42 protein-coding genes and 2 pseudogenes (1 of these 44 running past the window's edge) are annotated in these 57,671 nt (G+C 52.8%); 21 read left to right on the forward strand and 23 right to left on the reverse strand.

All coding sequences use genetic code 11. From position 1 onward, the window contains the following. The first annotated feature begins 76 nt into the window (after positions 1-76). From ACVB80_RS08065 to pbpC, 5 genes are all read left to right on the forward strand, one after another. Positions 77-1,188 (forward strand): IS3 family transposase gene (locus tag ACVB80_RS08065; protein WP_481081072.1). Its coding sequence is split into 2 segments (ribosomal slippage): positions 77-329 and positions 329-1,188, totalling 1,113 coding nucleotides; the frame shifts between segments, so codons are not numbered across the junction. Between the two features lie 307 nt (positions 1,189-1,495). Beyond that, the gene (locus tag ACVB80_RS08070) at positions 1,496-1,975 is read left to right on the forward strand and encodes a lecithin retinol acyltransferase family protein (RefSeq protein WP_481080777.1); all 480 of its coding nucleotides are present in this window, start codon (positions 1,496-1,498) and stop codon (positions 1,973-1,975) included. 174 nt (positions 1,976-2,149) lie between these two features. Next, the gene (locus ACVB80_RS08075; RefSeq protein ID WP_481080778.1) at positions 2,150-2,659 is read left to right on the forward strand and encodes a P-loop NTPase family protein; all 510 of its coding nucleotides are present in this window, start codon (positions 2,150-2,152) and stop codon (positions 2,657-2,659) included. 2,476 nt (positions 2,660-5,135) lie between these two features. Next, the gene (locus tag ACVB80_RS08080; protein WP_481080779.1) at positions 5,136-9,788 is read left to right on the forward strand and encodes an alpha-2-macroglobulin family protein; all 4,653 of its coding nucleotides are present in this window, start codon (positions 5,136-5,138) and stop codon (positions 9,786-9,788) included. Next, positions 9,788-11,923 carry a penicillin-binding protein 1C gene (pbpC, locus tag ACVB80_RS08085; RefSeq protein WP_481080780.1) on the forward strand — a complete coding sequence of 712 codons (2,136 nt, stop codon included), beginning with the start codon at positions 9,788-9,790 and terminating at the stop codon, positions 11,921-11,923. Before ACVB80_RS08080 ends, pbpC begins: the two co-directional genes overlap by 1 nt. Positions 11,924-12,066: 143 nt before the next feature. Here the strand turns inward: pbpC and ACVB80_RS08090 are convergent. The 5 genes and pseudogenes from ACVB80_RS08090 to ACVB80_RS08110 all read right to left on the reverse strand — a co-directional run. After that, positions 12,067-12,463 (reverse strand): annotated as a pseudogene (locus tag ACVB80_RS08090) (transposase); the annotation flags it as partial. Positions 12,464-12,643: 180 nt separating this feature from the next. Beyond that, positions 12,644-14,395: a hypothetical protein gene (locus tag ACVB80_RS08095; protein ID WP_481080781.1), complete on the reverse strand. Its 1,752-nt coding sequence runs from the start codon at positions 14,393-14,395 to the stop codon at positions 12,644-12,646. A 137-nt stretch (positions 14,396-14,532) separates the two neighbouring features. Next, a complete protein-coding gene (locus ACVB80_RS08100; RefSeq protein WP_481080782.1) occupies positions 14,533-14,796 on the reverse strand; it encodes a hypothetical protein in 264 nt (87 codons plus the stop codon). 721 nt (positions 14,797-15,517) lie between these two features. Next, the gene (locus tag ACVB80_RS08105) at positions 15,518-15,757 is read right to left on the reverse strand and encodes an RNA recognition motif domain-containing protein (RefSeq protein ID WP_481080783.1); all 240 of its coding nucleotides are present in this window, start codon (positions 15,755-15,757) and stop codon (positions 15,518-15,520) included. Between the two features lie 66 nt (positions 15,758-15,823). Continuing rightward, a complete protein-coding gene (locus ACVB80_RS08110; protein ID WP_481080784.1) occupies positions 15,824-17,017 on the reverse strand; it encodes an MFS transporter in 1,194 nt (397 codons plus the stop codon). Positions 17,018-17,189: 172 nt separating this feature from the next. Between ACVB80_RS08110 and ACVB80_RS08115 the strand changes: the two genes are divergently transcribed. Then, a complete protein-coding gene (locus ACVB80_RS08115; RefSeq protein ID WP_481080785.1) occupies positions 17,190-18,110 on the forward strand; it encodes a LysR family transcriptional regulator in 921 nt (306 codons plus the stop codon). 105 nt (positions 18,111-18,215) lie between these two features. On the opposite strand, the gene ACVB80_RS08120 is transcribed toward ACVB80_RS08115, so the two are convergent. After that, positions 18,216-18,632, reverse strand: a complete 417-nt coding sequence (locus ACVB80_RS08120; protein WP_481080786.1) for an MAPEG family protein — start codon at positions 18,630-18,632, stop codon at positions 18,216-18,218. A 111-nt stretch (positions 18,633-18,743) separates the two neighbouring features. Here ACVB80_RS08120 and ohrR point away from each other — a divergent pair, with 111 nt between their 5' ends. Continuing rightward, complete coding sequence (gene ohrR / locus ACVB80_RS08125) at positions 18,744-19,178, forward strand: transcriptional regulator OhrR (RefSeq protein WP_481080787.1); 435 nt, start codon at positions 18,744-18,746, stop codon at positions 19,176-19,178. Positions 19,179-20,613: 1,435 nt separating this feature from the next. On the opposite strand, the gene ACVB80_RS08130 is transcribed toward ohrR, so the two are convergent. After that, positions 20,614-21,507 (reverse strand): AraC family transcriptional regulator, encoded by an 894-nt coding sequence (locus tag ACVB80_RS08130; protein ID WP_481081073.1) that lies wholly within the window; start codon positions 21,505-21,507, stop codon positions 20,614-20,616. Positions 21,508-21,573: 66 nt separating this feature from the next. On the opposite strand from ACVB80_RS08130, the gene ACVB80_RS08135 reads away from it, so the two are divergent. Next, the gene (locus ACVB80_RS08135; protein ID WP_481080788.1) at positions 21,574-22,953 is read left to right on the forward strand and encodes an MATE family efflux transporter; all 1,380 of its coding nucleotides are present in this window, start codon (positions 21,574-21,576) and stop codon (positions 22,951-22,953) included. Positions 22,954-23,007: 54 nt separating this feature from the next. Here ACVB80_RS08135 and pepT read toward each other — a convergent pair whose 3' ends face one another. From pepT to ACVB80_RS08165, 6 genes are all read right to left on the reverse strand, one after another. Further along, positions 23,008-24,237 (reverse strand): peptidase T, encoded by a 1,230-nt coding sequence (gene pepT, locus ACVB80_RS08140; RefSeq protein ID WP_481080789.1) that lies wholly within the window; start codon positions 24,235-24,237, stop codon positions 23,008-23,010. Between the two features lie 271 nt (positions 24,238-24,508). Continuing rightward, positions 24,509-24,835, reverse strand: coding sequence for a nuclear transport factor 2 family protein (locus tag ACVB80_RS08145; protein WP_481080790.1), 327 nt, complete (start codon positions 24,833-24,835; stop codon positions 24,509-24,511). Positions 24,836-24,876: 41 nt separating this feature from the next. After that, positions 24,877-25,305: a VOC family protein gene (locus tag ACVB80_RS08150; protein ID WP_481080791.1), complete on the reverse strand. Its 429-nt coding sequence runs from the start codon at positions 25,303-25,305 to the stop codon at positions 24,877-24,879. Next, on the reverse strand, positions 25,306-25,572 hold the full coding sequence (locus ACVB80_RS08155; RefSeq protein WP_481080792.1) for a TfoX/Sxy family DNA transformation protein: 267 nt from the start codon (positions 25,570-25,572) through the stop codon (positions 25,306-25,308). A 10-nt stretch (positions 25,573-25,582) separates the two neighbouring features. Then, positions 25,583-26,089 (reverse strand): MgtC/SapB family protein, encoded by a 507-nt coding sequence (locus ACVB80_RS08160; RefSeq protein ID WP_481080793.1) that lies wholly within the window; start codon positions 26,087-26,089, stop codon positions 25,583-25,585. An 87-nt stretch (positions 26,090-26,176) separates the two neighbouring features. Next, positions 26,177-27,058, reverse strand: a complete 882-nt coding sequence (locus tag ACVB80_RS08165) for a LysR family transcriptional regulator (protein ID WP_481080794.1) — start codon at positions 27,056-27,058, stop codon at positions 26,177-26,179. 95 nt (positions 27,059-27,153) lie between these two features. Here ACVB80_RS08165 and ACVB80_RS08170 point away from each other — a divergent pair, with 95 nt between their 5' ends. Then, a complete protein-coding gene (locus tag ACVB80_RS08170; protein ID WP_481080795.1) occupies positions 27,154-28,386 on the forward strand; it encodes a C45 family autoproteolytic acyltransferase/hydolase in 1,233 nt (410 codons plus the stop codon). 79 nt (positions 28,387-28,465) lie between these two features. Next, on the forward strand, positions 28,466-29,527 hold the full coding sequence (locus ACVB80_RS08175) for a PQQ-dependent sugar dehydrogenase (protein WP_481081074.1): 1,062 nt from the start codon (positions 28,466-28,468) through the stop codon (positions 29,525-29,527). A 6-nt stretch (positions 29,528-29,533) separates the two neighbouring features. Here ACVB80_RS08175 and ACVB80_RS08180 read toward each other — a convergent pair whose 3' ends face one another. Continuing rightward, positions 29,534-31,915, reverse strand: a complete 2,382-nt coding sequence (locus ACVB80_RS08180; protein ID WP_481080796.1) for a cellulose binding domain-containing protein — start codon at positions 31,913-31,915, stop codon at positions 29,534-29,536. Positions 31,916-32,188: 273 nt separating this feature from the next. Between ACVB80_RS08180 and ACVB80_RS08185 the strand changes: the two genes are divergently transcribed. The 11 genes and pseudogenes from ACVB80_RS08185 to ACVB80_RS08235 all read left to right on the forward strand — a co-directional run bounded on the left by ACVB80_RS08185 (position 32,189) and on the right by ACVB80_RS08235 (position 45,369). Then, positions 32,189-33,061 carry a patatin-like phospholipase family protein gene (locus tag ACVB80_RS08185; RefSeq protein ID WP_481080797.1) on the forward strand — a complete coding sequence of 291 codons (873 nt, stop codon included), beginning with the start codon at positions 32,189-32,191 and terminating at the stop codon, positions 33,059-33,061. Between the two features lie 303 nt (positions 33,062-33,364). Next, the gene (locus ACVB80_RS08190; RefSeq protein ID WP_481080798.1) at positions 33,365-35,704 is read left to right on the forward strand and encodes a TonB-dependent receptor; all 2,340 of its coding nucleotides are present in this window, start codon (positions 33,365-33,367) and stop codon (positions 35,702-35,704) included. A gap of 51 nt (positions 35,705-35,755) precedes the next feature. Next, entirely contained in the window at positions 35,756-38,539 is a 2,784-nt protein-coding gene (locus ACVB80_RS08195) for a M16 family metallopeptidase (protein WP_481080799.1), read from the forward strand. Next, on the forward strand, positions 38,539-40,200 hold the full coding sequence (locus tag ACVB80_RS08200) for an ABC transporter ATP-binding protein/permease (RefSeq protein ID WP_481081075.1): 1,662 nt from the start codon (positions 38,539-38,541) through the stop codon (positions 40,198-40,200). The genes ACVB80_RS08195 and ACVB80_RS08200 overlap by 1 nt, the downstream gene beginning before the upstream one ends. Positions 40,201-40,202: 2 nt before the next feature. Then, positions 40,203-40,916: a DUF3450 family protein gene (locus ACVB80_RS08205; RefSeq protein ID WP_481080800.1), complete on the forward strand. Its 714-nt coding sequence runs from the start codon at positions 40,203-40,205 to the stop codon at positions 40,914-40,916. 893 nt (positions 40,917-41,809) lie between these two features. Next, positions 41,810-42,109, forward strand: a pseudogene (locus tag ACVB80_RS08210) (MotA/TolQ/ExbB proton channel family protein); the annotation flags it as partial. Beyond that, entirely contained in the window at positions 42,099-42,446 is a 348-nt protein-coding gene (locus ACVB80_RS08215; protein WP_481080801.1) for a MotA/TolQ/ExbB proton channel family protein, read from the forward strand. The pseudogene ACVB80_RS08210 and the gene ACVB80_RS08215, both read left to right, overlap by 11 nt. Further along, positions 42,443-42,847, forward strand: a complete 405-nt coding sequence (locus ACVB80_RS08220; RefSeq protein ID WP_481080802.1) for an ExbD/TolR family protein — start codon at positions 42,443-42,445, stop codon at positions 42,845-42,847. The genes ACVB80_RS08215 and ACVB80_RS08220 overlap by 4 nt, the downstream gene beginning before the upstream one ends. Then, positions 42,844-43,482: an energy transducer TonB gene (locus ACVB80_RS08225; protein ID WP_481080803.1), complete on the forward strand. Its 639-nt coding sequence runs from the start codon at positions 42,844-42,846 to the stop codon at positions 43,480-43,482. Before ACVB80_RS08220 ends, ACVB80_RS08225 begins: the two co-directional genes overlap by 4 nt. After that, a complete protein-coding gene (locus tag ACVB80_RS08230; protein ID WP_481080804.1) occupies positions 43,458-44,771 on the forward strand; it encodes a tetratricopeptide repeat protein in 1,314 nt (437 codons plus the stop codon). The genes ACVB80_RS08225 and ACVB80_RS08230 overlap by 25 nt, the downstream gene beginning before the upstream one ends. An 85-nt stretch (positions 44,772-44,856) precedes the next feature. After that, the gene (locus ACVB80_RS08235; protein ID WP_481080805.1) at positions 44,857-45,369 is read left to right on the forward strand and encodes a YgjV family protein; all 513 of its coding nucleotides are present in this window, start codon (positions 44,857-44,859) and stop codon (positions 45,367-45,369) included. Between the two features lie 69 nt (positions 45,370-45,438). Here the strand turns inward: ACVB80_RS08235 and ACVB80_RS08240 are convergent, their stop codons facing one another. The 9 genes from ACVB80_RS08240 to ACVB80_RS08280 form a co-directional block, all read right to left on the reverse strand. Next, positions 45,439-47,574, reverse strand: a complete 2,136-nt coding sequence (locus ACVB80_RS08240; protein WP_481080806.1) for a glycoside hydrolase family 3 N-terminal domain-containing protein — start codon at positions 47,572-47,574, stop codon at positions 45,439-45,441. Further along, the gene (locus ACVB80_RS08245) at positions 47,571-48,056 is read right to left on the reverse strand and encodes a hypothetical protein (RefSeq protein WP_481080807.1); all 486 of its coding nucleotides are present in this window, start codon (positions 48,054-48,056) and stop codon (positions 47,571-47,573) included. Before ACVB80_RS08245 ends, ACVB80_RS08240 begins: the two co-directional genes overlap by 4 nt. Further along, entirely contained in the window at positions 48,056-48,874 is an 819-nt protein-coding gene (locus ACVB80_RS08250; RefSeq protein WP_481080808.1) for a carbohydrate ABC transporter permease, read from the reverse strand. The genes ACVB80_RS08245 and ACVB80_RS08250 overlap by 1 nt, the downstream gene beginning before the upstream one ends. Further along, a complete protein-coding gene (locus ACVB80_RS08255) occupies positions 48,871-49,752 on the reverse strand; it encodes a carbohydrate ABC transporter permease (protein ID WP_481080809.1) in 882 nt (293 codons plus the stop codon). The genes ACVB80_RS08250 and ACVB80_RS08255 overlap by 4 nt, the downstream gene beginning before the upstream one ends. 24 nt (positions 49,753-49,776) lie before the next feature. Continuing rightward, positions 49,777-50,925, reverse strand: a complete 1,149-nt coding sequence (locus tag ACVB80_RS08260; protein WP_481080810.1) for an extracellular solute-binding protein — start codon at positions 50,923-50,925, stop codon at positions 49,777-49,779. Positions 50,926-51,028: 103 nt separating this feature from the next. Beyond that, complete coding sequence (locus ACVB80_RS08265; RefSeq protein ID WP_481080811.1) at positions 51,029-52,015, reverse strand: LacI family DNA-binding transcriptional regulator; 987 nt, start codon at positions 52,013-52,015, stop codon at positions 51,029-51,031. A 154-nt stretch (positions 52,016-52,169) separates the two neighbouring features. Further along, the gene (locus ACVB80_RS08270) at positions 52,170-55,526 is read right to left on the reverse strand and encodes a GH36-type glycosyl hydrolase domain-containing protein (protein ID WP_481080812.1); all 3,357 of its coding nucleotides are present in this window, start codon (positions 55,524-55,526) and stop codon (positions 52,170-52,172) included. Positions 55,527-55,559: 33 nt separating this feature from the next. Continuing rightward, positions 55,560-56,672 (reverse strand): ABC transporter ATP-binding protein, encoded by a 1,113-nt coding sequence (locus tag ACVB80_RS08275; RefSeq protein WP_481080813.1) that lies wholly within the window; start codon positions 56,670-56,672, stop codon positions 55,560-55,562. A 110-nt stretch (positions 56,673-56,782) separates the two neighbouring features. Continuing rightward, positions 56,783-57,671 carry the 3' portion of a hypothetical protein gene (locus ACVB80_RS08280; RefSeq protein ID WP_481080814.1) on the reverse strand. The gene runs 488 nt beyond the window's last position, so only the last 889 of its 1,377 coding nucleotides appear in the window; the start codon falls outside the window, past its right edge — the gene reads right to left on this strand; its stop codon occupies positions 56,783-56,785.

The following is a 57,671-nucleotide window of genomic DNA, read 5'->3' on the forward strand; positions in this document are numbered from 1 at the left end:
TGTAACCCTCCCCAAAAAACTGGTCACTAGTAATTAGAGCTTTTCCGTTTACACTGAAACAAACGGAGAACGCATGATGAAGAAATCACGCTACACAGAGACACAAATCGTCAGGATCCTCAAGGAAGTGGAAGCAGGCCGAAAGGTCAATGAAGTTTGCCGTGAATATGGCATCTCTGATGCGACTTACTACAACTGGAAATCCAAGTATGGTGGTATGGAAGCATCGGATGTGAAACGCCTGAAAGAGCTTGAAGATGAGAATCGAAGGCTCAAACAGATGTTTGCTGATCTCAGCCTTGAGCATCGCATTGTCAAAGACATTCTGGAAAAAAAGCTCTAAAGCCAGCGGTTAAACGGGAACTGGTCGATTATGTTCGCAAACAGTTCCAAACCAGCCTGAGAATGGCCTGCCGCGCAGTTGGCATCAGTGATTCGGTATATCGCTACCGGCCAGATCCTCACCGGGATGATGAGGTGATAGCCAAACTTCAGGAAGTAACTGAGCGGTATCCTGCATACGGATTTGGCAAGGTATTTGCCGTGCTCAGGCGTTGGGGGCATGCATGGAACCATAAACGGGTTCATCGTGTTTACTGTTCTCTGAAACTGAACATGCGCCGCAAGGGCAAAAAACGCTTACCCAAGCGCGAGCCCGCGCCCCTGATATGCCCGGACTGGGTCAACAGCTGTTGGTCTATCGACTTTATGAGTGACTCACTGAACTGTGGCAGACGCTTTCGCACATTCAATGTCGTGGATGACTTCAACCGTGAAGTACTCGCGATTGAAGTGGACCTGAATCTGCCCGCTCCACGGGTGATACGGGTTCTCGAACGTATCATTGCCTGGAGAGGCTATCCCGGAAAACTGCGAATGGACAATGGGCCAGAGTTTATCTCAACCGCTTTGGCTGAATGGGCAGAAAAAAACAAGGTGGAACTTGAGTTCATTCGGCCAGGAAAGCCCACAGAAAACTCGTATATCGAGCGTTTTAACCGGACGTACCGGACAGAAGTTCTGGACATGTATGTGTTCAAAACACTGAGTGAAGTCCGGGAACTGACGGAAAACTGGATGAGGGAGTACAACGATGAACGCCCTCATGAATCACTGAATGATCTGACTCCCTGGGAGTATTTAGCAAGGCATGAAAACAGGAAAACCTCTAATTTAGAATGCCACTAAAACAGGGAGGGTTACACCTGCAGACCCTGAATCAAGTTCAGGGTGACACAGTGGGCGTGGTGATGGGAGTGGCTTAGAACAGGCTGGTACAGAAACCCTCAGGGTCAGGTCTTGCCTTTTGCTAGCAAGACCTGACGCTAACAACACTCGCTTTTGGTTCCGGTTGGCAGCGGTGTTTACAGTGCTCTGGTTTAAGTTTTGTGGCGTTAGCAGCCGCTTAATTGGGCGCCATACCTATGCAACCACTTGAAATTCAAAAATATGCCTACATATTGATATCGTCAATTAATCAAATGTAGGGATACATATGTCAATTCAAAACCTAAATGCTGGCGATATTGTTGTCAGCAACTTTGGTGTTTATCAGCACTGGTCTTTAGTCTCAGACTCTTTATGTGAAAAGGGGCTACCTATGCTCATTTCTGCAACTAAGCGAAATGGCACCGTTCAAGAAGAAAGCTGGGATGTAGTAACTCAAGGTAAACATACCTATCCAGCTAAAGTTACTTACGACCGCCCAGTGCCAGAGGTACTCGAACTCGCTCGTTCTCAAATTGGAGAGTGGAAATACTCACTAACAGACCGAAACTGTGAGCATTTTGCTAAATGGGCTACAGGGTTGAAAATGTCTTCGACTCAAGTTGTTGCTGGTGCAACTGGTGCTGTTTTAGGCGCAAGCTTAGTTGGTTTATGCTCAGAAAATCCGAAGTTTGCTAAGTTTCTCGGTGGTGCATTAGCTCTGGGTGGTCTAGCTGTTTTAGCTACTAAAGCCGTCGAGAAAAAATAGGTATAGCACATATGAGCCTTCTCCTTGTCAGTAGGGAAAAAGGGGGCTGGTCTTGTAAAAATAATGAGTGAACCCTCAGGGTCAGGTCTTGCCTTTTGCTAGCAAGAAGCAAGACCTGACCCTAACAACACTCGGGTTTTGTCTGTGGATCAAGCGTTAGCATGTAGGAGCAACATGAAAAAAATTCTCATCATTGGCAATTCGGGATCAGGAAAGAGCTGGTTGTCAGAGCAGTTGTCACGAAAGCTCCAGTTGCAAGAGGTTAACTTAGACTCAATTGTATGGGAGCCCGGTGGCTATAACCGGAAACGATCCCCTGAAGCAATTGAAGATGAAATTGCTAGTTTACGAACTCAACATAGTTGGGTGATTGAAGGGGTATTTGGTGCCTTAGCTGAACAGCTTATACCTTCTGCTGATACATTGATATTCCTGGATTTAGAGTGGTCCGTATGTGAGAGTTCCCTTCGTGCGAGGGGGTCAGAGAGTTCGAAGCAACTTGATGTGGAACAGGCGGAGAAAAATTTTAGCGAGTTATTGCAGTGGGCTTCTGAGTACTCGGAACGAGAGTCCAAAAGCTCATTGCAGTTTCATCAGCAATTGTTCAACGATTTTCACGGTAAGAAAATACGTTTTACTACACGCTCACAAGTCAACGCATTTGTTGCGGAAACAACATGCTAAAAATAAGGAGGGGCAGGCCTTGCGTCTTGCGTCTTACCTGCAAGTTCTGATACTAACAACACCCTATATTTCAGTGGTTTGCTAACGCATAACCAATACAACACGCTGTCAGCAGACCCTGAATCAAGTTCAGGGTGACACGGTGGGTGTGGTGATGGGAGTGGCTTAAAACAGGCCGGTACTGGCGGACAGTTCACGCTGTTTGGAACTGTGCCCTTATTGAGTTTTCAGGTCGCTTTACGAGATCCCGGGTCAAGCCCGGGATGACGGTGGTTTGTTTTAATTCACTGTAATATAAGAAAATTCGTCGTCCCGGACGCGCTCCACTGAACATAATCCCACACTCACAGGCAGGCGCGAGCCGGGATCCCGTAACGCGATCTGAGAAACTGAAAAACCACCAGCACGAACAACGGTCATCCTGAGCAAGCTCCCCATAACCCTCCCCGCGCTCTGCAGGTAAAGCGCGACTCAGGATCTACTGTCAACAAGGGCAGAGTCACCTCGCGGTAGCGACTTTTCCATACTTATAGCGAACCCGGTAGCACCTTTAACTTCAGTGGGTTGCTAACGCATAACCGATACAACACGCTGTCAGCAGACCCTGAATCAAGTTCAGGGTGACACGGTGGGTGTCGTAATGGAAGTGGCTTAAAACAGGCCGGTACTGGCGGACAGTTTGTGCTGTTTGGTACAGTGACCTTACTGAGTATACAGCTCGCTTTGCGAGATCCCGGGTCGAGCCCGGGATGACCAGGTTTTTCTTTTAATCTATTGTAATAAAAAAGGATTCGTCTTCCCGGACGCGCTCCACTGAACGTCATCAAACACTCACAGGCAGGCGCGAGCCGGGATCCCGTAACGCGATCTGAGAGACTGAAACTACCACCAGCACGAACAGCGGTCATCCTGAGCGTGCTCCCCATAACCCTTCCCGCGCTCTGCAGGTAGAGCGCGACTCAGGATCTTCTTTCAGCAAGTGGAACAAATGGGGTCGCGTCTTGCGTTTTGCCTACAAGTTCTGACACTAACAACGCCCTATATTTCAGTGAATTGCTAACGCACAACCAATACAACGCGCTGTCAGCAGACCCTGAATCAAGTTCAGGGTGACACTGTGGGTATGGTGATGGGAGTGGCCTGCAACAACCTGGCGTTGGCGGACAGTACATACTGCCGAGAGCGGTGCTCTTATTGAGTTCACGGATCGCTTTACGAGATCCCGGGTCAAGCCCGGGATGACCGAGTTTTTCGTTTAATCTATTGTAATAAAAAGAATTCGTCGTCCCGGACGCGCTCCACTGAACTTATTCACACACTCACAGGCAGGCGCGAGCCGGGATCCCGTAACGCGATCTGAGAAACTAAAATACCACCAGCACGAACAGCGGTCATCCTGAGCGCGCTCCCCATAACCCACCCCGCACTCTGCAGGTAAAGCGCGACTCAGGATCTTCTTTCAGCAAGGGCAGAGTCACCTCGCGGTAGCGACTTTGCAACAGGTGCAGCAAATTTGGTATCACCTTTAATTTCTGTGGGTTGCTGTCACCTGATTAGTCGGCGCGCTGTCAGCAGCCCCTGAATCAGGTTCAGGGTGACACGGTGGGCGCGGTAATGGGAGTGGCCTGAAACAGGCTGGTACTGGCGGACAGTTTGTGCTGTCTGGAACGGTGAGCTTATTCAGCTTTCGGATTAGCGCATGAGCAAACTGAATAACTATGCCATTATCAATAAAACACTCAAATGTCAGATTTAATACTTAACCCATCTGACATTGAACTCTGAACAGAAGAACAATGCCAGAAGATGGCCAGTGACCGGTATAGTTATCGGTTTGAACGCTGGCCCGGCGTGTTGTCTTTGATAAGTTCATAGCGAATCCCTGCCATTTCAAATGATTTCATAAGACTTTCGATGTTATTCAGGTAAGTAGCTGTTCTGCCTGAAGGAAACGTTACTTTCATTTTCATTGATAAGATAACCTCTTGTATGACTAATTTGCTGTTGGTATTGCTGCCTGCCAGCGGTAAGCGCAGCTGGTGTTTTATTCTGCATGAATGAATAACTATACACGAGATTTGATTGCCAACCATTTCACTATTGTTAGACGGTTTCTGACAACTTCGTGCTGTCTCAGTGTGTTGCTGACACTTAACTAAGGCGGAATACTGTCCACAGATTCAGAGGCCTCCTCCAATAAAAGGCAACGCCGGACCAGCTACCCACACACAAACAAGATCCAGCATCAATATTTCCACTTCTCACCCACCTCATCATTGTGAAATAAGTTGCACCATGATTTAATCAAACCCCTTGATCCCGTTAGAGATATCAGAACCTGCTTATGTAATGAGACGTCGTGGAAGTGTGGCTTTCTTCCTGGTCCGGCGATTTCATCACAGCAGGTCAGGCTTAACGATGTTCAGGAACAACGTCCCCCGTCATAAAATTCATTACCATGGAATGAGTAACGAATATGAAAACCTCAATTCAGGCTGCTGCCAAATTCATGCTGTTTTGCTTGTGCTTTGCCTTTGCAACTCAGTCCCCCGCCGCTACGGTCACCCAGGTATCCGAAGGGAAGATCAATAAAAAGACCAGTATTATCGTCAGTCTTGAAGATGCGGATAAGGTCATTCACTTCCCGGTGAGCAAAGACAAGACTGAAATCAAAACGAACTGGATCCTGTCGGCAGACCACTCTTTCCAGTATTTTCCGGTGAATAACTATGGGATCGGTGAATATGAAGTCACCTTTACCGGCGCAGACCTGGATGAGGATTTGGAGAAAACCGAAACCATCACCGTCTATGAGCAGGCACCGACAATCCGGGTGCTGGGCAGCGGGCCGTTCTTAAATGCCAGTGGTGACCGGGCTATCCCGGTTGAGAGCGTGAATACAACAGGTGCCACCGTTTCGGTATACAGAGTCGATAACGCGCCAGAGTTGTTCAGCGAGTATTACTACACCAACCGGCTGAACACCTGGAGTGCCCAGCGGCTGAGAAAAAACTTTGAGCATCAGACGGATCTCAGCTTCAAACTTCCGGCGAGCCTGCCGAATGAGGGAAAAATCTCAAACCTTGTCCTGCCGGATGAACTGGGCAGCGGCTGGTATGTGCTGACCATCAAGCCTTCCAACTCTTTTAACGACCCATCGCTTTACCATGTGCTGTTGAGCGATATTGGCCTGCAGGCAAAACTGTTTGGCAATCAGGCCTCGGTTCAGGCGGTAGATCTGGGCAGCGACACACCGCTTGCCAGCGGCAAGCTGAGCGTGATCAGCAAGGACGGCATTCGCACCACCGCAGAACTTAAAGACGGCTTCGCCCGCTTCGATTACCATGAGCGCAACTCAACGGACGTGTTTATGGTCGAAAGCCAGGGCCGTGTGGCCATTTTGCCGATGAAGGAAGTCCCGCTTGATCTCTCTGATTTTGCAGTCAGTGGCCAGCGCCAGCAGGAACCAGGCGCGTTCATCTTCTCTAACCGTGACCTGTTTAAACCGGGGGAAACGATCTCTGCGAACATCCTGCTGCGAAAAGCCAGCGGTGAGATGCCGGCTGAAAAGAGCGTGTATGTGGAAGTCATCAAACCCGATGGCAAAGTCGCCCTGTCTCAGATGGTTGAAGAAACCGTCGCCGGTCTGTTCAAACTCGATTTTGCCATTCCTCCATCAGCCAGCCTGGGCAAATGGAGCCTGGTGGTAAAAGCCAACCGTAACGCGACGGCCGGGTTTGGTCAGTTCTTCTTTAACGTGGCGGAATTTGTGCCTGAGCGTATGGACCTTGAAGTAGACGTACCAGCCACCATAGCGGCCGGGCAAGCGCTCAACGGAAAGGCATTTGGCCGCTATCTGTTCGGGCAGAAGGCTTCCGGTAACCGTTTTGTGGTTGCCAGCTCCCTCTCTTCAATCCGGCATTTCTCAGGGAAGTTTAAAGACTTCTATGTGGGCAAAAAACACCACATCGTCTACTCCGCCCGCCCGGAAACCCAGGATCTCAAGCTGGATGAAGAAGGACACATCAGCTTCAAACTGGACGCAATCAAACCCGAGGCGCTGGACGGCCCGGCAAAACTGACCCTGACCAGCCAGCTGTTTGAAGAAGGCGGCGCCACGACTACAAGGGTTAAACGCCTGGTGGTCTCGAACGGAAAGTCCGTGGTAGGTATTCGTCCGGCTTCAGAGGAATTCGGCTACTACGAAAACGCGAACTTCTCACTGGTACTGCTTGATGGTGCCGGCAGTAAAGCTCTGCCTGGTGAGATCAACCTGAGGGTTGAACGCAACCGCGGCGGTTACTACTGGATTCACAGCGAGAGCTCCGGCTGGCGGCTGAAACGGGATGACAAATGGCGCATCATCGAATCCAAACCTTTTGCCCTGAATGAGAGCGGGCAGGAGCTGAGCATCCCGGTGGAATGGGGAGATTACCGTATTATCGCGACCTCCCCGGACGGACAGGAGACGGTTTATCCTTTCTACGTTGGCTGGCGCGATGGCGCGGATCAAATCCCGGTGAAACCGGATCAACTGGCCATGCGGCTGGATAAAGAGAGCTACAACAGCGGGGACACCGTCAGTGTGGAAGTGAACTCGCCGGTCAATGGCCTCGCATCGTTCGAACTGGTCGGAGATAAGTCCTACGTGCAGACGTACCAGCGCATTGAAGGCAAAACCACAGTTCAGATCCAAATCCCGGCCGATCTGGCCCGCCATGACCTGTACCTGATCGCGACTATGGTCAACAGTGAGAACTCCTTTACAAGGCGTCTGCTGGCCGTTTCCCCGGTGAAACTCTACCGCGACAACCGCCGCCTGAACGTGAAAGTGGACACCCCGGAGAAGTTCATTCCCCTGATGACTCAAACGGTCACAGTTAAGGTAGACAGCCAGCAGGCGCTGGAAAATCCATACGTGGTGCTGACCATCGCGGATAAAGGTATTACCAACCTCTCCCGCTATAAGGTGCCGTCGGTATTTGACTGGTTCTACGGCCAGAAACGCCTCAGCGCCGATATCATAGACCTCTACTCAAGGCAGTTTGAATCCCGCCCGTCGTCGTTTATCCGCCACCGCTACGGCGGCGATGAAGAAGGTAACGGCAACAGAGCGCTCAACGATCTGGTCGAGAGCAAGAGCTTCAACCAGGTATTTGCGCCTGTGAAAGTGGACCAGAACGGTGAAGCCCGTATTGAAGTCAGCGTTCCGGACTATAACGGTGAAGTTCAGGTCGTCGCGACCGCCTTTGATGGCAATCGGTTTGGTCACCAGGCAGGAGATGTCACCGTCAGCGCGCCTGTTGTTGCAGAGCTGTCCGTGCCGCGCTTCTTCGCTACCGGCAGTCAGAGCCAGGTGATGATGGAAGTCTCCAACCAGACCGATGAAAACCAAACCATTGAACTGAGCCTCAGCGCGCTTGGCGGTATTACGCTGTCGGGCGACACCCGCTTCACAGCAGAGCTGGAGCCGGGTAAGAAAACAAAAATGAGTGTGGATGTCATCGCCGGTAACGCGGTTGATATGGCCTCGCTCAGTCTGAGTATCCAAAGTGATGTACTGAACGTGAACCGCAGCTGGCGGGTGCCTGTGCGCTCACCATCGCCGTTTGTAACCAAAAAAGACGCCCGGGTGCTGGCACCAGGTGACGCAGTACGGATTACCCCGGCGCAGTGGGATGGCGTTCTGCCAATGGGACAGGGCACCAGCTCACTCTCGTTCAGCCGCACCCCGCAAGTTGAGCCAATGGCGTTTGTGCGCGATCTGTTCCGTTACCCTTATGGCTGTGTTGAGCAGACCACCAGTAAAGCCTTTCCGTGGCTGCTCAATGAAGACAGCCTGCTTCCTCTGAAAGAAGCGGCAGCCGGTGATAAGTCCGAAAAAGAGATTCTGATGCGGACCATCTCGCGGCTGGAAAACTACCAAAACAGCTACGGTGGCTACGGGCTGTGGGGAAGCGCTTCAACAGAGCGCGCCTGGCTGACGGCTTATGTCGCTGACTTCTTCTTAGCCACCAACCAGCGCTATCCTGGCCTGGTGAACGAAGATACGGTTAAACGCACCGTCAACCGGGTGAAGTACCATCTGGTTAACTCTTCCGATACGGATGACAAAGCCTACGCCGGTTATGTACTGGCCTCCCACGGTTTGCTCTCTTTTGCGGAAGCAAGGCATAACCTCAAGTCTCTTAAAACCAAAGACAGCCTGACGGCGGCTTATCTGGGGGCGACCTTCTATCTGCTGGGTGACAGGCAACACAGCCTGGTGCGTTTTGTCAGAAGTAAGCTCACCCTGAAGTACTATGCTCAGCCGCAAAGCGACAACTACTACGATTCTGCGATGTCATCCAGCGCCAAAGTGATCTCACTGGTGAGCGAACTGGAGAAAGTCGGCCCGATCGATCCAGAGCTGGAAACCCTGCGCACCATGCATGCGGAAGCCATCCTCGCGAAGGTGAAGGAACGCCGTTACTTCAGCACCCAGGAGAAATACGCACTGGCCATGGCCGGCTTCCACCTGCAGGCGCTCAACACCCAGAGCGCAGAAGTCACCCACAATCACGAAAAAGTCGTTCTCTCTGAGCCTGTCCCTATGCTGCCGGGGGATGAGTTCATCAACACCTCAGAGCACACCCTGTATGTGACCAAATCCATTGAAGGCTATGCCGACCCGGCTCTGCTGAAAAGCAGCATTGAATCGGAGCTGGTTAAGCGAGCCTACCTGAACCGGGAAGGCTCTGAAGTGGATCTGGCGAAGGTACGCACCGGTGATATCATCATCGCCCGGGTGACCTTTGAGCTGCTGCAAAACGTAGAGCAGGGAATGCTGATTGAGCACCTGCCAGCGGGCATGGTGCTGGAAAATCCTGACTACACCGGCTCTGCAGAGCTGCTTAAATCACTGGACTTTGCATCGTCAGAGTCAGAAATGACGGAGTACCGAAACGACCGGTTTGTCACCGCAGGCAGCTATTCAGCCGGAGAGGAATACACATACTACTATGTGATGCGCGCAGAAACCCCGGGCACATCGGTTGTACCGCATATCTTTATTGAAGATATGTATTCGCCGGAGCACTTTGTGTATGAGCCACCGGGCACAGCCGCGAAGCTGACCATTAAACGCTGATGACCGGCTGTAAACCTTACCTGAAAACAGCAGGCGCGGTGCTGGCCACCGCCCTGCTTGTCTGGGTGAGCTGGAACGCCCTTAACCGGGCGTTTCCTCTGCCTGATATCGGGCAGCGCAGTCACGCGGTAAACGTCCGCGCCGAAGACCATGAAACACTGCGCCAGTTTGCCGATCACAATGGCGTGTTCAGAACGCCGGTGGATGTCTCTCAGGTTTCGCCGGTCTATATTTCCACCCTGCTGGCCTATGAAGACCAGCAGTTCTACTCTCATCCGGGCGTTGACCCTGCCGCGCTTATCCGGGCGGCGGGCCAGCGCCTTATCCACGGCCGGATCATCTCCGGCGGCTCAACCATCACCATGCAGGTGGCGCGCCTGCTGTATGACTGCGACCGCAGCTACACAGGTAAACTGGTGCAGATCTTCCGCGCACTTCAGCTCGAACAGCGCTACTCAAAAGATGAAATTCTCAGCCTCTATCTGACCTATGCGCCAATGGGCGGCAACATCGAAGGGGCGGAGGCCGCCAGCCAGCGCTACTTTGGCAAATCAGCCCGCCTGCTGAACATCTCAGAAGCCGCCCTGCTGACGGTGTTGCCCCAGCGCCCGAGCGTCTACCGCCCGGATCGCTATCCGGAGCGGGCGTTTAAGGCACGCAATAAAGTGCTGGAGCGCCTTGTCAGCCATCAGCTGCTCACCCCTGCTGAGTATGAGCTTCTCTCAAAAGAGGCGGTAGTATCGCGGCGTCTGCCGATCAAACGCGACGTGCCCCTGCTGGCCAGAGAGCTGAAAAAACGCTGGGAAAATGAAAGCGACATATCCACCTTCATCAATGCCCGATGGCAGGCCAGCGTAAGCTCGCTGATCGCCCGGCGCTTCTCGTCACTCGACAGTGATCTGTCCGTCGCCACCCTGGTGATGGAGAACGAAACCGGCAGGATCCGGGTCTACAAAGGCTCGCTGGATATCGAAAGCACCCGCAGCTACGGTCACGTAGATATGACCAAAGCGGTACGCTCGCCGGGCTCCACCCTCAAACCTTTTATCTACGCTATGGCGCTGGATGATGGCCTGATCCACTCAGAAAGCCTGCTGACGGATATTCCGCTGAGTTTTGGCGATTACAAACCGCAGAACTTCAATCACCGTTTTCAGGGGGAGATCTCTGCCAGTGAAGCGCTGCAGCGCTCAAAGAACGTGGCTCCGGTAAGGCTGCTGAGCCACATCGGCGTTCCCCGCTTTACCGAAAACATGGAAGTGCTCGGCAGCTCACTGCGGCTGAGCGAAGCCAACCTGACCGTAGCCCTTGGCGGCGGTGGTTCAACCCTGCGGGAACTGGTGATGTACTACTCTGCCCTCGCCCGCGGTGGCGAGGCGATCAAACCCCGCTTCACCGTCCATGACCCGGAAGAGCAGGCGCGCCTGATGTCTCCGGAAAGTGCCTGGATTGTGAAAGCGATACTGCAGGATATCCGCCCACCCGACCGGGCCCGGAGCAAATTCGGCCGCAAAATCGCGTGGAAAACCGGTACAAGCTACGGCTTTCGTGATGCCTGGGCAATCGGAGTGAGCGCAGATTACACCACCGGAGTCTGGGTTGGCCGCCCTGACGGCTCCCCCTACGTCGGCCAGACCGGCGCCACCATGGCCGCCCCGCTGCTGTTCGATGTGTTCGACCTGCTCCCGGACGATACCCTGGCCACAGAGCAACCGGAATCCGTACAGACCACCGAAATCTGCTGGCCCAGCGGCCTCAACGCCCGCCTCGTCCGCGAGCCGGACTGCCACATCAAACGCACCGCCTGGACCATAGACGGCCTGACCCCGCGCACCCTGCGCCGCGACAACCAGCCAGAAAACCTGCATAAATGGCCCCAGTCCCTGAAATCCTGGCGTCAGCAACTCACCACCAACAGCACCACCATAGACATCATCAGCCCGGAAGACGGCAGTTACATCTACCCCTACCCCGGCCAGCTCATCGAATTGAAAGCATCATCAGACGAAGTACGCTGGTATCTGGATGACAAGGTCAGTGAAGACAAAATAAGCGCAGAATCACTCTCCGGCAGGCACAAAATCACCGCCTGTAATCCGTTTTCGTGTTCTGAGGTGTTTGTGAGTGTTTATTGAGGGGTCTGTATGCACCAGTTTCAGGATCTGTTGACAACGTGCCGTATTAGTCGCCCATTAGCAAATAATTGAAATAGCAGACATTGTTAGCACCACGTGTTGCTAGCAGAAGGCAAGACGCGACCCCATTTGCTCGCGTGGTGCCTCTGACGGTGCTCATAATAAGTAGACGTTGCAACATCGAATACTGTGCAGACCATTTCGACAGACTCTTGCTCCCTCAATTGGTCTATCATCGTGTACGTTCGAGTTCGTCCGACTTCAAGAGAGCTGTAGCTTTTTTAGAATGACCTTTTCTCGTTCAAGTCGATTAATCCTAGCCTCTAGTTCTTGGATCTTCTGCTGCTCTGGCGTTAAAGCTTTGGAAGTTGGCGTACCTCCATTCCGTTCTTGCTTAAGCTGTTTGACCCAGCGTCTGAGGACCGTTTCCCCTATGTTTAAGGAACGACTCGCTTCTGGGACTGAGTAACCCTGGTCGAGTACCAAACAGGCCGCTTCAAATTTGAACTCAGCGGAAAATGAACGACGTTGTCTTGTCATGGAACACCTCTTTCTTTGGTGGGGATTCTACCACCTGAAATGGTGTCCGGGTTTATTAGACCACTACAAGAAGAGAAAGGCTTCGGAGGCAGAAAAGTTTTAATCTTTAATGTCCTCCGACATAAAAAAGGCCCGCTTGTCATAGCGGGCCTTTTTATGAGCTTTGAACAATGCCTTGTTCTAGAGGGCAGGGGTTAACAAGTAAAAGTTGCTTTCATCGTTATTATGAGTGATCAGCACCGCCTTATTGGCATTATCGTAAAAGACAAATTGACCTTGCTGAGTTTGATTCTCAATCCTCGGTAAGCTGTAAGTGGCTGCTTCACCAAGATATTGACTATCAGATACTTTTAGTAAGGTATTTTTTCCTATTTGGTAACAATCAGCTTGTTCAAAATATAGTACTTCACTCTGACTGGCAGATTCAGCAAGAGATGTAATTCGGTTACTACAGCTACTTGCATCCTGACTTAGTGGCAACTGGCCTGAGTAAATCATGTCTTTTGATTTATCCGCATCTATCGTAAATGTGTTACCACATTTTGTGTAAATTCTGGCGCTCTTGTCTATCCATAAGTCATTACACATACTGTAGTCACCATGATAAGGGGAGTCATAGGCATAGCTGGCACTGTCTTGGGTTATTGCATATTTCTCAATATCAGCCGGCGATACGTCTGTCGTCATTAGATAGAGTGAACTTCCATCGGGCGATAGCTTTATTTTTGATCGGTGGCGTAAGCTCCAATTGGTCGATTTTGTTACTGCAGAAGTGTCAGTATTAAGAATGAATAATTCAGTCCATTGTCCATCAGCTGGAACGATGAAGGCTTTATTAGCATGCGCTGCGACGTCAAATGCACTGGTTGGGGAAGGTATTTCAGAGACACTCGAGCTGGAGAGGTCCAACGAGCTTGATTTGATTACAGTCACAAGGGCGTCATGAGCCACAATGATATTGCCATTGTCTTTGGCCACCGCAACTGCAACTGGTGCTTTGTTTAACTTCAGTTTGCTCACAGCAAAAGAGCTTGAGTCATAAAGGTATAAAGCATTTTCGGGTTTGCTAGAGACAACGGCAATCGCATTCAGCGCTGAACTGAATTCGGCGTCGATAACGTTGTGGTTGAGCTTATGCTGTTGAGCTACCGTGAAAGCATTTTTCGCTTCATAATCAATATTTACTGGTAATACTATCGGGCTACCGTTTACATGTTGATTGCATGACATATCGTAACAAACATTGACGTTGACACTTGCTGAGTACTGGTCAATGAACTGTAGATTGACGGGAGAAAAATGAAGGCTTAAGTCTACCTGTGAGGAACTGATCTCCGACCTACTTATATGGTTTATTAAGTTGCCCTGCGCACTTGGGTGGATGTAGACGCTACTGGTATCAACTCCTTGCAGATGAAGCGAAACAGGCAGAGTCATACCATTTATCAGCTCATTAGCATTGACGTTTATATCGGCGAGCGAAGAAGTTACTTGCGTTTTGGGAACAATGAACTCAACAGGAATTCGAGTCGGGGAGCCGCTAATGTAGCTGCTACAAGTGGAGTCGTAGCAAAACTCAATGGTGAGTGTATCTTTGTATGTCCCTTCACTTAACCCAGCAAAGGCCGCAAAGTAGACGGTAAGAGTTGCACTCGAATCCGAGTGAATCTGTAGGCTACTGTCTTTTACCATCGGGTAATTAGCAGCAGAGATACGATAGAAGACATTAGTTGGCTCGGAGAAAGAGAGCGATAAATTAAAATCGATCGGTGTAGTCGATACACTTGATGGCTCTATGGTTAAGCGCTCTGTTTGGCTTGATATTGTGATCTTGTTTCTTGCGGCGGCTGAAGAGCTGCTATCAGCCCCCCCTCCACACGCAGCTAATAAGATTGTAGAAATTAAAATAATGAAAGTGTGTGTTTTTTTCATTTAGAGTTGCCAGCTGATTTTAGTGTTGTTTCATATTATTTTATCACTTAACTCAATGAATTGTGCATCATTAATTTGCTGGGTATGTATTTTCTGCTTGTAGGGATCCTTTTTTGCTTTAATAGTCACATTACCTATTAAAGCAAAAGGCAGCAGCTGTTAATTCTTACGCAAAACTGGGGTCGCGTCTTGCCTTTTGCGATGTATTCGACCTGCTCCCGGACGATACGCTCACCACAGAACAACCGGAATCCGTACAGGCCACCGAAATCTGCTGGCCCAGCGGCCTCAACGCCCGCCTGGTCCGCGATCCGGACTGCCACATCAAACGCACCGCCTGGACCATAGATGGCCTGACCCCACGCACCCTGCGCCGCGACAACCAGCCGGAAAACCTGCACAAATGGCCCCAGTCCCTGAAATCCTGGCGTCAGCAACTCACCACCAACAGCACCACCATAGACATCATCAGCCCGGAAGACGGCAGCTACATCTACCCCTACCCCGGCCAGCTCATCGAACTGAAAGCGTCATCAGACGAAGTACGCTGGTATCTGGATGACAAAGTCAGTGAAGACAAAATAAGCGCAGAATCGCTCTCCGGCAGGCATAAGATCACCGCCTGTAATCCATTTTCGTGTTCTGAGGTGTTTGTGAGTGTTTATTGATGGTGAGGCGTTCTGAGAGACCCAAACAACCACCGGCACGGAAAGCGGTCATCCTGAGCAAGCTCCCCATAACCCTCCCTACTCTCATCAGGTAAAGCGCGACTCAGGATCTGCTGTCAGCGAGGGCAGAGTCACCTCGCGGTAGCGACTTCGCCATACTTACAACGGACTCTATATAAGCTCCATATTTCAGTGTGTTGCTAACGAACAACCCGGCTTGTTTAATACTGTGCCCTTGTTGAATATACGGATCGCTTCACGAGATCCCGGGTCAAGCCCGGGATGACCGTGCTTGTTTTCTAATTCATTGTAATAAAAGAAAATCGTCGTCCCGGACGCGCTCCACTGAACATAATTACACGCTCACAGGCAGGCGCGAGCCGGGATCTGGTGAGGCGAACTGAGAAGCCCTGAAATAACAAAAGGGAGCCAAAATGGCTCCCTCACTACTTGCTTAGTTTTGGGCAGGTTTTACCCGAATCTTGCTCTTGGCTACAGTCGTCAGGTTCAGGCTGTTCATCGCCGCCTTTGCCTCATTCTCGTCTGGCATTTCAAGGAACGCGAAACCCTTTGACTGGCCTGTTTCCTGATCCAAAACCAAATCACATTGGGTAACAGTGCCGTGAGCAGAGAACAGAACCCGAACTTCGTGCTCTGTTGTGGTTCGCGCTAAATTGCGGACTAAAAGTTTCATAATATTTACCTGGTGTAAGTTGCGGTGCAATTGTCTCAGGTATGGGCAGGCAAACCAAGGAGAGTTTTAGTCTGACAGCACAGTTCCCAATCGCGCCTCCCCGGTCTTCTGCTCTCCCCGATTCGCTCTGGCGATGAACAACAGGCCAATCAAAGGAACCACAACGGCCGCATAAGGGATCATGCCTGCGCCCAACTGGCTGTCCAACACCATGCCTCCGAGGAAGCCACCAAACGCATTCGCCAGGTTAAAGGCCGATATGTTGGCGGTCGCTGCCAGTTCCTGGCCATCACCACCATGGTTCATTACCCGCAGCTGCATGGCTGGTACATTCGCAAATGAGGCGATACCAAAAACAAAGGCAGTGACGACAAACAGCCATTTGCTTTCCACCGAAAGACCAACCAGCACCAGTGACACAATCATGGCAGAAGCCCAGAACATCGATGCTTTTTGCAGGTTTTTGTCAGAAGATCGGCCACCAAGGGTATTGCCCACAATCAGTCCCACACCAACAATGACCAGAATCCAGGTCACCGCATTTTCTCCAAAGCCGGTGATGTGCATCGCGATTGGTGCGATATAGCCGTACATGGTCATAAATCCGGACCAGGCAAACACGGTGATCGCCAGGCTTATCAGCAGCATCGGATTTTTAAACGCTGCCAGCTGAGCTTTTACGTCTTTGGCTTCACCATGACCTGTCGACTGAATAGCAGAGATGATAAACAGCAGGGCGACCACACCAAATGCTGCCACGGTGATAAAAGTGGTATGCCAGCCAAACTGAAGGCCAATCCAGGTACCACCAGGAACACCCAGTACGTTCGCCAGGGTCAGCCCTGCAAACATCTGCCCGACCGCGCGGCCTGCCATTTTCTCAGACACCAGGTTAGTCGCGACCACGGCACCAATTCCATAAAAAGGCCCCTGTACCAGGCCGGTGATCACCCGGCTGACCATCAGCACCAGATAGTCAGGCGCAAAAGCTGACATCAGGTTGCCAAGGATAAACAACACCATTAACCCGGCCAGCACCGCTTTTTTGTTAAAACGGGCCAGATAGATGGTAAGTAAAGGGCCACCAAACACAATGGCCAGCGCGTAAGCACTGATAAGGTAACCTGCCTGCCCTTCCGTAATGGCCAGCGAGCCTGCGACCTGAGGCAGAATACCTGCGATGACAAACTCTGCCGTGCCAATGGCAAAGGCGGCGAGCGTCAGGATCCAGACCTGTAACGGCATTTTTTCTCTGTTCATGGGAAATCTCTTTGTGTTGAATCTGTTTAAGTTCTGCGGTGCCAGTAAGGCTTGCCGTGACACCGCCGTTACCTGAATGGAGCCAGTATATTCATTAGGATTAATTTGATAATTGAGCAATAATTGAAATCATTATTTGGATGAGACGAATAATCACTATTCAGGAGTGCGTGTGGACAAGTTTTCTGACATGACGTTGTTTGTCAGCATCGTCAAAAATAACGGGTTAGCTGCAGCCGGACGGGAGTTAAACCTGTCGCCGGCCACTGTGACAGCAAGGCTGCAGGCGCTGGAAGAAAGGTATGGAGTGAAGCTGCTCAACCGCAGTACGCGGCACATCTCCCTGACAGAGTCCGGCGCTATGTATCACCAGGCCTGCCTGAACATTATCGACAGCGTCAAAGAGACAGAGAACTTACTCCAGACCGGAACCCGGGAAGTGCGCGGCACCCTGAAGATTTCAGCGCCAAGGGATATCGGCAAGCAGTATCTCTCCCCGCTCATCTCAGAATTTTCCGGCCGCTACCCGGATGTGGTGCCTTACCTGTACCTCAACGACAACTTATCCAATCTGGCTGAGTCCGGCCTGGATGTGGTGATCCGCTATGGAGAGCTGGCAGACAGTAACCTTATCTCACGCAAACTGGCATCAAGCCGGCGGGTATTGTGCGCATCTCCGGATTATCTGGCGCGCAAAGGCACTCCCCTGACACCTCAGGATCTGGCCGATCACGACTGCCTGGCGATGATGCGCAGCAACGAAGAGCTGAAAAGCTGGCACTTTCAGGACGAAGAAAAACACCATGCCATCACCGTGGTTCCCCGGCGTTTTTCTGATGATGGTGAAGTGATTCGTCAGTGGGCTCTGGACGGTGCGGGTATTGCGCTCAAATCGATCCTTGATGTACAGGATGATATCCGCCAGCAGCGACTGGTGACGATATTAGACGGGTATATGAAAAACTTTAACACCTCCACTTCTTCGGCGGGCGCTGATCTGAATGCGATTTATCTGAGCCGGAAACATCAGCCCAAAAGGCTGCGGCTGTTTCTGGATTTTATGACAGAATATTTTAGCGAGCGATTTGAATAGCCTGTGAAAGTGAAGCAGCAGTTCAGGATGTCGCGAGGGTGGAGGCTGTTACCAGAGCAGCCCACAACATCACAGCCCCGCCGCTTTTGGTTTGGTTTTTCTTCCTCAGATCAGAGCCATTCCGACCATACCCAGCAGATAAACGTTGGCAAAGAAACCTATCATGTAGAAGTAACTGCGTGGACTTGGATTCTTTTCCGTCGCGATCGCGTAGTAGAGCACCATGTGAACCACCCTTGCTGCCGCAAACACCCACAGCACAACAGCCAGTGAGAAGGCATCAACGCCAATAAACATCGCAAGCATGGCTGGTGCGATCAGCTGGATGATGTTTTCCAGTGAGTTCTGATGCGTTCTGTGACTGCGGAACACAAAAGATTCATGGCCCAGATTGTCAGCGACCACACCCGGAACATATGCGCTCTGCTTACGGTGAGCGATGGTTGCTACGAATCCCTGCACAACAACGGTCAGGATGATAAAGAACAGGGCAGTAATGGCTGCATGGTATTCAGCGAACATAGGTTTGACTCCAGATAAATTGCGCGCAATTGATTTATTCGCAACTTTATTGGAGTCAGGTCAAAAGATCAAGTATATTGTGCACAACTTATTTATTCGCAATCAGACGCCATGAAAGACACAGACAGCATTATTGATATCGAAAACCAGATTTGTTTCGCGCTGTACAGCGCCAGTAACGCCGTTCTGCGGGCATACCGGCCTTTGCTCGATGAGCTGGATCTTACCTACCTTCAGTACATGACGATGATAGTGCTGTGGAAACAGGCACCGCTTAACGTGAAAGAGATAGGCAGGAAAATGCATCTGGATTCCGGCACCCTGACCCCTCTGCTTAAACGCCTCGAGCAAAAGGGTCTGATAAGCCGCAACCGCAGCAGCCAGGACGAGAGGGTAATGAAAATCAGCCTGACTGAGCAGGGCGAAGAACTGCAACACAAGGCCGCCTCAGTGCCAGGTAAACTGGCTTGTAAAGTAGACCTGGCCATGGAAGACGCGCTGGAGCTGAAACGGATTACGGATTCTTTGGTGCAGAAGCTGAGCTGATGTGGTGCTGAACTGTTTGTGCTGTTTGGAACGGTGATCTTTTTTAGTTTACGGCTCGCTTTACGAGGTCCCGGGTCAGGCCCGGGATGACCAATTTTTCTTTTAATTCATTGTTAATAAAAAGCATTTATCATCCCGGACGCGCTCCACTGAACGTAATCACACACTCACTGGCAGGCGCGAGCCGGGATCCCCTGACGCGGCCTGAGAATCCAAACAGCCACCAGCACCGACAGCGGTCATCCTGAGCGCGCTCCCCATAACCCTCACCTCTCTCAGCAAGTTAAGCGCGACTCAGGATCTTCTCCCTGCAAGCGCAGAGTCACCTCGCGGCAGCGACTTTGCCAGAGTTACAGCTAATTCGGTATCACCTTTAACTTCAGTGGGTTGCTAACGCATAACCGGATCGGCGCGCTGTGAGCAGACCCTGAATCGGGTTCAGGGTGACATATTTGGTATGGTGGTGTTGGTGGCCTGATTCAGACTGGTGTTCATGGATAGGCCGTACTGTTTAGTGCGGTTATCTTTTTGAGTTTACGGATCGCTTTACGGGGTCCCGGGTCAGGCCCGGGATGACCGGAGTTATTATAATTCATTGTAATAAAAACAATTTGTCATCCCGGACGCGCTCCACTGAACGCAATCACACACTCACTGGCAGGCGCGAGCCGGGATCCCCTGACACGGCCTGAGAATCCAAACAGCCACCAGCACCGACAGCGGTCATCCTGAGCGCGCTCCCCATAACCCTCACCTCTCTCAGCAAGTTAAGCGCGACTCAGGATCTTCTCCCTGCAAGCGCAGAGTCACCTCGCGGCAGCGACTTCACCATAGTTACAGCTAATTCGGTATCACCTTTAATTTCTGTGGGTTGCTGACGCCTAACTGTTACGGCGCGCTGTAAGCAGACCCTGAATCGGGTTCAGGGTGACATATTTGGTATGGTGGTGTTGGTGGCCTGATTCAGACAGGTGTTCGTGGATAGGCCGTACTGTTTAGTGCGGTTATCCTTTTGAGTTTACGGATCGCTTTACGGGGTCCCGGGTCAGGCCCAGGATGACCGGAGTTATTATAATTCATTGTAATAAAAACAATTTGTCATCCCGGACGCGCTCCACTGAACGTAATCACACACTCACAGGCAGGCGCGAGCCGGGATCCCCTAACGCAGTCTGAGAATCCAAACAGCCACCAGCACCGACAGCGGTCATCCTGAGCGCGCTCCCCCATAACCCTCACCTCTCTCAGCAGGTTAAGCGCGACTCAGGATCTTCTCCCAGCAAACGCAGAGTCACCTCGCGGCAGCGACTTCACCATAGTTGCAGCATTACCTTTTACTTTTGTGGGTTGCTGACGCATAACCGAAACGGTGCGCTGTGGGCAGACCCTGAACCGGGTTCAGGGTGACACCGTCGGTGTGGTGGTGTTGGTGCCCTTACCCCCGAATCTTCTTCCGGTACTCCGTCGGCGAGAGCCCGTGAAAACGCCGGAAACGATGGGTAAAATTAAACGGGTCCGGGTAGCCCAGACGCTGGGCGACCATGGCTACGCTCCAGTCCTGGTAGTGCAGGAGGTCGAGGGCCTTTTCCATGCGCAGGCTAATCAGTTTTTGCTGCGTCGTGCAGCCATAGAGCTGCTTACAGACCCGGTTTAACTGCTCAACGGTGATAAAACAGCGCCGGGCCATGCCTGCGACCGTCCACGGCTGGTGAAGCTGGGACTCCACATCATTAAACATACTCTGCACCCGGAGCTGAGTCGTAGACGGGCTGTCTGCGGTACCTGCACCGAGCAGCAGACGGGTAAGCTCACTGAGAAACAGGGTCCGGTAAGCGGCTCGACCACCTATCTCGGTATGCAGGAGCTGAAGCAGCGACCAGATTTGCTCACAGGTACCCATCCCATCAACCCGCTGCCCGGCCTGTACCAGCTGATGCCATTTTGGGGTATTGTCGAGCAGCAGCCAGGACATCTTCCAGCCGATATCCCCGTCATACAACTCAAAACGAAACGGCTGCCCGGCAGGCAGGATCGTCACCGTACCTGGTTCAATCATTATCACCTGGTCTTTGGTGGTCAGCACGCCATAGCCCTCAAGGGTAAAGAGCAGGGTGTGAAGCTCCGGTCTGGTCCGCTCTACATGGTAGCCTTCTTCCAGCACCGTCAGTCCGGCCATAAAGATCTGGTTCTGAACAAACTCCGGGAAGTCCGTCTGAGTCAGAAAACGCTCACGGCAACCGTCCGCCAGATAGATCTCATCTTTCCAGTTTTCAATTGATGCAAATTTGCTCATGTCAAATTCGCACAGGTTTTCAGGATTTTCCCACATTTTGTTCATAATCAAACCTGGTTATGCTCTGCGCCATTAATGATAAATAAATAAGGAGGGCAAACAATGACTATACACAAACTAACACCAACCGTTCATCAGCAGGGTTTATTACCCCGCGTACTTAAGCTTGCCTTCCCGGTTGCCATTCAGAGTGCACTGGTTGCGATTCTGGCAATGGCTGACGTTCTGATGGTCAGTGACTTTGGCCAGCACGCGACGGCCGCGGTCGGTATTGCTTCGCGCTGGCAGTTTGTCGCGCTGATGATCATGGCTGGTATGGCCGCGGCTAACGGCGTTCTGGTATCACAATACTGGGGTAAAGAGGACAAAGTCCACGCCAAAACCGTCACCATGCAGGCACTGAAGTTCGGTTCTGTGATCATTATTCCGGTCACTGCGCTGATCACCGTATTTGCGCCGCAAATCATGCTGCTGCAAACCAGCGACCAGCAGGTTATTACCGCCGGTGCCGAGTATATGCTGTACAGCTTCCCGGTACTGCTGCTGACCCACTGGATCATCACGGTTGAATCGTCACTGCGTTCCAGTGGTAACGCAATGCTGCCGCTTATTATCAGCACCCTGACGATTGCGCTGAACATTACGCTGAACTTTATACTGATCCACGGAATGTTCGGCCTGCCTGCGATGGGCGTAGCCGGTGCAGCACTGGCGACCACCCTGTCGCGTATGGCGCAGGTGCTGATCATGTGGGCGATTCTGAGCTACAACCGCAACTGGCTTCTGACCAGCCGCTACATTCCAAAGCACCATACGCTGTGGATGTCGTTTAAGAAGCTGGCGATCCCGAGTTCATTCAGCGCCACCCTGTGGGCGGCCGGTACCCTGAGTTATCAGATGATCATCGGTCATATCGGTACCACTGAACTGGCGGTGTACAGCATGATCGCTCCATTCGAGTCACTGTGTTACTCGGTATTTTTCGGAATTTCAGTAGCCTGTTCGGTGCTGATCGGCCAGTCACTGGGGCGTGATGAGTTTGATGATGCCCAGATGATCTCAAAGACCATGATGAAATCGGTAATCATCCTTGGTCTGTCGCTGGGCGCCCTGCTGCTGCTCGGCCGTGACTATGTGATCGCCGCGCTGAACCTGAACACACCAGAGCTGTATGAGTTCGCGCTGCCGGCTATTGCGGTAATGGCTTCGGCTATCTGGATCCGGATGCTGAATATGATCATTATCAACGGCGTTCTGCGCGCCGGTGGTGAACACATGTTCTTTATCCGCATGGACCTGATTGCAATGTGGATGGTGGGTATCCCGCTGACCGCTTACGGTGCCTTTATCGGTGAGTGGAGCTTTGGCTGGGTATACCTGGCGATCATCAGCGAGGAGTTTGTTCGTCTGTTCCTCTGCTATCGCCGCTACCGCGAAAAGCGCTGGGTTGCCAACCTGACCCTGCAGACTGCTCAGGCATAAGTCATAAAAAAGCCCCGGTTCATCCGGGGCTTGTTATATTCAGCTTCAGCGCACTTAAGCGTGTTGCTTTGCAGTGTTCTCAGCAATCTTCACGATCACCTGTACTGATTTTTCCATCTGCTCAATCGAGATAAACTCGTGAATACCGTGGAAGTTGTAGCCACCGGTAAAGATGTTCGGACATGGCAGGCCCATAAATGACAGACGGGCACCATCGGTACCGCCACGGATCGGCTTGATCAGCGGCTCCACATCGCATTCCACCATGCTCTGCTTCGCCAGTTCAATGATGTGTGGATGCGGCTCAACCATTTCACGCATATTGCGGTAATTATCGGTCAGTACCAGTTCCACACGGCCTTTTTCCAGCTTCGCGTTCAGCTCATCCACTTTCTGCTGCATGAAGGCTTTGCGGCGCTCAATGCCCTCTGCATCGAAATCACGCACGATATAACCCAGCTCAGTGCGGGCTACATTAGCTTCGATAGACTTCAGGTGATAGAAACCCTCATAACCTTCTGTGGTTTCAGGAGTCTCATCAGCCGGCATCATCATCTGGAACTGAGCGGCAATGTTCATCGCGTTCACCAGTTTGTCTTTGGCAGTACCCGGGTGAACACTTACGCCATGGCAGATAACATCTGCGCCGGTCGCGTTAAAGTTCTCAAACTCCAGCTCACCCTGCGGGCCGCCGTCGATGGTGTATGCCCATTTCGCGCCGAACTTCTCAACGTCGAACAGGTCTGCGCCGCGACCGATCTCTTCGTCCGGGGTAAAACCGACACAGATGTCACCGTGCTGGATGTCCGGGTTGGCTTTCAGTACTTCAATCGCGGTCAGGATCTCTGCGATACCCGCTTTGTTGTCCGCGCCCAGCAGAGTCGTGCCATCGGTAGTGATCAGGTTATGGCCGTGCAGCTTGTGCAGGTCCGGGTACTGAACCGGAGACAGTACTTCATCACCCACGCCAAGGGCAATGTCACCGCCCTGGTAATCTTCAATGATCTGCGGCTTAACGTTCAGACCGGACGCATCCGGCGCGGTATCCATGTGAGCGATAAAACCGATCGCTGGTACTTCATGCTCCACATTCGAAGGCAGGCGGCCCATCAGGTAGCCGTTTTCATCCAGGCTGACATCTTCCAGCCCCAGCTCAGTCATTTCGTTTTTCAGCAGCTCAGCCAGTACCAGCTGACCCGGAGAGCTCGGGCAGTGGCTGTTTTTTGGATCGGACTGGGTATCAAAGGTCACGTAACGGAGAAAGCGGTTTGTTAAATTTTCCATGGTTTTCCTAATCTCACTTACCGGAGGCGGGCTCCGTATTCAGAAAAGCCGGGAGAGTCTTAGAATAAAATTCGCTCAACTGACGAGAACACAGACTTCTTCCGGGATGAATCGATGCAATCCAGTGTATGCTTTCATAAGTAACAGAAGTTGCGGTAAATCAGTTTTTCGCCTGATACCGAATCAGGAACACATCAGAGATGGGTATGATTTGACCCAGGTCATACCATTTGAAGGCCCGGAGAGTACCGGGCCGGAAAGAAACAGAGGATTATTCGCCCTGCTGAGCGATCAGATAAGACTTAATCGCAAGGATTTTGCCCTGCTCAAACTCAAAGATGTCGCAGAAACAGAACTGGTTTTCCGCCTCGCCATGGCCTTCCACCACCAGGTGATTGGCGCCCTCAAACTGGCTGGAAACCTGCAAGTAGACCGGCTGTTTTTGCATCTCGCGGCACACCGCTTCGATGGTTTTACTGCCTTTCAGCGTCTCTTTGCCTACGTTATGCCACAGGGTCTCTTCCGTCAGGTAACCAAACAGCTCAGTTCCGTCACCACATGAAAACGCAATGCAGGCGTTTTTCAGTTTCTCATCCATGCTGTTGCTCCTTTTACAGTGTAAATCTTGCCCGGTTAAAATCAGTCGATAACCAGCCGGCCATCGTCGTGAAACTGCCAGAAATCCGCATGTGCGACTTCCCACAGGTGGCCATCCGGGTCCGAGAAGTAACCGCTGTAGCCACCCCAGAAAACATCCTGCGCCGGCTTTTCTATCTTACCGCCACAACGCTCAGCCAGTGCCAGCACTTCATCGACCTGATGACGTTCGCGGGTATTGTGCGCCAGGGTTACACCTGAAAAACCGCTGCGCTGCGCCCCCCACTCCGGTGATACATCTTCAGCCAGTTTATCCAGCGGATAGAGGGCAACGCATACCCCGCCGGTCTGAAAGAAAATGATCCCACTTTCCACCTTATTGCTGGTCGGAAAGCCCAATCCGGTGTAGAAGTCATACGCGCGCTGCAAATCGCTCACGCCCAGGGTAATAATGCTGACTCTCGGTTCCATCTATATCAGTCCCATCTCTTCCAGCCGCAGCAGTATTGCGGTTTTTTGTTCCTGCTTAACACTCTGCCAACTGGTGTTTGTTTGAGCACCTATCATAGCGTAGAGGAAGTTGAGACTCACCGGGCGACCTCTCGTTTTAAGCCTTTGATATAAGAGGAAAGGGTCACGGCTGAGAAAATCAGCCCGGTCTGTTACGCCAACCTCACGCAGCTGCGCTGCACTTTTCGGCCCCAGCCCGGGCAGGCTTGCCAGGTCATCCTTAACCATTTAACTCTCCTCAGCTTCCTGTGCTCTCACCAGCGGATTTACTCCGCCGCCACAAACGGTGGCCCACTTTACTGTGAACACCCCGGGTCAGGCTTTTCAGCCGGTTCTCCAGCACATCCACCCCAACCAGAATACTGACCACCAGCACCGACATCTTCATCGCCGGAAACAGGTGCCCTGTACCAATCATGACACCAATTGCGGCCAACACCCAAATCGTAGCCGCAGAAGTTACCCCCACCACCGCCCCGTCTTTAGCGAGCATGACGCCGGCTCCCAGAAAGCCGATACCGGTGATCACCTGCCCGACCACGCGGGACGGGTCCATGCCATCGGTCTGAAGCCAGAACGCGCTGGTCAAAAACAGGTAGGTTCCCAGGGTTATCAGAGAGGCGGTACGAATACCGACCGGCTTACCACGGCGCTGGCGCTCAAAACCCACCAGCGCACCACAAAAAACCGCCGCCCCAATCGACGACCACTCAAACGGCGACACATCCAGATATTGCCACCACATAAGGCAGTTACCTTCACTAACGGATAAAAAAGTGCGCGGAGTTTATGCCTGGTTTTATGGGTTGTAAACAGGAATTTTCAGCCCGGTTCAGAACTGATTTTCTGTAAGATATCGGCGTATCCAGCGGGTGACCGGCCGGTGGGCATCTGCCTGGCGAAACAGGCCGTGGACGGGGAAAACCAGCCGGGCATCGAGCTCAGATCTGAGGCGGACCAGACCGTGTTCTTTTTGCGCATATGGCAACAGGTGTTGGGGGATCACTGCATAGCCAAGGCCAGCTCCGGCCAGCAGCATGGTCTGCTCCAGCGTCGCCGCTTCAATAACCGTTGGAGAGTAGTTCAGCTCCTCTTTATACGCTTCCCCCTCCGGCATAAGAAAAGAGATTTGTGTTTCCTTATCCAGATGATCCATATCCAAAAACTGCTCCGCATACATCCTGTGCTCAGAATGACAGACAAAACAGGCCGGAAGCGCTCCAACGCCAACAGAACCTATCCCCTCTTCTGACGCTGAGATAAATACATTAATACCAATATCGCACTCACCTTTTTGAATAAGACTCTGGATCTCGAACAAAGAGGGCTCAAGAAACGTGAAACGGGTATGAGGAAAGGCTTTTACCAGCGCGGAACAGAAGCGCCGGGAAAAATCAGGCTCTAGCAACGCCGGCAGCGCGATGCGCATTTCTACCTCCACATCCATGCTCAGCGACTGGCAAAAGTGATACAGGTCTTCGTTCACACTGAGCGTATGCCGGACCCGCCGTTCTATCGTTTTCCCCTGCTCTGTCAGGACTATCCTGCGGGAGGTAAAACTGCGGTCAAACAGAGTCAGGCCGGTTTCATCTTCAAACTGTTCTGTAAGACGACTGATGGTTGACTGTGAACAGTTCATCACTTTCGCAGCACGGTTCATCGAACCATGTTCGATAACAGCAATGAAAGCTTCAAGCAGATTTGGGTTCAGCATAGGGTTATCCGTAAAACGCATAGTAACTAGTTAATACCTGCCCTAAATATACATTTAATATCAAACCATATTCAACAAGAAGAAGAGATGGAATTATGCGTTCTTTTACCAAATCACTGCTGCTTTCTGCACTGGCTGTTTCAGGATTTACAGCTCAGGCAGGCGAAAACATCAACAGCCCTCTGTTTGGCGAGTCCCGTGCTGCGTTGTACACCGAACTGACTGTCGTTGACACCGGAAGTGTGCCGGCCTTCACTGAAGCATACGCCGATGTCATGGTGAAAACTGTCGGTAAACAGCAAATCGTTGATGCGGTAAATGCTCAGATTGAGTCAATGAAAGGCGCACTCACTGATTACAATCAGTTCCGCTCGACCACAGCTAAGCAGCTGCCGGTACTTCAGAAATTCGATGCAGAGATGCACGCTTATGTGCTTCGCCTTGCAAAACTCACTGGCATCGCAGTCGAAGACCTGTGGGCCAGTTTCTATGTTGATGCCGCGTGGGCAGAGTCTGTCAGCGCTGGTGTAAACGAAGTCTGGAACAACAAAATCGCTCTTAAAGAGAAAGCATTCCTGAAAATGGATAACCGCCGCGGTGGCTGTACCACTGCAGCCTGGACCAACGGTATTCTGGGTGGTAACGAAGACTTTGCCTCGATTTTCGGCGGTCAGAGCGTACTGGTTAAAAGTCAGGATCTGATGTTTGAAGGCAGCTACTACGGTGCATGGCGTGCACAGGGCAGGAAGATGGGTCTGGTCATCAATACCCTGGTTGCAGACAGCCTGGCTGACGGCGAAACCGGCCTTCCTCACACTGTGATCATTGCCAGCCTGGTACGCCGCGCAGAAAGTGTTCCACAGGCAATGGAAATGCTTAAGCCAATCAAGGGCGAATCACCATTTAACTACACCATGGCCGACACCTCAGGCAACGCCATTGCTTACAACGTTCTGGCTAAGCCAAACGAAAACATCGTTGAGCCGGTGAACGGTGCGGTTACCCATACCAACCACCGCACCCAGTCCCGCGAGCTGATCCTTGAGGCCTGGGGCGGCGACTACCAGAAAGCCAATGAACACATGGGCTACTCGCTGGCACGCCGTGAAATGGCTGATACCCTGACCCGTATTGTGCCGGAAGACGAGCGTAACCCGGAGTCGATGAAAACCATCCTGCGCACCCAGCCAATCCTGGCCAAAGCAGCACGCGGCCACGACTTTGGTACCATCTACAGCTTTGTTATGGACGTGCCAAACGGCTGTATCTACATGTCACCGGATCGCCCTGACCTGGTAGATTACAGCAAAGTGTGTTTCAGCAACTAATCTGAATCCCGGCTGGCGAACTTCGCCAGCTTTGGTTATACGTTATCCAGTGGGCTTTGCTGACTAAGGAGTCAGAATGATACGCTGGATAACGCTCTTTCTTACCCTCATCAGTTCTCAGCTCTGCGCGCAGCAATACAGCGCAATCCTTATTGCAAAAGGCTTTGGTACCCCGTGGGGGCTGGAGTTTATTGATAAGCACCAACTGCTGATCACCGAAAAGCACGGCCGGATTTCTCTTCTGAACACCCAAAACGGCCACAGGCAGACTCTGTATACGGTTAAAAGCCTGAGCGATAACGGCCAGGGCGGCCTGCTCGACGTAGCCAGGCACGAAGCCACCAACACGCTTTATTTCACCTACAGCAAACCCACCCCCGGCGGCACTACTCTGGCGCTTGCAACCGCAAGGCCTGAGCAAAACCAGCTCAAAGACTGGCGCGATATCTTTGTCGCGGATGCGGCCAGTGATACCAGCCGTCACTTTGGCAGCCGAATCGCTTTTCAGGGGGACAAGCTGTTTCTTACGATTGGTGACCGGGGCGTACGTCCCAACGGTCAGGATAAAAACAATCATGCAGGAGCGATCCTTCGCCTGAATCTGGACGGTTCAGTGCCGGAGGATAACCCGTTTGACGGCACTAATGGCCGAAGGGAGATCTGGAGCTATGGTCACCGAAATCCACAGGGGATTGTGTTCGATAAACCTACCGGACAGCTCTGGGCTATTGAGCACGGGCCAAGGGGCGGCGATGAGATCAACCTCATTAAAAAAGGTGCCAACTACGGCTGGGCAAAAACCTCTCATGGCAAAGAGTACTGGGCGCCGCTGAATGTGGGCGAGGCCAGATCCCTGCCTGGAATCGAAGATCCAAAACTGGTTTACATCCCCTCCATCGCACCCGCCAGCCTGATACTGTACCGGGGAGATAAATACCCAGAGCTGGATGGTAAATTGCTGGCCGGAGCGCTTAAGCTGACTCACATTAACGTGGTCAGTATCAGCAACGGCCAGCTCAGTGAATCGGAAAGGCTGATGGAAGAGGCCGGCGAGAGAGTGCGCGACATGACCATCAGCCCGGAGGGAGAGATCTTCTTCTCCACAGATAGCGGCAATATCTACCGCTTAATCCGAAAGTAGCTTTCCTTATGGCGCAGTAACAGGACCATCAAGGTAGTACTTCTGTACTTTGCTTATCCAGTAATAACCGTCGGTCGGATGGGTCTGTGACAGGCCCACGCCGTCGGTACTCAGCCCGACTCCGGCACCAAACAGTACCGCCTGAACACCGGCGTCTGCTGCTTCCTGCATGTGGCTTCCCCACACCACAGTATCACCCTGACGGGTAACCTTGCTGTCTCCGCTCTGATTCTGACTGAAGTGCGCCGCACGCTGCTCACTGCCCGGAACAAAGGTGTCGCCCAGGAAGTAACTGGCCGCTGAGTCCTCGTACTTCATCGGTTCATTGGAGAGATCCGGGAAACGGCCATCCGGACTGTACGGGCTGTAGGCAGTACTGGAGTTGATATGACCAACCGGGATCTGCCACAGGATCACCGGCAGCTGGCTGGTTTCACGCATCGCTTTTACAAACAGCAGGTAGTTGTTCCAGTGGTCTGCATTCCAGAACCAGGTGGATTTATCCGGCTCTGCCGCAACATCTATCGCACTGTCACCCCCGTACGCCACCGCATCCAGACCATATTTGTCGATTGAGACAAAATCAGCGCCATGGGTACCTATCCCTGAACGCATGTAGTAATCGGTAATAGCGCGGGCTTCAGAGTCAATTTTAACCCGTCCCTGCGCCCAGCCCAGATACCCCTGATGGGCAGGCCCTTCATCGGTAATGTGCATCAGGCCTTTCACGCCAACCGGTGTGGTGTAACCGCCCGGTTTAATCGCCCACAGGTTCATCTGCCAGCCAAACAGGACGTTCGGCGCCTCGCGCTCTATCAGATAGTTCACCGCACTGACAAAACCGGTCAGTGTATTGGAAAACGCAGGGTCTTTGTCGGTCAGATAACCCAGCTCATAAGCGGCCTGAGTGTAGACGTAACTGGTCAGCGGGTCTTCGTTGTTCTGGGCCATATAACCCAGCGCGTCCGGCTCCAGGATCATCTGTACCAGCTCATCCCCCGCTTCACGGTTGATGATTTCGATGGCGTACATCAGATCTGCAAAATAGGCCGTCATATACTCCTGGCTGATCAGGTGACTCTTATTGCGGGTATAACTCTCGTTGCCGTCAGGAATGTTGTAGTAAACAAACGAAGGCACCATGCCGTATTTCAGGCTCTCGCGGATAAAACTGATTGCCCTGCCCCCTTTGGTGTTCAGCCTGTTCTCGGTCGTTGCCCAGCCAGCCTGAACCAGCGGGTACGGGCCACCGTTCAGATACACATAACGGATATCCACCCGCTTGTTGCGTTCACCCGGTTCAAACGCTTTCCAGAAATCGAGATCTGCCGGAGAGTCTTCCGACACGGAGCCAACCGCCAGATAGTCAGGCATACGCGGAAGCGTGCCATCTGCATTGCGAACCCGGATCCCCAGATAACGAACCTTGCCCGCACCGTCGGATATTTTCAGCCCGGCACGACCGGCTTTAAGCCCGGTCAGGTAGACGGTATCGTTCGCCGCTGACACCCGGATAACCTCCGGATTATTGGTGATCACCTGTGGATTGGTCACACCGGTGATTTTAAAACTGCTGGCGCCCTGAGAAATGGTGTATTGATAGATAATTTGTTCGGGTGCATCGAGCTCAGGCAGGACTATTGCCTGGGTATCCGTCCCCTCAGCCGAGCCGGGAATCACCGCTACCTGAGTGGCCAGCTCATTGAGCACACAGTTCTGAAATGCATTATCGGTAAATTCCGGCTGCGCGCCAAAGTTGATGGTCGCGCTGCTGCCAGGCTGGATCTCTGCCCCCCAGGCGGTATTGGAAAACTCAAACCGGCCACCACTCTGGGTGTATTCAGCACCCGAGGCATCGGTGATGGTAAAGTCGCTGTCACACGCCAGTGACCAGCGGCTGGTTTTGATGGTATCGCTGTTTTTAATCACGATTTTGCCACGAAAGGCGCCTTCGTAAGAGGAAGTCATCTTAAAGCTGGCCGAGAGCTTACTCGCATCATGCGGATCCGCCTCATCTCCCCCTCCCAGACCGGAAATGTCCACCGCCTGCTGATTGAACAGACAGTCACTGAAAGAGTTTGGGGTCACTTCCGGCGCACCACCGAAGCTGATTGCCTGAGTTCTGCCCGCTGCGATGATGTTGGTCCAGGACTCATTGTCAAACACCAGCCGGTCTGACTGAGTATATTTAGCCCCGGATGCATCAGTGACGTTAAAGTCCGTCACGCACGACAGCTGCCAGCCGTCGATATCCGTTGCCGTATCATTAAGAATCGTCAGCGTCCCCCGAAACCCACCATAGTATGAGCTGGTCTGCTCAAAGGAGACATCAACTGCCTGCGCGGATGCCACCAGCATCAGCGGCCATAAACAGGATATCTGTTTCATACCTTTCCCTTATATTTTGATTTAACCGTCAAGAGTGTAGGAGGCGCTTCACGTGCCAGAGACGGAAAGATTCAAAAGGGAGAGAAGGGTGCCAAACTTAAATTTACCTTACGGCATGTTGCATGAATTTCTCGAGTGACTTCAATTCAGGCGCCCCGGCAGGGCTTAAAGTGCATAGGTATTCCCTATTAAAAACATAGCATCAATCGAATTTACTCTACAGTCTCAGCCGTTAATATAAGCGGAATAATCTGTCTTAATTCACGGAATTTTATGCAAAACAAAGCATTAGTCGTCGAGGGCGGCGCCATGCGCGGTATTTTTGCCGCCGGTGTACTGGACACCTTTATTCAAAACGCTTATCACCCTTTTGACTTTGCCATTGGCGTTTCCGCCGGGGCTTCCAACCTGCTGGGTTATGCATCCCGGGCAGAACAGCGCAGTAAGAATGTGATTTCCCTGCTCGCCACCGACAACCGTTTTTACAGCCCGGCCCGCTTTGCCAAAGGCGGGGATCTGGTGGACGTGAAATGGCTGTGGGAAGAGTCCAACCGCCGCTTTCCCATCGAACTGCCACAGGCGCTGAGCAGAATGCCGCTCTTTGCGGCGGTCACCAATATCGAAACCGGCAAGCCCGAGTACTACCAGATGCAAATGGATAATGTACAGAAGGTCATCGAAGCCACCGCAGCCCTGCCGCTGGCCTATCGTCAGGCGCCGTGTTTCTCCGGTCAGTGCTTTGCCGATGGCGGCGTAGCCGACTCCATCCCGGTTCGTGAAGCCTACCGGCGCGGGGCGCGTGATATTACCGTGGTACTTTCCCATCCGCTCAGCTACCGGATGAAACCGCTTAAAGCCCCCTGGCTGATGAAACGCCTGCTGGGCCGGTACCCGACCATCGCCGAATCCATGCTGGTACGGGCGGAAAACTATAATGCGTCACTGGACTTTATCCGTAATCCACCAGCGGATACGGTGATCCGGGTGATTGCGCCACCGGAAAATTTTGGTGTGAAGCGTCTGACGATGAGCCGCAAACGTCTGGATCTGGGATACCAGATGGGCCTGGCCGCAGGCAACGGGCACCTGGAAAGCCTGAAGGGCATGGCAGGGCTGACTGACGAAAACTGCTACTTCTGTTTCTGAACAAACGGGGAACGGTATGTTCCCCACCCTTACTCCTGACAGCATCATCATCTAAGCCTTGCCATTTCTATAGATAGTTAACCGGATGAGCGCCTGTATTTATCAGTTTCTTAATTTTGCGAACATTCAATAAAAACCAGTGTTTTATATGTATTTATTTCCCATCTGTGTATTGCAGATCGTATCAACCCGATCAATAATGCAAATGATAATCACTGTTATTAGCATAATATCATGGAACGTTATTCTTTATTGAGCCCTCTTTTCGCCAGCATCTGTCTGGCACTATATGGCGGCCAGGCCATGGCCGATACACTCACAACACTGCCCGAATCAGAAACCGAAACCGGGCAACAGCAGGCGCTGCTGGACAGGGAGACACTGACCCAGGCTCCAAAAAACAACAGCACCCTGTCTCAGGTGGTTAAACACGAACCCCGCTCAGGTATCAACGAAGCTGACTCTGCGCTGAGAGGTGGTGACCTGGCCCCGGAAGAAATCTCCCTGTCGGGTGCCCGACCTCATCAGACTAAATATTCCATCGGCGGAATAGGAGTTAACAACCTCACGACTTTTTCGTCAGGCAGTGAAAGTACGGGAAGACTTAAGTCAGGGCATACCTCTGGCTACTATCTGGATACCAACTTGCTGGAAAGCGTTGAGGTGATGGATCACAACATCTCTCCTGAATACAACGGATTTACCGGTGGTGTAATCAACGCAGAGATACGAAAGCCAGAGAAGGAGTTCACGGCTGAATACTCTGTCCGTATGACGGACAGCCGCTGGAACCGCCATCCAAATGCAACCGGGAAAGATGAGAATTTCTCAAACGATGCGCGCCATGGTGACGGCCGCTATCAGCCAGAGTACCAAAAGCTGCTGCATTCCATTCACCTCAGCGGAGCCATTAACGACCAGCACCGGCTTGGTATCAACGTGAGCCATCAGGATTCTGCGATTCCACAGCAGGAAGGGGACGTAGACCAGAAGCTGGACAATCTGTTCATCACCCATGTGTGGGAAGGGCTCAGATGGAAAACCACCACAGACCTGCGCTACAGCAGCCATGCCAGCAACAGCTTCATGAATGGTTTCATGAGCAAAGAAGCTTACCAGCACAACAGTAAAAGTGTCTCCACTCACCAGGGTATCGGCGGCAGCCTGAAGATTGAAGGCGAGCTGGAAATCGGCCTGTGGGAAACTACCCTGGCCCACGATCGCCTGAGTGATAAACGTGAGTCAGATGCCGACTACCTGCGCACCAACTTCGATTTATCTGCCACCCCAAGGGTAATGGAGATGCTCGGGGGGTACGGCAACCTGGCACAAGTTCAGCACAGCAGCCAGGTTAAAACGGTTCTGAGAATTGACCCATTCTTTACTTCAGATTTTCGTCACAGTCTGGATATCGGTGCCGATTTTTCCCACCACAAAGCCAGTGGCGAACGTGATACCGACTTTATGTCCTTCACGTACCGAAAACTACCAGGTGGCACAGAGACCGCGACCAACATGACGCACTATCGTCAGGGCAGCTACAGTGCCAGCACCTCAAACTACGGTCTCTTTGTAAACGACAAACTGGAGTGGTCAAAACTGGAACTCAACCTGGGTGCACGGGTTGACCGTATCGCCCTGTTTGAACAAACCGTATTCTCACCACGGGTATCGGGCAGCTGGTATTTTGCGCAGGATAACCGGATCACCCTCGGCGCATCCCGTTATTACAGTAATGCTCTGCTTGGATGGGCAATGGATGCGGAACGAAACCAGTATAAAACCGTGTCTAAAAACTGTACGCCTGATGACGGTAACTGGGACAGTAATGACCGCAACAATTACACCTGCAGCAGCGTGACGGACTATGAAAATGCAGATCTGAATACAGCTGAAACACCTTACGCAGACGAACTGAGCGCATCATGGCTTATCGGCTTTGGTAACTTCCTGGTTGAGCCTGTCTACGTTTATCGCCAGCAACGTAATGGTCTGTCAATAGTTAAAGACGAACTGCTCAATAACCTGGAAAGTGATACCCACCTCTACAGCCTGTCTGTCGATACAAAAACGCCATACCGGATTGCCGGCAGTCACTTCCATGGCTCATTTGACCTCTCCTACACCCAGCGTAAAGGGCATGGTGCAAACAAAGCCACCTATGACAGCGACAACGACCTCAACGCAGGTGACGATGCTGAATGGCTGATGGTGGACGGGGAGCTCATTCGCCGCAATGAGATGAAGAGCCGGGGCTACCAGGCACCAGTTAAAGCAACCCTTAACCTGATCAACTACTGGCCAGAGCAAAACCTGAGCCTGAACAACAGGGTTAACTACCGCAAAGGCGGTGATCTGACCGTATTTACCGGACTGACCCCGGTGACAGTTGAAGGTGAATCAATCCGGGTAGACACCCTGGAAACACACACCATGGATGATCTCATTACCTGGGATATGTCGCTGAACTGGACGCCACAAAGCCTGAGCCAGCACGCTACCTTTGGCCTGAGTGTGACCAACCTGCTGGATGAAAGCGTGAAAATCGCCACCTCCGGCACCAACGTCAACAACAGACCAAACCTCAAAGATAAGTACAGTAAGGGCCGTGAAGTCTGGCTTAACCTGACTGTACGTAATTAACCAAAAACACAAAACCCCGGGGGCTTTGGCCCCCATTCTCCGGTTGTAGCTATGAAACGATTGATTCTTTCCTGCCTGCTGATAAGCAGTGCACTCATGGGCTGTCAAAGCCCCTCCTCATCAACGGCACTTACCGAACGTCAGGATATGGTTCAGGGCGAGCTGAACAATGGTCTGCGCTATATCTATATCCACAATCCACGCCCGGCTGACCGGGTTTCTGTTCAGCTGGTAGTCCATGCCGGCTCACTGGTCGAAGAGGATGACCAACGCGGCATTGCCCACCTGGTTGAACACATGGCTTTCAACGGCACCCGCGATTTTCCTGCCAATGAGATCATCGAGCATCAGGAGTCTCTGGGAATGGTATTTGGCCGCGATGTAAACGCCATGACTGAGTACTACACCACGTCATATTTCCTGCATCTGCCGGACAGCAGCGACACCATGCTGAATGAAGGCTTCCACATGCTGGCACAACAGGCATCTGCGCTGGTTTTCGACTCCGGTGAACTTGAAATGGAGCGGCCGGTTGTTGAAGAAGAGTGGCGCCGGGGACGCAATATGATGGGCCGCCTTGGAACAGAAAACCGTAAGATCCTGCTGGCGGGCAGCCGCTTTGGCGAACGCGATCCTATCGGTGATATGGAACTGGTTCGCCATATCGATGCCGGACGCATCCAGGCGTTCTGGCAGGACTGGTATCACCCAAATAATATGACGGTGATCGTTGTAGGCTCTGCATCACTGAAACAGGTGAAAACTGCACTTGAACATCACTTCGCTCCACTCAAACCTCAGCCGCTGCCAGACAGGCCTTCACTGACGGTACCACTCAATTCTGAGCTGACACTGCACCTTATTGAAGATCCGGAAATCTCTACGGAAGTGCTTTCATTCAACTTCCGGGCCCCTGAGCCTGTTGCTGAAAATGAAGAAACGCTCAGGGCACAACTGGTAAATCAGTTGACGATGGCTGTGCTGAACAAGCGTCTGCGCGAAATCTATCAGACTGAAAGTGAACACGTCAGCAAACTGATCGCCATGTCACGCCCTGTTGCGACCGGATACCGCAATAACCGCGTGATGGCGCTGCTAAAAACCAATGACTATCAGGCAGCGGCGGAGGAGATGTTTACTCAGGTCAGTCGTTTTGCCGAACACGGTTTCAGCCAGTCGGACCTGGATAACGAACGCTCGAACCTGCTTTCCCGTCGTCAGCAAATGGCCGACAGCCTGACTGACACCACCAACCGCCGTATTCTGATGTCGGTGTTCAACAACCTCCGCAGCCAAAAGCCGCTGACAGACCCATCTGAGCTCGCCGGTCTGATTGAACAACAGGCGCTTAGCATTGAGCTCTCTGAAATTAATGCTCACCTTAAGCAGATAGTGAAACAGGAGCAGCCGGTTATCATCGCCCAGATCACCCCGGAAAACAGCACCAGGATTCCCGATGCCGGCTGGTTAAGCAAACACTGGCAGGTGGCTCTGGCAAACCCTCCTGCAAAGCTGCAGGCGATAGATCCGGTCAATACCCTGATGAGCAACATTCCACCGAAGACAGAAATCATCAGCCACCGTATCGAGCAGGGAGTACATATCTGGCAACTGGCGAATGGCAGCCAGGTCTGGTTTGAACCAAGTGACGAAACTCCGAGCCAGCTTATGATCCAGTATCAGGGCTGGGGCGGCAGCCAGCACCTTCCGGAGGAACTGCGCCGCGCCGCTCATCAGGCCCGCCACCTGGGCAAATTCGGCTATGGCGGACTGGATTACAACCAGCTCAACATGGTCAATGCCGGTACTGCCAGCCGAATGATGATATTTGTTCGTCAGGACCGTCACGGACTGCTGGGCAACACCTCAACCGGGGATCTGGAAAACTGGCTGCAAAACCTCTATCTGCAGATAACCCAGGCCAGCGACAACCCGGAACAGTGGGAAACCACCCAACGCCTGCTGAGCCGTGGCATTCAAAACCGTCAGAAGAGCGCTGACGGCCAGTTTAACCTTGCCATCGACAAGCTCCGCTTTAACGAAAATCCCATGCGGATAACCATGACAGAGCAGGAACTCCGGAAGATACACTCATCAGATATTCTGAACGCCTGGGAGAAACTGACCAAAAGCGCAAGCGGGCACCAGCTGATCATTGTCGGCAACGCAGACCCTGAGCAGGTAATTGGGCTTGCCAGCCGTTATATTGGCAATCTTCCGGCGGGTAAGACTTACGAACCTGTTGCCCTGCCTCCACTGGCTGCGGGTACGCACCAGGTCCGGATTGAAGCAGGCCATGAACCAATGGCCGTCACCAGCCTGCTGTTTAACCAGCAACGAACCTTTAACTATCAGGACGAACTCACTGCCAGCCTCGCCAGCAGGATCATCTCGACCCGGCTGCGCGAATCACTGCGCGAAGCGGCCGGGGGCGTTTACAGCGTACGCTTTGGGATCAGGCTGGACAGAGAACGACAGCAGGCATTTGGCCTGGTGAGCTACAGCCATGCTCCGGAGCGGGCAAAAGAACTGCACCAGATGACAGAGAAAATACTGGCGAAAGTCCGTCAAAATGGCGTCTCTGAAGAGGAGCTGACCACCGCCCTGGATCAGATGAGCACAGGTCTGACCGAAGAAACAGTAACAGATCGCCAGCGCATCAGTTGGGTGAAAGAAGCGGCGATGTACCAGGAGCCAATCCCCACCGTCAGCGATTTTCACCAGCGACTGGATCAGGTCAGACTGGATGAAGTGAACCGGCTTATCAACGAAGTTCTCTCAACACCCAACTGGATCGATGCCCGCCTGCTGCCAGCCAACAAGGAAAAAGCGTGATGAATATCCTGCGTCAGTTCGGCAAGATAGCGGCACCGTTCTGGTTAAACCTGGCCAGCTGGCAAAGCTGGCTGGTCCTGGCACTTTGCATCATTGCCAAGCTGGTGGTGGTTGAGATCCTGGTCCAACTCACCACCTGGAACAAGCACTTTATCGATGCGCTTGCCGCCGTCGATGTGGACAGCATCTATCCCCTGCTGTTTGAGTTTGCGGCCCTGATAGCCGTCATCGTTGTTTTAAAGGTTTATGCCACCTGGTTGCAGAAGTGGGCAGAACTGCGCTGGCGTACCAGCCTGACCGAACAGCTTCTTAAGCAGTGGCTGGAGAACAAAAACTATTACCGCCTGACGCTGAGCGGCGAACCCGACAACCCGGATCAGCGTATCGCAGAAGATGCCAGGCTGCTGGCCAGTGACAGTATCACCCTGGTACTGGGACTGATCCAACACGTTGCTACGCTGGCCGCATTCAGCCTGGTACTGTGGGAGCTATCTGGTGACTTTATCCTGCCGGTAGTGGACTTCCCGCTTTCGGGTTACCTGCTCTGGCTGGCAATAGCGTATGCCGCATTTGGCTCCGGACTGACCCATATTATTGGCCGTAAACTGCACCGTCTCTACTATGGGCAACAACGCCGCGAAGCGGATTTCAGGGCCAGCCTGGTACGTAAACGGGATCACGCAGAACAGATTGCACTGCTCGCCGGGGAGAAGCAGGAAAGTCAAACACTGTTGCAGGAGTTTTCCTCCATCGCAGGTAACTGGCGTGCACTGATGGAACGGGAAAAAAAGCTCAATTTTGTCGTTCTTACCTATCATCAGATCGCCAAAATGCTACCCTATTTTGCCGCTATTCCGGCCCTGATCGCCAAAACCATCACCATAGGTGGGGTATTTCAGGTCCGCATGGCCTTTATGAAAGTCTATGCCTCCCTGAGCTGGTTTGTGCACAAATATGATGACCTGGCGCGCTGGAGTGCAACCGTTGAACGGCTCAGTCAGTTCCAGACCGCTATTGATGAACTTTCTCCGGTGCAATCCCCGGCGAACTCAGGCCAGCTGGGCTGCGATGAGCTGTCCATCGCCACACCTCAGGGCAGACCTCTGCTCAGGGGGCTGAGCTGGTCGCTGGGCAACTCGCTGCTTCTGAGCGGAACCAGCGGGCTGGGCAAATCCACTCTGCTGCGCACCCTGGCCGGGATCTGGCCTTTTTATCAGGGCTCACTGACTCTGCCACAACAGAGCAGCCTGCTTCTTCCGCAACGTCCTTACCTCCCCGGTGGCACACTGGCGCAGTGTCTGGCTTACCCTCAGCCAAACCAGTGGCCGAAGGAATCCATGCAAAGGGCACTCTCACTGGCGGGACTCAGCCGGCTTTGTCAGCAACTGGAAACCAGTGATGAATGGGCTCTGCGGCTTTCCCCGGGAGAGCAGCAAAGGCTGGCTGTTGCCCGGGCCTTACTCCAGAAACCCGGGGTCGTCATCCTCGATGAGGCAACCAGCAACCTGGACCATGACAGTGCCAGCGAACTCATTCGTCTTCTTAAAGAAGAGCTGCCCGGCAGCCAGTTGCTGATGGTCTCTCACCAGCGTCACCTGAGTCCTTTGTTTGAGAAACACCTGGACCTCAATGCATTTGCCGTCCCGCAGCCCCAGGAGTAAACATGCGCTTTTGGATATTGTTACTCATCCCTTTTAGTCTGCACGCTCAGCCACTGGAAACCCTGGTAGAGCAACGCATGAAGAGCGAACGGGCTATCGCAGATGCACAGCTGCAATGGCAACAGGAACAGCACAACCTGTCCCGTCAAATACGGCTTTATAAGAAAGAGTTTGAGCAGTTAACGACTGCGATCGGGCAACGTCGCGCTGAGCGGGATGCTGTCGCGGAAAAAAGGGAGGCACTGCTCAGCCAGCAAACTGAGCAGGAGCTGCAGGGGGAGCGCTATCACGCGCTCCTCGAATCGGGCATCCACGAGATGATGCTTCAGTGGCCAAAGTTGCCTGAACCTCTGCATCTGCAACTGACTCCGGCCTACCGAAAGCTGACCGATAACAGGCTCAGCCTGTCGGCCCGCATTGCCTCACTGGCGGAGATGCTGAAAGGCATTGATCGCTTTGACAGCCGGATAGTTCTCCACCATGGCGAGTTGCCGGGAAGAAACTGGCAAAGTGAGCAACTCTACCTGGGGCTGGCTCAGGCACTGTACCGGCTGCCTGACGGCAGTGAAGCCGGGATCGGCTATGCCGGTGAATCCGGCTGGCAATGGCAGGCCATGCCAGAGTTCAGTGATGAGATTAACCTGGCGTTTGACGTCTATTTACAAAATAGAAAGCCACAGCTGACCGTACTGCCGATAAGAGGGATCATGCCATGAATCGTTGTCTTATCCTGCTCTGCGCTCTGATCGCCTTTCCGGCACCGGGCTCAGTCAGTCAGATAGAAAAACAGCTCCGCACAGAACTCGGCCAGGCGCAGCAGCAGTACCAGAAAACGCTGTCTGAGATCGCCAGCCAACGAGCCCCGCTGCTTAACGAACTTAATCATTGGGAAAAACGTCTGGATGAACTGCGGAGCGTCATGTCCGGTCAGATCCGTCAACATGATGAGCAATACCTTGGGCTGGATCAGCTGCAGTCCCGGTTAAGCCAGTGGCAGGAGCAAAACCGTTATATACACAATGTTCTGAGCGAACTGTCCGGTCAGGGAAATCAACCGGAAGATGAAGTGCTGAGCCGCCTGCACGACCTTGGCAGACATTTCGCTCCCCATAAGCAGCAGGCACGTGCCATTCTGCCACAGGGTGAGATCATCTCAGGCCAGAGTATCAGCGCCGGGCCGATCAACTGGTTTTCTGATGACCAGGGCAACTGGTACCTTACCAGCACAGATTCCGAACCCGGGGAAATCACCCTTCAGATACACCCGGCTCAGGCATCCGGTGAGAATAACTGGTGGCGTATTGAAAGTGACATCACGCTCGGCAAAGCCAGTACGATTGAGGTAAATCAGCTTTCTCTGTGGCACAAGCTGACCCGGGGAGGCATCTGGCTATACCCAATCCTGCTGTTCGGTGCGCTTTCCGTCCTGATTGGCACCATCAAACTGATTCAATATATCCGGTTAGCCAAACCGGTTCGGATCGCCTCACTCAGCCCAACAAAGCCCGGACCAGGGCAATGGCAACAGCAACTGGTCTGGGTTGCCGCCCGCCAGGAAGGTGAAGAGGCACTTTATCAGCTCCTGTTTGACTGGAAGACACAACTGGAACGCGGGATGTCTTTGCTGTCTGCTACCGCCGCAGTTGCCCCGCTTCTTGGGCTGCTGGGTACGGTAAGCGGCATGATCAGCACCTTTGAAATGATGAACCTGTTTGGCAACAAAGATCAGAGCCTGCTGGCCGGTGGCATATCTGAAGCCCTGATCACTACTGAAATTGGCCTGGTCGTCGCAATACCGGCATTGCTCATGCACGCGTACCTCAGCCGAAAACACAGGGTATATCTGGCCGGACTGGAAAACGACGCCCAAAGCCTGCTGGCAAAACAGGAGGGCCACCATGCTCACTAAACTTGCTGGCGCCGGGCTCATCGCCTGGATAACGACAGGCTTTGGCCTGCTGCTCTATTTTCAGCTCACCCGGTTAATGATAAACCGGGCCAGCCTTGACTCATCAGAATGGAATCATCACCGCACGCAACTCCTTGCCTGGGCCGGATGCGCTCCTTTGCTTGGTTTACTGGGAACCGTCCACGGCCTGGTCAGTCAGTTTACTCAGGCCGATATCCAGGCCTTTGGGGCAGGTATAAGCCAGGCTCTGCTGACCACAAAAATCGGACTGATCATAGCGATTCCCGCCTGGAGCCTGCTGGTGATAGCTGGCCCGAAGCAGGAGGAAGCCCGGTGAGAAAAACACGTCTGTTTGCACAGGATGATGAACGCCCGGCCATCGATATCTCTCCTTTACTGGATGTTGTGTTTATCCTGCTTATCTTCTTTGTTGTCAGCGCCGTCTTTACCCGTGATACCGGTGTGGAAGTGGAGCGCCCGGCCGCAATCAGCAGCAGTGATCTGCCCGCCAAAAGCCTGTTGCTGGCGCTCACAGCAGACGGAGAGGTCTGGCACGGTGGCAGCCGGATCAACCTGGCCGGAGTAGCCCCGCTTCTGACACAACAGGCTCCGGACCAGCGCAATGTGATCATCCAGGCCTCCCGCACTGCAAGTACCGCGATGCTTATCGACCTGGTCGACAGCTGCAAACTTGCCGGTGCCACCAGCGTAAATATAGCGACTAAGGACAAATTATGAGGCATAACCTGTGGGCCCTCGTGATCGCAACGCTCATCATGGCCATGCTGCTGTGGACTATTGCTTACAGCGGCAACCTGACTACCCCGGAGCACACAATTCAGGTACGTAAACTGAGCAGCGTGACTCTGCCTGTGCCACCACCACCACCCGTAACACAAAACCAGCAGAAGAAAAGCGAGCTTCGGGTAAACCTGAATACCCTGAACACCGGCAGCAGGATCGAACTTAAAGTGTCACCACTGGCCGTGGAACTGCCCAGACTGGCGGTTCCTCAGCCGGTTCTGACTCAAAACTTCGGGCTGACGGAAAACCTGAGTGCCGGAAAGCTTAAGGAATCCCTGACGACGTTTTCCCTGCAGGAGTTGGATGAACTTCCTGAACTACTCTCCAGGCTGCGCACCAGACTTCCTGGAAGCCTGACCCGGCAAGGTCTGAGTCAGGCCAAAGTTGTGTTGCACATCATTATTCACGAAAACGGCCAGCCAGAATTGGTCGCTGTCAGTCATCTTCCCTACAACGAACTGGAGCCTTTAGTGCGTGACCTTATCCGTCAGGCCCGATTCAGCGCTCCTGTCCGTCAGGGAACAAAAGTTAAAGCAGAATTTCTATGGCCCGTTATTATCAAAGCCTGACCTTACTTATCTTACTCCTTTGCAGCCCGGTTCTCGCTCTGGACCTCAATCCGGACAAGGATATCCGTTTCGCTTTTCAGGCCACTCCGGCGACCCCCTATGAGCCAAAAGTCAGCCGGGAGGTGTACGGGGCCCTGCAGCAGGCAGCTGAACTGGTTAGAAATAACCAAAACGAAAAGGCAGCAAAAAGCCTGGCTCTGACGTTAAAGCGGACACCAGACCCTGCCTTGTGGTATGGCCTCGCCCAAATACAGCAACAACAGGGCAAGTGGCACGAAGCGCGTCGTTCTCTGCTTTCAGCTATAAAGCTGATGCCTGACTTTCGCCGGGCTCACCAGGCACTCGGGGCAGTCCTGACACGCACTGGTAACTATAACCAGGCACGCCAGCACCTGCTGAAAGCCCATCCTCAGAGTCAGCTGGCATCCCATTATCGCCTGCTGGGTTATGGTTACCTCCGGCAAGAACATTTTCTGGCAGCCCAAATGGCGTATCAACAGGCCCTGATCCACGAGGCAGATAATGCCAATGCACTACAGGGGCTGCTCCAGGCCGCATTCGGCTCCGGAGATCTCAGCCTGGCAACCTCTGTTGCAGAAGAGTTGCTGCGCTCAGATCCCAACAATCCGCAGTTGTGGCAAATGAAAGCCAATATTGCCCTTCAGGAAGAGCAGTGGACAAATGCTGTCACTGCCCTTGAAATCGCAAACCGTCTGAAGCCCTCAGCCGAACAGGAGCTTCGCCTGGCAAGGCTCTACCTTCAGCAGGAACAATACAGCCTTGCTGCACCGTACTTAAACCGCCTCGCCGCCAGGCCAGACCAGATCGAACCGGGGCAGCTCGTCGAGGCAGGTCAGTTTCTCTTATCCCGCGGCCAGCATACCAGGGTATCAAAGCTCGTCACAAAGCTGTTAAAAATCAGTGGACTATCTCCCGAACTGAACAGCGAGCTTTTTTATTTGCGGGCACAGGCTGCGCTGGCAGAACAGGACTCCGTTACCTCCATCCGCTATTTCGAAAAAGCGCTCACATACAACAGTCAACACGGCAGGACACTGCTCGCCCTGGCCAGACTCAAACCCGCTCAGTCTGAAGCGCTGCTTACCAGAGCAAGCTATATCCCGGATACCTCGGCAGAAGCCAACGTATCCCTGGCTCAGTACCTGGTTGAAAAAGGAGCATATCAACGCGCGCTCACCCACCTGAAAGCGGCGCAGAAAAAGCAGCCCGGTAATCAGACTCACCGGGAAAACATAAGGATAGTTGAGCGGCTGATAGCACTCAGATAGAAACTCCCTTTCTGACATGATTGATACGCCCGACAAACCATATTAAAATGGCGTTTCACTTTTCAGCAGTTCAGGGAGAGCAATCGTGCAGTGGGAGATCGCCCAGTGGTTTGGGATGGGCAGCTTTGTAATCGGTCTGGTGACTTTTTATCAGAAAGATGACCGCAGACTGAAATGGATGCTGATGCTGCTGAGCGCCAATCACTTCATCCATTTTGTACTGCTCGGCGCAACAACTGCAGCCCTGAGTGCCTTTCTGTCCGGGCTGAGAACCGGCCTTTCAGTGAACAACCGCTCAAAAGGGCTGGCATGGTTTTTTATTGCGACCGGGATCATCGCGGGAGCCGGACTGGCAGACTCACCCCTGGATATGCTGCCGGTCTTGGGCACCAGCATTGGTACCTGGGCCCTGTTTCGTCTTGAAGGGCTGAAAATGCGGTTCGCTTTTCTGGCAGGTGCGTGTTGCTGGCTTGCCAACAACATCATAGTGCACTCTTATGGAGGCATACTGCTGGAAACCTCAATGATCGCCATGAACCTGGTGACCATCTGGCGGCTGTATCATGAAAAGCAAAACAAGCGAGCGGTTGAAGTATAAAAAAGCCAGGCAGCGAACTGCCCGGCTCCGGAAGGATTAACATCCAGGATGTTATCCCTCTGGTTCGCTTTACAGCGTCTGTGACAGACGGCAGTCTGAATCACCGCCGACGAACAGGGTCAGAGCCCCGGATTCGGTTGTCCAGCCGGACACGCCATAGTAGGCCAGTTGATCCGCTGGGATTAACAACTCAACCTTTTCACTCTGACCCGGCTCAAGAGAGACGCGGGCGAATGCTTTAAGCTCCCGCTCCGGGCGCGTGACGGTGCTGCAGGCACGGGACAGATAGCACTGCACCACTTCTGCAGCGGCGGCATCACCGGTGTTGGTTAAAGTTACCCGTGCCCGCAGACCGCCATCAGACTGGCAGGCCACCTCCAGATCCTGATAGCTGAACTGGCTGTAGCTCAGACCATAACCAAACGGATACAGCGGTGTATCCGCCATATCTTTGTATGGCTGGTAATCACCAAACGCACGCATCTTCCCTATTGGTTTACGGCCGTAATACAAAGGGATCTGTCCGGTGGTTCTTGGTACCGTCATGGTCAGTTTACCGCCTGGTGAGACATCACCAAACAGCAGATCCGCCACCGCCCTGCCGGTTTCCGTGCCACTTTGCCAGGCATAGAGCAGGGCATCGGCGTACTGTTCAATGGCAGCTGACGGAATTGGCCGGCCGCTGCACTGAATCACCACCAAAGGTTTACCTGTCTCTCCAACCGCACGGATCAGCGCTTCCTGGCCGGCTGGCAACGCCAGCTCGGCAATATTGCGCGCTTCACCGCTGCGGCGGTGGCTTTCGCCCACACACAACACGACCAGATCGGCCCTGTGAGCACACTCGACCATTTCATCGCTGAATGCGGCATCCTCAGTGATCACCTTGTGACGACCAGAATGCTGACAGATGCCCTGATAAATCGAAACGACATCCTCACTGTTACCATCCAGGCACCAGGAGCCGAGATGCTGGCGCTGACTGTGCGCATGAGGACCGATGACAGCGATAGTCTGCGGCGTGTCAGCCAAAGGCAGTATCCGGTCACGGTTTTTCAGCAGCACCATCGATTGCTGAGCCAGTTTACGGGCCAACTGCTGATGCTCAGGGTGCCCAAGCCAGCGCTGAGGCTCATTGGGGTCAGCGTATGGAGACTCAAACAGCCCCGCCCTGAACTTGGCTCTCAGCACCCGTTTTACCGCATCATCGAGCCAGGCCATAAGCTGTGGGTCATTTGCTGCCAGCGGCTCAAGCAGTCCCTCATAGGCTTCATTGGTCATCGCCATATCCACTCCGGCCTGAAGCGCCTGCCGGGCTGCATCAGACGCATCCCGGGCAACGCCGAAGTGAGTCAGATCGGAGATGGAACCCCAGTCACTGACTACCATGCCATCAAAACAGTGCTGTCCTTTCAGCCATTCACGGATAAGCGTCTGGCTGCCGGTGACCGGCGTTCCGCCAAGGTCGTTAAAACCGGACATCAGGGTTGCCACGCCTTCTTCCACCGCTGCTTTAAACGGCGGCAGATAGACATTTTGCAGCGTATTACCGGTTATCTCTGTGGTGTCATAGTCACGCCCGCCTTCTGCCGCACCATAGCCGACAAAATGCTTGGCACAGGCAAGCAACCGCCCTGGCTGAGCCGGGTCATCGCCCTGAAAGCCCCGAACCACTGCCCGGGCCATCGCACTGGTAACAAACGGGTCTTCACCACTGCTCTCGATTACCCGGCCCCAGCGGGGATCGCGGACGATATCCAGCATAGGGGCAAAGGTCCAGTTGATCCCCAGTGATGCCGCTTCCCGGGCAATACCGGAATACGCCTGTTCAACCAGAGACGGATTCCAGGAACACGCCTGGGCCAGCGGTATCGGCAGCACGGTCTTCTGCCCGTATATCACATCCCGGGCAAAAATCACCGGAATACCAAGCCGGCTCTCCTCCACGGCCACCCGCTGGATTTCATTTAACTGCTCCGGGTCAACCGTTTCCCCCGGAGCATTGCCCGCCCAGGCGGTATCGGCCAGAATACGTGAGCCAACACGTCCCTCGCGCACAGCGCCAAGATACTGGCTGCGTTTCAGGTTGTAGTCGAGCATTGGAGACTGACACAACTGACCTACTTTCTCTTCCGGTGTCATTCTGGAAAGAAGATCTGCGCAGCGCTGCTCAGTGCTGAGTCCGGGGTTCTGATACGGTTTCATTGCTCTCCCCCCTGCGGCTGGTACTCAGGAAACGCCTCGCGGAGAAACTCATCCATCTCTGTATACAGGGCCAGGTCGCCCTCGGCATGCGCCCTGAATTTCAGTCGCTCGGCCGCTTCAGGCACATAACGCAGATCCAGCTCGACATAGGTTTCTATCAGGCGCAGCAGCCCGTCACTGTTCAATTGAGCCAGGCTCTGCTCAGCGCCCTGCCTTGCCTGGTAATAGAAATCTGGTCTGGGCCCGAATACCGTTCCTTCCCAGGTCTCCACCACCTGCTGATAACCGCCCAGATAGATATCATCGCGACGCATTTCAAGTTTGTTCTTGCCTTTAAGAGCCTCAATATAGTGGCCCTGCTGGTACTGCTGCTCAGCATAGGCAAAATAGTCTGATGACAGGTTGTACGCCTTAATCCAGGCCACCCCGTACGCCACAGCAACGATCAGCACAAATGCCAGCCATTTAATCCGTCCTGCCATCACTTCACTCCTACACCGGTAAAGGCTTTAATAAAGTTCTTCTGCAATGCAAAGAACACCAGTACCACAGGTACCGCTATCATGGTGGTCATCGCCCAGAGCTGTTCCAGGTTGGTTCCCGGTACTTCTGTCTTAAAGTTATACAGCGCCAGTTGCAGCGTCATCAGAGAGTCGTCACGTACATACAGCAGCGGCCCCATAAAGTCGTTCCATGCCCCCATAAAGGTCAGGATCCCCACCGTTGCCAGCGCCGGACGCAGCATCGGCAGAACAATACGGAAAAATATCCGCATTTCACTGGCACCATCGATACGCGCTGCTTCCAGATAGGCGTTATCAATCTGCTTCATAAACTGCACCAGCAGGAAGATGTTATACGCACTGATGGAGCCGGGAATGATCAGCACCCGGTAGGTATTAATCCAGTTCCACTCATACATCATCATGTAAGTCGGGATGGTGAACAGGATCGCCGGAATCATCATCGACCCCAGGATCACTTTCAGCCAGAACTCACGACCAGGCAGATTGGTTTTGACTATCGCAAACGCCACCATCGAAGAGAACAGAGTGTTAAGCACGGTGACAGAGACAGAGATAAAGATAGTGTTAAAGAACACACGCCCCAGGTTAACCGTATTGAACACTTCGATATAGCCGTTCAGAGACCAGCTGACCGGCAGTGCATTAGGTGAATGCATGATCTCCGGCCCGGTTTTGAACGAGTTGATGATCATGTAGAAAAACGGATACATCACCACGATCGACACCAGGATCAGCGTGGCGTATATCAAGACGCTTTTTTGTTGCTTGCTCATGCGTCCGCTCCTTTGGTGGTAATTTTCAACTGCATCATGGTCAGCAGATAGATGATGGCGGCCAGCATCAGACCAATCGTTGATGCCTCACCCATCTTCATCTGTTCAAAACCGGTCTGATACAGGTAGAGCACCGGCGTCAGGGCCGACTGATATGGCCCGCCGCTCAGGTCAAAGTTCATAAACACTTCGATAAACATCTGCAGACCATTGATGATGTTCATGGTCATCACAAACACGATCTGAGGCATGATCATCGGCAGGGTGATCCTGCGGGTTTTACGCCACCACGATGCGCCGTCGATATCCGCTGCTTCAAACAGCGACTTATCGATACTGGCGATACCACCAAGGAAAATGATCATCTGCACGCCAAACCACTTCCAGGCACTAAACACCGCAATAACCGGCATCGGCAGCCACTGCTCAAATTTCCAGAAAATGGGCTTATCCAGCAGCTCTGCACCGAGCATGGCAGACTGGAGCGGACCAGACGGTCCGGAGATAAAGTCAAAAATCACCATGGCCACGGTGATCGAGGTGATCACAGGGATAAACATGACGGTACGAAACAGACTGGCGAAGGCGTTGATTTCATTTAGCAGCAATGCCAGCCCAAGGCCGATACCAAAGCTGAGGAAAACAAAGATCACCTGGTTAAACAGCACATTAAACAGTGACTTCCAGAATGTCGGGTCAGTAATGACCGTGATCCAGTTTGCCAGCCCGACAAAGCGGGTGTTTTCCGGCATCAGAATGTTGACGTTCAGAAAGCTGCTCTCAAAAGAGAGGAAGAACGGATAGAGCAAAAAAACAGCAAAATAGATAATCCAGGGTGCAAGGAACACATATCCTGTTGCGATATTTCGATTTCTCATAGGGCAACCACTTGATTAGATGGGTTATTTCTTAAAGACCTTGCGCGCTTGCGCCGCTGCTTCTGCTACGGCCTGCTCCGGAGTCAGTTCATGCTTGAGCACGACTTTGGAGTACTGCTGCAAAATGATGTTGGCCACGTCTGAGGACTGAGCGAACGGTTCACTCATCACCGTATTTGGCAACTGCTCAACAAAAGGTCTGGCTTCTTTGCTCTGATAATACGGACGGCTCTTAAGCGCGGTCAGGGCTGGCAATTGCCCCAGCGCGACGTTGGCCTTATGGTTCATATCATCATCCATCAAAAGCTGAACGAACGCCCAGCTGAGCAGCTCCTGTTCGATACTGCTTTTGAAAATCATCAGTGCACGGCCGTCCAGGGTGGAAACCGGAGTATCGCCCGGATGCAGGGTTGGCAGCGGCGCCACACCAACATCTTCACCGATCACCATAGGCCGGCCAGCGGCTTCCTGAAGATTGGTTTTCCAGCCAAAGCCGAACTGCAGCCACATGCCTATGTTGCGTGAGAAAAAGCTTTTCTCCATTGTCATCGGCGCATACTGCTGCACCTTCTGCATGGTGGCGAAAAACTGCGCCATATTGGCTTCCGGCTTATCGAATACCGGGTGGGTACCAAAGCGGTTGAGCAGGGAGTACTGCCCCTGATTAAAGTTGTAGTAGAGCTGAGCCAGCATACCCCAGTACCAGCTGCCGGAGGACAGCACATCATTCCACAGCACGGTGCCGTAAACAGGACTGCCGTCAGGGCGCGGAGGTAACTGGCTGATCTTTTCGGCCGCGGCAAGAAACTCATCCCAGGTGCGGGGCGGTTTGTCCGGGTTCAGGCCAGCCTCACGGAACAGCTCCCTGTTGTAGATCATCATCTGAGTCGTCACATTCCACGGGATATAGTAAGTGCGACCAAAGTTTTTACGCAGGAACCGGGGATCAATCCGGTCGATAAGTTGCTGATAACCTTCAAACTGGTCAAAATATACCAGCTTGCCAAGCCTTGCGTATTTGGCTGGCTGATAGCCAAATACACCGGCATATAGATTGGGCATGTCGCCCGCGGCCATCCGGGTCTCCAGATTTTCATCATTGGAGATCACCACTTCTGCATCCGGATAGCGCTTATTAAACTCGGGAATGACTTCCTGTCTCAGGAAATTCATATAATTTCCCGCTGGTGACATGACCTCAATCCGGGCTCCGGCTGCCGTCTGGCTGGTTAAAACCAGAAGGCAGGCACACAACCACTTTTTCATGCTCGAAACCTTACAAGGTATCCCTTGTGATCAGTTTGGTCGGCAGGATTTTTACTTCTTCAATCTCTTTCTCGCCCTGCAGCGCCCGGATAAGGGTCTGCGCGGCAAGTTCACCCATCTCTACCTTCTGATGAGAAATGGTGGTCAGGGCCGGGATCATCAGCTCAGCCATCCGAATATTGTCAAACCCGACAATCTTCAGCTGGTCAGGAACGGCAATGCCCGCTTCCTTTGCTGCCCGTAAAATACCAATCGCCATCTCATCATTAGCAGCGAAAATTGCCCCAGGCCGTTTGCCTTCCTCAAGTAACGCTGTCATCTGCTGATGAGCGGTTTTTTCGGTAAAGTCTGACTGAATCAGAAAATCGCTGTTAAAACCAATATTGAAATAACCCAGCGCAGCCATGTATCCCTCCAACCTTTTCTGGTTATCGTAGGAATCTTCCGGGCCGCCGAAGTAGTACACTTCCTGGCAACCGGCTGCGATGAGCGCCTTAGTTGCAGCAAACGCCCCGCCAAAGTTATCGATAAGCAGGTTGAAGATATTCGGTGCAGACACTTCCCGGTCCAGTACTACCAGAGGGAAATCTTTTTTGGCCACTGACTTAAGAAACTCATTATCAAATGAGTTGGTCAGCACAATGGCCCCATCTACCATACGGTCACGAATATACTTATACGCGGTTGAATTCTCGTTACCGTACATGCTGCACGCGACCAAATCATATCCGCAGCTGTGAACCACCTGCTCCACCCCTTTAACCAGCTCACTGTAAACGGGTCCGAACCAGGAGTTAAAAAACAGCCCGATCGCTTTGGTCTTCTTCTGCTTCAGTAACCTGGCGTTACTGTTTGCCACATAATTCAGTTCGTCGGCGATTTTCAGCACCCGGTCCCGGGTTTCCTGGCTGATGCGCTCACTGCCATTCATGGCGTAGGACACAGTGGAAATCGACACATTAGCCTTTTTCGCCACGTCCTTAATGGTTACCTTCATGGTTTCTCTCCCGTGCGAACCAGATGTTACCCCGGCTGTGCACACATAATGCTTTTTTGTTGAAACGATTCTATCAGCATTTTGCGGCGATGGACACGAAACCACCAACGAACTTGTTACTAAATTCGATCCGCCTCACTAAGAGGCGGTCGGTTTACAGAGTAATAACCAACTGATTACTCTTATCATTCATCTCCATTTGAGCCATGCTGACAAGTGCACCACCACTGCGGTAACGGTTCTCTGTCAGCTCAAAGCTCAAATTCTGGCCGTTTAGTTCGACAGATTTCGGCGTAAATTCACCGGTTTCTGGTCGAATTTCGATATTCACCGGGCGGCCATTCAGCTGGTAGCTGAGAGAGACAGTTCCCATCGCTTTGGCGACCACCGGGTCCAGAACCAGGTCACCATCTTCAAAGCGGATCCCCAGCACATTGGCAATCAGCTGATTGATATAGATACCCGGGCCACTGGAGTAAATCCGCCATCCGCCTTTGACTTTCACTTTACCCTGCTTCAGCAGGTCAAACTCCTGGTATGCCTGGTAGCGGTCAAGGAACTTACCGTCCGAGCTGGAGAAGTAGGCATTGGACTGACGCGGCTCGGCATTCGGCACCGCAGACTCAATTCCGACCGGCAGGATCTTGTACAGGTTGTCGTACACCGCTTCCGCATCACCCAGTTTGCACAGCGCTTCGATAAAGCGGATATGTGCATGGCAGTACTGCAGTCCGACTTCACGTCCGAGGTTGGCGGCCAGTTCAGCGCGCTTAAAGTAAGTCTGCTTGCCCGCCTTGTATTCCGCCATACGATCCATCAGGCGCACACCGTCCGGGAACACCAGCTTGTCTTTAATCGTGGCCATCTGTGCTGCCGCCATCTCAGGCTCAAAAGTCTCTGAAATAATCGAACGGCTGGCCGGCAGCAGACGGAACTGAATCCCTGTTTTCTTATCTGACGGGTGCAGCAGATATTCGATATCACGCACCTCTCCCTGCTCATCACGGTCAAAATGAATGAAGCCTGCAACCACACCGTCCTTCACCAGGTAGCGGTTGAAGTCCTGCTCCATATTGGTCGCCAGGGTCAGCATACGCTCAGCCAGTTCGCTGTATTGCGATGGCAGGGCTTTATGCATGGTCTTGAGCGCCTGCAGGGTCAGGGGAATGGTCCAGCCACTGACCATATTTTCACGCAGGGACTGGTTAGCCGGTTGCAGGGTGTCATCCCAGTCACCATCGCCATAGCTCGACAGCCAGGTTCCCGGGACCAGGTTATCTTCGATGTGTTTGAGCTGGCGCTCTACGTGCTCGATCAAGGCTGGCGTCTCTTCACTGAAAGTAAACTGCTGATGGGCAAGAGTGTATGGCAGTGGCTGGTCCAGAACAGCGCTGTCACCGGTCGCGACCAGATAATCTGCCAGGGCTTTCAGCGGCCAGACGACGATATCCCCGTGCGCTTCTTCCTGCTGAATACGGGCGTAGTTATCAAACATAAACCACTGAGGCCAGGTACCGGTTTCCTGGTACTGATGGCTGTAGATGGTCTCCAGCACATCACGCGCTTTACCAAACTGCTGCAGCGACATAAACAGTTCGAACGGGCCCTGTGATACATCCCGGGTACCCCAGGCAGCACCGGAATACTGCTCCAGACCATGCGGCGTCGCGTAGTGCACCAGCGCATTGTGAGTAAACCAGTGCATGGTTTCATTCAGCTTCTGACTGTTGTGCTGCTGGTTGGCAATATCCAGACTGAAGTGGTTGGTCAGGCGCTGCATACGGTGATATGCCGCTGTGGTTTCCTGATCAAAATCGAGCGTTTCACCCCGGGTATCAGCATCACTCAGACGGCCACCAAATGACACGCTGGCTTTATTGCTGACGCGGCCTTTAAGCACCAGCGAGGAAACCGAATCACCGGATTTGATCAGCTCATGTTTGCCGAACTCTTCAGAAGCCAGGATGGTGAAAGCCAGCTCAGGTGAAGAAGCCGCTATAAGCTCATTGTCTCCGTGAACGTGGAACTGATTTCCTTCTGCAGCCACACTCACCAGGGATTCCGCTTCGTTATTACCAAAGATCAGCTGATGCGAGATCTCCAGTTCCAGCGGTGTTTCGATACCAACCAGTTCAATATCCAGCTGCACTGCCGGCCTGTCCGCTGCACTGAAAGAGCGGATATCCAGATATCCCTGCTGGTATTTATATATCCAGCGCGAGTAGTTAGTACCCACTTCGTATGCTGAAGGCATCGCCAGTGTCTTCAGCCCATCACCTTCGCGAATATGAATGCGCTGCCCACTGTGTGTGAACTGGTTCAGGGCGTTGCGGTTAACGCCAAGCAGTTTATTGAAGGAGGTGTTGCCAAGCGTCAGCTGAGAGTTGAACACACCGAAAATGTAGTGGCTGGCACTCATAACCGGATTACGGAAATCGTCATGATTACCCGATGCGATCACATGGCCGGTAGGACGCTCAAGATAGCGCTCTTTTTCTGCCAGCGTCACGTACTGACTGCGCTCACCAAAGAACGAAAGCAAAGTCCCGTCACGCTCTTCGGCAAAGTAGCGGGCAGCACCAAACAACTGGCCGATTTCCTGATCGCCCAGTACTTCGCCGTTAAGCAGTTGCGGGTAACAACCAGTCTGTGGGGTCAGGGGCTTAGCACGCTCCCAGTCAGGAACAAAACCATCGCGAATACTCTGCAGCTCAGCCAGATCAACCGCGTCACTGACATTGGCATCCGGACAGTGCGGCAGTACCAGTCCGTAGAAAGTCACCTCAGCAGAGGCTCCGGCCGCCAGGGTCTCCGGTTCTGTCTGCAGGGCGATATAGCCCATTTCATACTGGTACTTCTGATTGTCCAGACGGGCACGATGCAGGGCCTGTGCTTTACCGGTGAACTTGCAATCCGTACCAAAAAACTGGAAACCATCGGTACTGAAACTGGCCACCTCGCTCAGCGAACCAATCTGAATCAACGGATTACCAGTGCTTTGTGGCAGGTTCTGGCGGCTGCACACGGTATAACCAGCCTGTTCCGATTTGAACACCTGGTGATCCAGGTACTGACAACAGTATGCTTCGTTGGTTTTCACTGCGCCTTCATCAGCCAGCGCTACGTCCTGGCCAAACACCAGATCAAACTTAAGCGCGGAGTCAGAAAGGTTTTCCAGCGCCACTTCATAGAAATAGGCGTTATTTTTCACATGCAGGGCGATGTGCACTTCAACCTGAGGGCTGCGTACTTTCCAGCCAATCGCGCCCCCAGACAGTTGAAACGTTTCTACTGAGTCACCAAAAAAAAGCAGAGGCGTAACGTCAAAGCCATCCTGCAGGTAACGGCGCAACCAGATATTTGACAGCGGATGCTGGTGCTCAGGGGTTTCAAATACAGAAACCATCAGTCTGTCACTGAAGATAGCGCGCAACGCACAATCTGAGTTGAAGTCCAGACGGAGTGGTGATGAACCGACGCTGTATGCCGGTGGATTAATTACTTGTTTCATTGCGATAATACTCCGGTGTCGCAAGTCTTAAATTCAGAAAAAAATGTTGTGTTCGGTGTCATCATCGAACAAATGGCACTTGTTCATGTCCGGCTTTAGCCAGCAGGTCTGGCCTGGCTGAGGAATGGTCTCCTGATGATCCAGCTTACATACCGCCTCCGACCCCAGCAGTTCAAAGTGGACGAACACTTCCGCCCCCAGCTCTTCAACCGCGATAACCGTTGCCTGAAGAGAGGAATCACAAGGCGTATCGCTGACCCGGAGATCTTCCGGCCGCACGCCCAGGTGAACACTGCGATCCTGCCACATCGCCGCCCGAATACACTTCTCTTCGGGCATTGACAGTGTCTGCTCACCGACACAAACCTTCAGACCCTGCCCCTGCTTGCGCAAAGTGGCATTGAACATGTTCATCGCCGGCGAGCCAATAAACTCAGCCACAAACTTGTTTTTAGGCTTGCGGTACACATTCATTGGTGTATCCACCTGCATGATCTGCCCTTTATTAAGGATGCAGACTCTGTCACCCATGGTCATGGCTTCAACCTGATCGTGAGTCACGTAAATCATGGTCGCAGGTTTACCCGATGACTTCAGTTCCTGATGCAGGCGGGTAATGCGCATCCGCATTGAAACCCTCAGCTTGGCGTCCAGATTAGACAGGGGCTCATCAAACAAAAACACTTCCGGCTTTCGCACCATAGCGCGTCCCAGAGCCACCCGCTGACGCTGTCCGCCAGACATCTGCTTCGGCTTTCTGTCGAGCAGTTCTTCGATCTCCAGCAGTTTGGATGCTTCCGCTACCCGCTTTTCAATCTCCGGCTTCGGCTTTTTGGCTGTCTCCAGACCGAAAGCCATATTTTCATACGCTGTCATGTGAGGGTAGAGCGCGTAGTTCTGAAACACCATCGCGATACCACGGTCTTTTGGCGCCAAATCGTTACACGAACGCTCACCAATCGTCAGCTCTCCGCTGGTCACACTCTCCAGCCCGGCAACCATACGCAGCATGGTAGACTTGGCACAGCCCGACGGGCCCACCAGTACCATAAATTCACCATCGGCAATTTCCAGGCTGACATCGCGGATAGCGTGGAATCCGTTGTCATATACCTTATTGAGATTATCTAATACTACTCGTGCCATTTCTTTGTCCTGTCTGCCACACGGCAGAATCGTTTCTAATTCATATCCGGGGACGCGGTCAACAACGACAGACCCATTGTCTGACCAAAGCGTGACACGTCCCCGTTTACTCAGGGGTAATCAACAAAAGCGTCCGGCACAAACCGGGCATACATCTGCTCCAGTGACGCCTTCAGTCCCTGGCGTTCCAGATAACGATTTACGTCAGTCTGTATGGACGAGGCGAAAAAGGCCCCGACAAACATCCCCTGGTCGATACCAATAATCTTGTCCGACAGCTTTCCATCCGGCCCAATGGCATCACGCCAGCCCGAGGAGGTCTGTACCGCTGGGTAGCGGGCTTTAATCGCTTTCAGGCGGCTCACCGCATCCTCCGGGTCACTCAGATAATAGAGAGCTGAAGCGTGCGGCGTTCCGGCGTCGGACAAAACGGCGGTCTGATGACGATAATACGCCTCTGATACCTCTTTGATGCCATAAGCGTGATAGCCGTTACTGGTGGTGGCCGACGCAGAAACAAACGGAATGCCCTGATTTGCATCAGAATAACGCTTGTGCAGCTCACTGACCGCGGTCAGATAGCTGTTGTCCGGCATCAGTACAGCCTCATTCAGCCAAAGCGATGGCATCAGAGCCTGGAAGTAAGAGCCATCCCAACTGAGCATCGGCTCCAGATAAACACCGTCCCGGTTGTAACGGCCAACCGGCATCGGCATAGAAGTAAACGCCCCGGCCGGTACCGGTGACGCAGTGCCTTCGGTCACCAACACCGCCCAGATGGCCGCCAGGCGGCTTTCATTGGTTTTACGGTCTATGTGATAGCCCATAAACTGCCCGGTCTGCTTTTCCCACCCGGCGCGGAGCAACCCACGGCCAGAATCATACAGACTCGACCAGCCAGGCTGCTGGGCAACCAACAGTGCCTGGGCACGGTCAGCAATTGCAGCGAGACGGGGGTTAGTATTGTCCGCATACGCACCATTCAGTGCAGCCAGAGAG

Source organism: Vibrio sp. 9-16B-A1 (assembly GCF_056726165.1).

Excerpts from the sequence above, each read along its gene's own strand:
- ACVB80_RS08070 (WP_481080777.1), top strand. The coding sequence starts at position 1,496 with ATGTCAATTCAAAACCTAAATGCTGGCGATATTGTTGTCAGCAACTTT.
- ACVB80_RS08075 (WP_481080778.1), top strand. The coding sequence starts at position 2,150 with ATGAAAAAAATTCTCATCATTGGCAATTCGGGATCAGGAAAGAGCTGG.
- ACVB80_RS08080 (WP_481080779.1), top strand. The coding sequence starts at position 5,136 with ATGAAAACCTCAATTCAGGCTGCTGCCAAATTCATGCTGTTTTGCTTG.
- pbpC (WP_481080780.1), top strand. The coding sequence starts at position 9,788 with ATGACCGGCTGTAAACCTTACCTGAAAACAGCAGGCGCGGTGCTGGCC.
- ACVB80_RS08095 (WP_481080781.1), bottom strand. The coding sequence starts at position 14,395 with ATGAAAAAAACACACACTTTCATTATTTTAATTTCTACAATCTTATTA.
- ACVB80_RS08105 (WP_481080783.1), bottom strand. The coding sequence starts at position 15,757 with ATGAAACTTTTAGTCCGCAATTTAGCGCGAACCACAACAGAGCACGAA.
- ACVB80_RS08110 (WP_481080784.1), bottom strand. The coding sequence starts at position 17,017 with ATGAACAGAGAAAAAATGCCGTTACAGGTCTGGATCCTGACGCTCGCC.
- ACVB80_RS08120 (WP_481080786.1), bottom strand. The coding sequence starts at position 18,632 with ATGTTCGCTGAATACCATGCAGCCATTACTGCCCTGTTCTTTATCATC.
- ohrR (WP_481080787.1), top strand. The coding sequence starts at position 18,744 with ATGAAAGACACAGACAGCATTATTGATATCGAAAACCAGATTTGTTTC.
- ACVB80_RS08130 (WP_481081073.1), bottom strand. The coding sequence starts at position 21,507 with ATGTGGGAAAATCCTGAAAACCTGTGCGAATTTGACATGAGCAAATTT.
- ACVB80_RS08135 (WP_481080788.1), top strand. The coding sequence starts at position 21,574 with ATGACTATACACAAACTAACACCAACCGTTCATCAGCAGGGTTTATTA.
- pepT (WP_481080789.1), bottom strand. The coding sequence starts at position 24,237 with ATGGAAAATTTAACAAACCGCTTTCTCCGTTACGTGACCTTTGATACC.
- ACVB80_RS08145 (WP_481080790.1), bottom strand. The coding sequence starts at position 24,835 with ATGGATGAGAAACTGAAAAACGCCTGCATTGCGTTTTCATGTGGTGAC.
- ACVB80_RS08150 (WP_481080791.1), bottom strand. The coding sequence starts at position 25,305 with ATGGAACCGAGAGTCAGCATTATTACCCTGGGCGTGAGCGATTTGCAG.
- ACVB80_RS08155 (WP_481080792.1), bottom strand. The coding sequence starts at position 25,572 with ATGGTTAAGGATGACCTGGCAAGCCTGCCCGGGCTGGGGCCGAAAAGT.
- ACVB80_RS08160 (WP_481080793.1), bottom strand. The coding sequence starts at position 26,089 with ATGTGGTGGCAATATCTGGATGTGTCGCCGTTTGAGTGGTCGTCGATT.
- ACVB80_RS08165 (WP_481080794.1), bottom strand. The coding sequence starts at position 27,058 with ATGCTGAACCCAAATCTGCTTGAAGCTTTCATTGCTGTTATCGAACAT.
- ACVB80_RS08170 (WP_481080795.1), top strand. The coding sequence starts at position 27,154 with ATGCGTTCTTTTACCAAATCACTGCTGCTTTCTGCACTGGCTGTTTCA.
- ACVB80_RS08180 (WP_481080796.1), bottom strand. The coding sequence starts at position 31,915 with ATGAAACAGATATCCTGTTTATGGCCGCTGATGCTGGTGGCATCCGCG.
- ACVB80_RS08185 (WP_481080797.1), top strand. The coding sequence starts at position 32,189 with ATGCAAAACAAAGCATTAGTCGTCGAGGGCGGCGCCATGCGCGGTATT.
- ACVB80_RS08190 (WP_481080798.1), top strand. The coding sequence starts at position 33,365 with ATGGCCGATACACTCACAACACTGCCCGAATCAGAAACCGAAACCGGG.
- ACVB80_RS08195 (WP_481080799.1), top strand. The coding sequence starts at position 35,756 with ATGAAACGATTGATTCTTTCCTGCCTGCTGATAAGCAGTGCACTCATG.
- ACVB80_RS08200 (WP_481081075.1), top strand. The coding sequence starts at position 38,539 with ATGAATATCCTGCGTCAGTTCGGCAAGATAGCGGCACCGTTCTGGTTA.
- ACVB80_RS08205 (WP_481080800.1), top strand. The coding sequence starts at position 40,203 with ATGCGCTTTTGGATATTGTTACTCATCCCTTTTAGTCTGCACGCTCAG.
- ACVB80_RS08215 (WP_481080801.1), top strand. The coding sequence starts at position 42,099 with ATGCTCACTAAACTTGCTGGCGCCGGGCTCATCGCCTGGATAACGACA.
- ACVB80_RS08225 (WP_481080803.1), top strand. The coding sequence starts at position 42,844 with ATGAGGCATAACCTGTGGGCCCTCGTGATCGCAACGCTCATCATGGCC.
- ACVB80_RS08230 (WP_481080804.1), top strand. The coding sequence starts at position 43,458 with ATGGCCCGTTATTATCAAAGCCTGACCTTACTTATCTTACTCCTTTGC.
- ACVB80_RS08240 (WP_481080806.1), bottom strand. The coding sequence starts at position 47,574 with ATGAAACCGTATCAGAACCCCGGACTCAGCACTGAGCAGCGCTGCGCA.
- ACVB80_RS08245 (WP_481080807.1), bottom strand. The coding sequence starts at position 48,056 with ATGGCAGGACGGATTAAATGGCTGGCATTTGTGCTGATCGTTGCTGTG.
- ACVB80_RS08250 (WP_481080808.1), bottom strand. The coding sequence starts at position 48,874 with ATGAGCAAGCAACAAAAAAGCGTCTTGATATACGCCACGCTGATCCTG.
- ACVB80_RS08255 (WP_481080809.1), bottom strand. The coding sequence starts at position 49,752 with ATGAGAAATCGAAATATCGCAACAGGATATGTGTTCCTTGCACCCTGG.
- ACVB80_RS08260 (WP_481080810.1), bottom strand. The coding sequence starts at position 50,925 with ATGAATTTCCTGAGACAGGAAGTCATTCCCGAGTTTAATAAGCGCTAT.
- ACVB80_RS08265 (WP_481080811.1), bottom strand. The coding sequence starts at position 52,015 with ATGAAGGTAACCATTAAGGACGTGGCGAAAAAGGCTAATGTGTCGATT.
- ACVB80_RS08270 (WP_481080812.1), bottom strand. The coding sequence starts at position 55,526 with ATGAAACAAGTAATTAATCCACCGGCATACAGCGTCGGTTCATCACCA.
- ACVB80_RS08275 (WP_481080813.1), bottom strand. The coding sequence starts at position 56,672 with ATGGCACGAGTAGTATTAGATAATCTCAATAAGGTATATGACAACGGA.